General features: G+C 35.3%; 45 protein-coding genes, 2 pseudogenes and 1 riboswitch (1 of these 48 only partly in view). Of the genes and pseudogenes, 18 read left to right on the forward strand and 29 right to left on the reverse strand.

Going from position 1 to position 52,346, the window contains the following annotated elements; translation table 11 throughout:
• On the forward strand, positions 1-2 hold a 2-nt sliver of the coding sequence (locus tag COL05_RS00340; RefSeq protein ID WP_001020094.1) for a hypothetical protein. It extends 496 nt beyond the left edge of the window; just 2 of its 498 coding nucleotides fall inside the window; its start codon lies off the left edge, out of view; the stop codon is cut by the window's left edge — 2 of its three bases fall inside, at positions 1-2.
• 39 nt (positions 3-41) lie between these two features.
• Positions 42-824 carry a protein-glutamate O-methyltransferase CheR gene (cheR, locus tag COL05_RS00345; RefSeq protein WP_142337294.1) on the forward strand — a complete coding sequence of 261 codons (783 nt, stop codon included), beginning with the start codon at positions 42-44 and terminating at the stop codon, positions 822-824.
• Between the two features lie 33 nt (positions 825-857).
• Here the strand turns inward: cheR and COL05_RS00350 are convergent, their stop codons facing one another.
• The 7 genes from COL05_RS00350 to COL05_RS00380 form a co-directional block, all read right to left on the reverse strand.
• Positions 858-1,574, reverse strand: coding sequence for a hypothetical protein (locus tag COL05_RS00350; RefSeq protein WP_000403978.1), 717 nt, complete (start codon positions 1,572-1,574; stop codon positions 858-860).
• Positions 1,575-1,601: 27 nt separating this feature from the next.
• Entirely contained in the window at positions 1,602-2,960 is a 1,359-nt protein-coding gene (locus COL05_RS00355; RefSeq protein WP_098667191.1) for an Ig-like domain-containing protein, read from the reverse strand.
• Positions 2,961-2,989: 29 nt separating this feature from the next.
• Positions 2,990-4,633 carry a flagellar motor switch protein gene (locus COL05_RS00360; RefSeq protein WP_001115025.1) on the reverse strand — a complete coding sequence of 548 codons (1,644 nt, stop codon included), beginning with the start codon at positions 4,631-4,633 and terminating at the stop codon, positions 2,990-2,992.
• A gap of 173 nt (positions 4,634-4,806) precedes the next feature.
• Positions 4,807-6,810, reverse strand: coding sequence for a chemotaxis protein CheA (locus COL05_RS00365; protein WP_098667192.1), 2,004 nt, complete (start codon positions 6,808-6,810; stop codon positions 4,807-4,809).
• Between the two features lie 129 nt (positions 6,811-6,939).
• Entirely contained in the window at positions 6,940-7,308 is a 369-nt protein-coding gene (locus COL05_RS00370; RefSeq protein ID WP_000940575.1) for a response regulator, read from the reverse strand.
• 149 nt (positions 7,309-7,457) lie between these two features.
• Positions 7,458-8,135: an OmpA family protein gene (locus COL05_RS00375; protein WP_098667193.1), complete on the reverse strand. Its 678-nt coding sequence runs from the start codon at positions 8,133-8,135 to the stop codon at positions 7,458-7,460.
• 22 nt (positions 8,136-8,157) lie between these two features.
• On the reverse strand, positions 8,158-8,991 hold the full coding sequence (locus COL05_RS00380; protein WP_000502147.1) for a flagellar motor protein MotP: 834 nt from the start codon (positions 8,989-8,991) through the stop codon (positions 8,158-8,160).
• A 171-nt stretch (positions 8,992-9,162) separates the two neighbouring features.
• Here COL05_RS00380 and COL05_RS00385 point away from each other — a divergent pair, with 171 nt between their 5' ends.
• Positions 9,163-9,765 carry an HD domain-containing protein gene (locus tag COL05_RS00385; RefSeq protein WP_000400754.1) on the forward strand — a complete coding sequence of 201 codons (603 nt, stop codon included), beginning with the start codon at positions 9,163-9,165 and terminating at the stop codon, positions 9,763-9,765.
• A gap of 27 nt (positions 9,766-9,792) precedes the next feature.
• Here COL05_RS00385 and hfq read toward each other — a convergent pair whose 3' ends face one another.
• Both hfq and COL05_RS00395 read right to left on the reverse strand, forming a co-directional pair.
• Entirely contained in the window at positions 9,793-9,981 is a 189-nt protein-coding gene (gene hfq, locus COL05_RS00390; RefSeq protein ID WP_000400653.1) for an RNA chaperone Hfq, read from the reverse strand.
• A 54-nt stretch (positions 9,982-10,035) separates the two neighbouring features.
• The gene (locus COL05_RS00395) at positions 10,036-10,254 is read right to left on the reverse strand and encodes an aspartyl-phosphate phosphatase Spo0E family protein (protein ID WP_002080856.1); all 219 of its coding nucleotides are present in this window, start codon (positions 10,252-10,254) and stop codon (positions 10,036-10,038) included.
• Between the two features lie 239 nt (positions 10,255-10,493).
• Here COL05_RS00395 and COL05_RS30820 point away from each other — a divergent pair, with 239 nt between their 5' ends.
• The 6 genes from COL05_RS30820 to COL05_RS00425 all read left to right on the forward strand — a co-directional run bounded on the left by COL05_RS30820 (position 10,494) and on the right by COL05_RS00425 (position 15,129).
• Positions 10,494-10,613: a YjcZ family sporulation protein gene (locus COL05_RS30820; protein ID WP_000120179.1), complete on the forward strand. Its 120-nt coding sequence runs from the start codon at positions 10,494-10,496 to the stop codon at positions 10,611-10,613.
• 166 nt (positions 10,614-10,779) lie between these two features.
• Complete coding sequence (locus COL05_RS00405; RefSeq protein ID WP_098667194.1) at positions 10,780-11,238, forward strand: VOC family protein; 459 nt, start codon at positions 10,780-10,782, stop codon at positions 11,236-11,238.
• Positions 11,239-11,245: 7 nt separating this feature from the next.
• Entirely contained in the window at positions 11,246-12,460 is a 1,215-nt protein-coding gene (locus tag COL05_RS00410; RefSeq protein ID WP_098667195.1) for an MFS transporter, read from the forward strand.
• Between the two features lie 128 nt (positions 12,461-12,588).
• A complete protein-coding gene (locus COL05_RS00415) occupies positions 12,589-13,038 on the forward strand; it encodes an ArsR/SmtB family transcription factor (RefSeq protein ID WP_098667196.1) in 450 nt (149 codons plus the stop codon).
• Between the two features lie 19 nt (positions 13,039-13,057).
• Entirely contained in the window at positions 13,058-14,278 is a 1,221-nt protein-coding gene (locus COL05_RS00420; protein ID WP_098667197.1) for an MFS transporter, read from the forward strand.
• 125 nt (positions 14,279-14,403) lie between these two features.
• On the forward strand, positions 14,404-15,129 hold the full coding sequence (locus COL05_RS00425; RefSeq protein WP_098667198.1) for a sulfite exporter TauE/SafE family protein: 726 nt from the start codon (positions 14,404-14,406) through the stop codon (positions 15,127-15,129).
• A 94-nt stretch (positions 15,130-15,223) separates the two neighbouring features.
• On the opposite strand, the pseudogene COL05_RS00430 reads toward COL05_RS00425, so the two are convergent.
• The 4 genes and pseudogenes from COL05_RS00430 to COL05_RS00445 form a co-directional block, all read right to left on the reverse strand.
• Positions 15,224-15,346: pseudogene (locus COL05_RS00430) on the reverse strand (glutamine amidotransferase); the annotation flags it as partial.
• 16 nt (positions 15,347-15,362) lie between these two features.
• Entirely contained in the window at positions 15,363-16,097 is a 735-nt protein-coding gene (gene nfsA, locus COL05_RS00435; RefSeq protein ID WP_098667199.1) for an oxygen-insensitive NADPH nitroreductase, read from the reverse strand.
• 234 nt (positions 16,098-16,331) lie between these two features.
• Positions 16,332-16,649 (reverse strand): magnetosome magnetite crystal formation protein family, encoded by a 318-nt coding sequence (locus COL05_RS00440; RefSeq protein WP_098667200.1) that lies wholly within the window; start codon positions 16,647-16,649, stop codon positions 16,332-16,334.
• Positions 16,650-16,796: 147 nt separating this feature from the next.
• Complete coding sequence (locus COL05_RS00445; RefSeq protein ID WP_306475304.1) at positions 16,797-17,348, reverse strand: YdcF family protein; 552 nt, start codon at positions 17,346-17,348, stop codon at positions 16,797-16,799.
• A 187-nt stretch (positions 17,349-17,535) separates the two neighbouring features.
• Here COL05_RS00445 and COL05_RS00450 point away from each other — a divergent pair, with 187 nt between their 5' ends.
• On the forward strand, positions 17,536-18,201 hold the full coding sequence (locus tag COL05_RS00450) for a DUF421 domain-containing protein (RefSeq protein WP_098667201.1): 666 nt from the start codon (positions 17,536-17,538) through the stop codon (positions 18,199-18,201).
• A 35-nt stretch (positions 18,202-18,236) separates the two neighbouring features.
• On the opposite strand, the gene COL05_RS00455 is transcribed toward COL05_RS00450, so the two are convergent.
• The 3 genes from COL05_RS00455 to COL05_RS00465 form a co-directional block, all read right to left on the reverse strand.
• A complete protein-coding gene (locus tag COL05_RS00455) occupies positions 18,237-19,592 on the reverse strand; it encodes an MATE family efflux transporter (RefSeq protein WP_098667202.1) in 1,356 nt (451 codons plus the stop codon).
• 146 nt (positions 19,593-19,738) lie between these two features.
• Positions 19,739-20,569, reverse strand: coding sequence for a MerR family transcriptional regulator (locus tag COL05_RS00460; RefSeq protein ID WP_098667203.1), 831 nt, complete (start codon positions 20,567-20,569; stop codon positions 19,739-19,741).
• A gap of 96 nt (positions 20,570-20,665) precedes the next feature.
• Positions 20,666-22,339 carry a ribonuclease J gene (locus COL05_RS00465; RefSeq protein ID WP_098667204.1) on the reverse strand — a complete coding sequence of 558 codons (1,674 nt, stop codon included), beginning with the start codon at positions 22,337-22,339 and terminating at the stop codon, positions 20,666-20,668.
• Positions 22,340-22,671: 332 nt separating this feature from the next.
• Here COL05_RS00465 and COL05_RS00470 point away from each other — a divergent pair, with 332 nt between their 5' ends.
• Entirely contained in the window at positions 22,672-23,835 is a 1,164-nt protein-coding gene (locus COL05_RS00470) for a cation:proton antiporter (protein ID WP_098667205.1), read from the forward strand.
• Positions 23,836-23,895: 60 nt separating this feature from the next.
• Here the strand turns inward: COL05_RS00470 and COL05_RS00475 are convergent.
• From COL05_RS00475 to COL05_RS00515, 8 genes and pseudogenes are all read right to left on the reverse strand, one after another.
• Positions 23,896-24,173, reverse strand: a pseudogene (locus tag COL05_RS00475) (DUF3986 family protein).
• Between the two features lie 83 nt (positions 24,174-24,256).
• Positions 24,257-25,606 carry an aspartate aminotransferase family protein gene (locus COL05_RS00485; RefSeq protein WP_142337295.1) on the reverse strand — a complete coding sequence of 450 codons (1,350 nt, stop codon included), beginning with the start codon at positions 25,604-25,606 and terminating at the stop codon, positions 24,257-24,259.
• Positions 25,607-25,796: 190 nt separating this feature from the next.
• On the reverse strand, positions 25,797-27,347 hold the full coding sequence (locus COL05_RS00490) for a solute symporter family protein (RefSeq protein ID WP_098667207.1): 1,551 nt from the start codon (positions 27,345-27,347) through the stop codon (positions 25,797-25,799).
• A gap of 2 nt (positions 27,348-27,349) precedes the next feature.
• Entirely contained in the window at positions 27,350-27,691 is a 342-nt protein-coding gene (locus COL05_RS00495; protein WP_098667208.1) for a DUF485 domain-containing protein, read from the reverse strand.
• Positions 27,692-27,938: 247 nt separating this feature from the next.
• Positions 27,939-28,568, reverse strand: coding sequence for a sterol desaturase family protein (locus COL05_RS00500; RefSeq protein ID WP_098667209.1), 630 nt, complete (start codon positions 28,566-28,568; stop codon positions 27,939-27,941).
• A gap of 83 nt (positions 28,569-28,651) precedes the next feature.
• On the reverse strand, positions 28,652-28,945 hold the full coding sequence (locus COL05_RS00505; RefSeq protein ID WP_098667210.1) for a cytoplasmic protein: 294 nt from the start codon (positions 28,943-28,945) through the stop codon (positions 28,652-28,654).
• Positions 28,946-28,964: 19 nt separating this feature from the next.
• The gene (locus COL05_RS00510; protein ID WP_098667219.1) at positions 28,965-29,597 is read right to left on the reverse strand and encodes a LysE family transporter; all 633 of its coding nucleotides are present in this window, start codon (positions 29,595-29,597) and stop codon (positions 28,965-28,967) included.
• Between the two features lie 134 nt (positions 29,598-29,731).
• The gene (locus tag COL05_RS00515) at positions 29,732-30,460 is read right to left on the reverse strand and encodes a YqcI/YcgG family protein (RefSeq protein ID WP_098667211.1); all 729 of its coding nucleotides are present in this window, start codon (positions 30,458-30,460) and stop codon (positions 29,732-29,734) included.
• Positions 30,461-30,723: 263 nt separating this feature from the next.
• On the opposite strand from COL05_RS00515, the gene cspB reads away from it, so the two are divergent.
• Both cspB and COL05_RS00525 read left to right on the forward strand, forming a co-directional pair.
• Positions 30,724-30,921 carry a cold shock-like protein CspB gene (gene cspB / locus COL05_RS00520; RefSeq protein WP_001161732.1) on the forward strand — a complete coding sequence of 66 codons (198 nt, stop codon included), beginning with the start codon at positions 30,724-30,726 and terminating at the stop codon, positions 30,919-30,921.
• A gap of 119 nt (positions 30,922-31,040) precedes the next feature.
• Positions 31,041-31,289 (forward strand): DUF2564 family protein, encoded by a 249-nt coding sequence (locus COL05_RS00525; protein WP_098667212.1) that lies wholly within the window; start codon positions 31,041-31,043, stop codon positions 31,287-31,289.
• A 35-nt stretch (positions 31,290-31,324) separates the two neighbouring features.
• Here COL05_RS00525 and COL05_RS00530 read toward each other — a convergent pair whose 3' ends face one another.
• From COL05_RS00530 to COL05_RS00540, 3 genes are all read right to left on the reverse strand, one after another.
• A complete protein-coding gene (locus COL05_RS00530) occupies positions 31,325-31,501 on the reverse strand; it encodes a zinc-finger domain-containing protein (RefSeq protein WP_000358801.1) in 177 nt (58 codons plus the stop codon).
• Between the two features lie 12 nt (positions 31,502-31,513).
• Positions 31,514-32,173, reverse strand: coding sequence for a ribonuclease H family protein (locus COL05_RS00535; protein WP_098667213.1), 660 nt, complete (start codon positions 32,171-32,173; stop codon positions 31,514-31,516).
• A gap of 151 nt (positions 32,174-32,324) precedes the next feature.
• Positions 32,325-32,810: a QueT transporter family protein gene (locus tag COL05_RS00540; RefSeq protein WP_001026467.1), complete on the reverse strand. Its 486-nt coding sequence runs from the start codon at positions 32,808-32,810 to the stop codon at positions 32,325-32,327.
• 6 nt (positions 32,811-32,816) lie between these two features.
• A riboswitch (PreQ1 riboswitch) is annotated at positions 32,817-32,861 on the reverse strand.
• Between the two features lie 132 nt (positions 32,862-32,993).
• On the opposite strand from COL05_RS00540, the gene COL05_RS00545 reads away from it, so the two are divergent.
• The 3 genes from COL05_RS00545 (at position 32,994) to COL05_RS00555 (ending at position 35,241) form a co-directional block, all read left to right on the forward strand.
• On the forward strand, positions 32,994-33,866 hold the full coding sequence (locus COL05_RS00545; protein WP_098667214.1) for an aldose 1-epimerase family protein: 873 nt from the start codon (positions 32,994-32,996) through the stop codon (positions 33,864-33,866).
• 69 nt (positions 33,867-33,935) lie between these two features.
• Positions 33,936-34,322 (forward strand): reverse transcriptase-like protein, encoded by a 387-nt coding sequence (locus tag COL05_RS00550; RefSeq protein WP_000573871.1) that lies wholly within the window; start codon positions 33,936-33,938, stop codon positions 34,320-34,322.
• A 13-nt stretch (positions 34,323-34,335) separates the two neighbouring features.
• Positions 34,336-35,241, forward strand: coding sequence for a DMT family transporter (locus tag COL05_RS00555; RefSeq protein ID WP_141478110.1), 906 nt, complete (start codon positions 34,336-34,338; stop codon positions 35,239-35,241).
• A gap of 2 nt (positions 35,242-35,243) precedes the next feature.
• Here COL05_RS00555 and COL05_RS00560 read toward each other — a convergent pair whose 3' ends face one another.
• Complete coding sequence (locus COL05_RS00560; protein ID WP_098667215.1) at positions 35,244-35,504, reverse strand: DUF6123 family protein; 261 nt, start codon at positions 35,502-35,504, stop codon at positions 35,244-35,246.
• Between the two features lie 182 nt (positions 35,505-35,686).
• On the opposite strand from COL05_RS00560, the gene COL05_RS00565 reads away from it, so the two are divergent.
• The gene (locus COL05_RS00565; protein ID WP_098667216.1) at positions 35,687-36,247 is read left to right on the forward strand and encodes a cysteine hydrolase family protein; all 561 of its coding nucleotides are present in this window, start codon (positions 35,687-35,689) and stop codon (positions 36,245-36,247) included.
• 32 nt (positions 36,248-36,279) lie between these two features.
• Here COL05_RS00565 and COL05_RS00570 read toward each other — a convergent pair whose 3' ends face one another.
• Positions 36,280-37,140 (reverse strand): GNAT family N-acetyltransferase, encoded by an 861-nt coding sequence (locus COL05_RS00570; protein WP_098667217.1) that lies wholly within the window; start codon positions 37,138-37,140, stop codon positions 36,280-36,282.
• Positions 37,141-37,262: 122 nt separating this feature from the next.
• Here COL05_RS00570 and COL05_RS00575 point away from each other — a divergent pair, with 122 nt between their 5' ends.
• Entirely contained in the window at positions 37,263-52,295 is a 15,033-nt protein-coding gene (locus COL05_RS00575; RefSeq protein ID WP_098667218.1) for a beta strand repeat-containing protein, read from the forward strand.
• The last annotated feature ends 51 nt before the right edge of the window (positions 52,296-52,346 follow it).

The following is a 52,346-nucleotide window of genomic DNA, read 5'->3' on the forward strand; positions in this document are numbered from 1 at the left end:
AAAGGGGGAGGCACAATATCGTTATTGTGCCTATTATAAATATGATAATTGAACAAGATTATGATCATTTTATCGCGAGTTTTAAACAACAATTCAATATGGATATCGCTTCATATAAACAAGATAGAATGCGTCGTAGAATCGATGCTTTTATTTCGAGAAAGGGCTTTGAGAACTACACTAGTTTTCTAAGCAATTTACGTACCGATCAAAAGTTATTTTTAAGTTTTATTGACTATATTACAATTAACGTTTCAGAGTTTTTTAGAAATAAAGAACGTTGGCAAACGTTAGAGACGAAAGCACTACCAAAATTACTCGAACAAAATAACGGAAAATTAAAAGCATGGAGTGCCGCTTGCGCTGCCGGTGAAGAACCATATACACTCTCTTTAATTTTATCGAAGCACCTAGCTCCATATCGTTTTGAAATACAAGCAACAGATCTTGATTTTCACATTTTAGAAACTGCAAAACGCGGTCAATATACAGAACGTTCTTTAAAAGAATTACCTGCCGATTTAAAAGAGCGTCATTTCACAAAAGAGAATGATATATATTCATTACACCAAAACATTAAACAAAACGTCACGTTCAAGCAGCATGACCTGTTAATGCAGTCGTTCGATACAAATTACGATTTAATCATTTGTCGCAACGTAATGATATACTTTACTGAAGAAGCAAGGGTAAAACTTTATGAAAAGTTTAGTCGTGCTTTACGAAAAGGCGGCGTATTATTTGTTGGTAGTACTGAACAAATTTTAACACCTGAACGTTATAATCTTCAGCGCTTCGATACATTCTTCTACGAAAAAATATAAAAGAGGTCGTCACAATGTAAAGTGACGACCTTTTTATATAACTCGAATTAAAATAATAGCAACAATCCATACAAAGAGAAAGAGAAACGTCATAGACCATTTATGTTCTTGCATCGTATGTTTCAAAGCCTGTGATAATTGTGTCATATTCATTTCTGCAAGTGCTCTCCATACGCTTACATCCCGCTCTTTAGCAGTGCGATCTGTAACGCTAATTAAAATGGTTTCGTTAGACAATTTTGTTATATAAGCAGTAATAACCGTTACCATTAAATTTATATTTCCTTCTGAAGAATCACTTTCCACTCTAGAAAGGAGTGCACTTACATCTAGTAACGGAATATGTACCTTTCTACCAAATGATAGTTGTACTTCTGCGAAATCATACGTCCCATCTAACAAAGGAAGCTCTTTTATATGCGCCTGCTTCACAAGTCCTTGCAAGCTTTTCATTACTTGTTCAAATATTTTTTCTGTTTGCTTTCCTTCTCCAGATAATGTATGTAACTTCTTAAAGAGTTGTAATACTGTATCCATCTCTTTAGAAAGCATTTCCTTCATAACCTTTCCATCGCCTAAACTCGCAAGTAAAATCCCTATTTCATTATTCTTCGAAATAATTTTAGACTGTCCAGTAAACACTAGATTACTATGCTTTCGTTCTTTCTGGATTTCATGTTCTGAAATAGCTGCAGGCTGTTTTAATGGTTGTAGCGTCTTATTTTCAATTGTTGTACGTTTAATCTCCATCTAAGCGCCTCCACTACTATGAAATTATTAGCCCCATTCTTTATTACTTTTTAAAACTAAAAACAATACGAATAAACCTGACATAATAGCAAATACATTAGAAGCTTGTATTCCCTCGTCACTTTTAGCTTCTTTCTGATCTGCTGGCTCTTCTTTTTTCTCTTTCTTTTTAGAAACGTCTTGATTGTTATTTTTATTATCTTTATCTTTTTGAGTCGTCGCTTTATTTACTTCCTTGTTGTCTGTGAGAGGCTCTTTTATAACATAAGTAATTCTTTCTTTCTCTTTCAATGGTTCTTTTATAAGATCGTTTACTTTCTCTTCTTTTTTTGGAATTTGAACAACTGGTGGTTTTTCTTCCTGAAGCGGGATTTCTACTTTCGAGTCTTCCTGCTTCTCAGTTTCTTTCTTATCTTCTAATTTATTTTCTAATTTATCTTCATTCTCTCGTTCATCTATCTTTTTATCCTCTTCTGTTTTTTGCTCCAAAACAGAAACGACATACTCACTTGCTTCAATCAATTTATTTCCAGCCGCATCTACTACCTCTACAAATAGTTCGTATGTCCCATTTGGCAACGCATCCGTTATTTCAAATACCTTTTGCCAATCCATATCGCGCTTATTGTAATCTAACAAAAATGTAATCTCTTTATTTTCTTTTCCTTTTAATGTAACACGAACTTCTTTCACAACCGATTCCATGTCTGCCGCCTTCACTCTTACACGTATAGAATCGCCTTGTTTTCGTTCGAGTACGTTCTCCTTCACCTCGTCAATCGTAACCTTATGCAACTTCGGCATCTCTTTATCCATTGTTGGCATTTCATTATTTATACGAATAAAAGGGACTTTCACTTCATTTTCTAAGAGCTCTTCTTTCTCATTTTCTTTGTAATTTTGAATGAGCTGAAGGTTCCAATCACCTTGCAAATCAAAAGTCTCAACCTTGTAGTTAGCAATCCATCGCTTCGTTTCCTCTTCATACTTAAACGATAGCATTCTTTCTTGTTCATACTGATCGCCGTTTTTTGGCAAGCGCAAAATACCTTTTATACTTTGAACATTTTTCTCTTTCGGCTCTACAATAACCAGCACTTCTTCGCCAACTTTTAATTCCGGCTTATTTACTGTAATAACCCCTTGATCCGTCTCTATCTTCTTTTCGGTTTCTTGTTCATTTTTTGCTTCTTGTTGTTCTTCTTTATCTTGCTTCATTTCCACTTGTTCTGGCTGTTCTTGAACTTCCTTATTCTCTTCTTGCACATTCACTTCATTTATATTTTGTTCTGGCACATTTTGCTCTTCCGCCTTACTTTGTAGCGTGAAGAGCAAGCACACATGTATGCATAACCAGCTCATTAGAAAAAACTTTACGTTTTTCATCTACTAGCTCAAACTCCTATTTCAACGACTTATAGCGATTTCGTCACTTTTACTCCGAAAAATCCATCTACATTTACAAGTTCACCATACGCCACCAATACATCATTTACATAAATACGAATTGGTTCGTCAATATCTTCATCTAGTACAACCGCTTCATTCTCTTGTAAACTTAAAATATCTTGAATGGTTTTCACTGTGCTTCCAAATACAAATTTCACGTTCATTTCTACATTTTGTAGAATGGATGTGTCCATGTATACTGGTTCCATTTGTTTTACTTCTTTAAATTCAATAGGTTGCACAACAGGTTCTACAACTTTTTCTTCTTCTATTTCTTCCGTAACAATCTCTTCTTCCTCTTCCACCATTGGATATAGAAGTCTTCTTACCATTTCTTTCGCTTCTGTAATCGGTAAAATTTGATACATTTTTGATTGAAGCAGGTCGCCAATTTCAAGGTTAAACGTAATTTGAACGAGTTCGTCCACTTCCATTGACTCTCCCAAATATTCCATTTCTTCTTTTAAGGTTACAAATTTAACATTTGGTGGTGTCATGTCCATTTTTTCTTGAAACATTTCTGACATCGCTGTTGCCGCATGCCCCATCATTTGGTTCATGATTTCTTTAATACCGCTCAGTTCTAATTCACTAAGTTCTTTCTCAGAATCAACTTCCCCTGTCCCCATCATCATTAAATCTACCATTGTTAAAGCGACATCTTTCGTAAATACGAATACATTCTCATTCTTTAGTCCTTCAACAAAATCAACATTTAAAATAACAAACGGGACTGGTACTCCATCATAATGACGAACATTGATCGCTTCTACATTCGGTGTACTAATTGAAACTGGCTGATTTAAAAGCGTTGACAATACTGTTGAAGCGGAACCAATTGAAATATTTGCAATTTCACCAAGGACATCTTTCTCTTCTTGCGTTAAATGTTCTTTTTCAACTTGTTCTTCTACAATCTCAGTTTCCACTACTTCTGCTGGCTCGTCTTGCTCTTCTACTCCACCAGATAATTGCATTAATTTATTTATCATTTGTTTCGCATGTTCAACTGAAACAATTTGCACAAGTTTAGAGTTTACAAGATTATCTATCTTTAAATCAAACGATACTTTAACAATCGTTTGATTCCCATCGATTTCCGAGATTTTCTCCATTTCTTCTGATAGCTTTACAACTTTAATTGTCGGCGGAGACATATCTACTGTATCTTGGAAGAATTCAGACATAGATGTAGCTGCGAACCCCATCATTTGATTCATCGCTTCTTGTACAGCACTTAGCTCTAATTCACCAAGTTCTTTTCCGTCCTCCACTTCACCTGTTCCCATCATCATTAAATCAGCAATGGATAATGCAACATCTTGCTTAAGGACAAGAAGGTTTTCCATATCTAATCCTTTTGTAAAATGAATGTTTAGTACAACGTGTGGAACTTCGACGTCGCTTGAATCATATAAATCTACCAATTCGATGCGAGGAGCAGTAATGCTTACTTGCCTATTTAAGATTGTTGATAATACAGTCGAAGCTGAACCAAATGATATATTTGCAATTTCGCCAAGAATATCGCATTCTTGAGGCGTTAAATGCTCATTTTCTTTTTCTAGCACAATTGTGCTCGTATCCCCTTTTGTGTGTTGCTCAGGCATTTTCTCTGCCTCCTCATTTCTGTTTTTCTATCAAATGATATAAACTCTCATTTTATTTTAACAAACTTATTATATAAAACGTTAATATGTATTTATTCCCATTTTCAGCTTAGTAACAATTAACCAAAAAGCTCCCCAATTGTATACAAGTGGGGAGCTTTCCTTCATTCCTATTATAAACCTTCTGGGTTTAAAATGAGGACCACTCGTCCATCACCGAGAATTGTCGCACCAGAGAAATAATTAGAACTCTCTGCAAAGAAGTCACCTAATGACTTTAAGACTATTTCTCTTTGACCGATAATTGTGTTTACAATAAGTCCATAGCTGCGATGTGTATTACGAACAATTAACACAGGAACCATTTGACCATCATATGACGCAAACGCCTCATCTGCTGTTTTCTCACCAAATACCGTACTTAAATGCTTCACTTCAATAATTTGATTACGGTAATTTAACACATCTTTTCCTTGTATGGATTGGATGTCTTCTCTCTTGATTCGAATTGCTTCAACAATATTACCAAGAGGTAAAGCATAACGTTTATCATTCGTTTGAACAAGCATAGATTGTATAATAGACAACGTTAATGGAAGTTCAATTCTGAATGTACTGCCTTTTCCTTCTTCAGAATCAATAATTAAATGTCCACCTAAACTATGGATTGTATGTTTCACTACATCTAATCCAACCCCGCGCCCAGAAAGATCTGATACAACTTCAGCTGTACTAAATCCTGGTTGGAAGATCAAATCAAATATTTCACGGTCTGTTAATTTATTTGCCTCAGATTCTGTTACAACACCATTTTTAATCGCTTTTTCTAATACTTTCCCTTTATGAATTCCATTTCCATCATCCGTAATTTGAATTACGACATGATTTCCACTATGGAACGCTTCTAATTTAATCGTACCTGTCTCATTTTTACCTGCATCACGACGTTGTTCAACAGTTTCAACCCCATGATCAATTGCATTACGAATTAAATGAACAAGCGGATCACCGATTTCATCAATAACAATCTTATCGACTTCAGTATCTTCACCTGTAATTTGTAAATCGATTTTTTTCCCTAAATCTTTCGCTAACATACGTACCATACGCGGGAAACGATTAAAGACTGTTTCAATCGGCACCATACGCATGTTTAGAAGTACATTTTGAATATCTTTTGAAATATCGCCTAATCGATTTAAATGCTCAATTAATTCTTTGTTTTGAATTGCTTGTGCCAATTCATCTATACGACCACGCTCAATTACACTTTCTTCAAACATGTTCATTAATCTTTCAATTTTTTCTAATTGAACACGTATGGAACGATTTTCTACTTTACCATTTTTCGTTTTTGCAGTGCTTTTAGCTGGTGTAGCATTAGCAGATTGTTTAGATACTTCTTTAGTTGATTCCACATGCGTAGCCGCTTGTATAACTTCTTGTACGACTTCTTGTGTAACCAATTTTTCCGAAACTACTTCTTTTGATGTATGTCCTTGCTTCACTTCTACTTTCTCAATTTCAGAAACATGAAGCACTACTTGTTTTAATTCTTCTTCACTTTGATCAGTATCCATAAATACTGTGAACTCAAACCCGAAAGCATCTGCTTCAATTTCTTCAATACTTGGAACTGTTCTTTGTACATTACCTACATTTTGCAGCGCTTCAATACACATAATGGCACGTACTGCTTTTAAAATAGCTTGTTGCTCAACAGTTATATGCACTTCATGTGAAGCTGCATCATCGTTATTTATAGTTTCTTGTTCTATATGTTCAGTAGGAATTTCTATATTGCCGTTCAATAATGCTTCTAATTTCTGTTTCGTTGCAATTACATCAATATTGCCCATTCCACCTTGCTGCACATCTGCAACCATCTTCTCTAGATTATCAATGCATTCAAAAATCACATCAATAATCTCCGCATTTACAACTATATTCCCATGACGAATTTCATCTAAAACGTTTTCCATTTTATGCGTTAAATCCGCCATTTCCGTAAATTCCATACTCGCTGACATACCTTTAAACGTATGGGCTGAGCGGAATATTTCTCCCACAACATCCATATCAGTGGGATTTTGTTCTAAAGTTAGCACATTTTCATTTAGCGATTGTAAATGTTCTTCTGATTCCTCAAAAAATATATTTAATAGATCTGTTTGCATTTTAATCCCCTACCTGTCTAACAAACATTTCATTTATGTATAACAATTTAGTGTTTTAAAGCAAGAAAAAAGGGGGCCACACGCATATCCGCTATCAATGTTTAGATTCCTTGTGGCACCCCTTCTATATTAGCTGTTTGCTACTTTTGTTAAAGCTTCGATTACACGATCTGCTTGGAATGGCTTTACAATAAAGTCTTTTGCTCCACCCTTAATTGCATCTAATACCATACCTTGTTGTCCCATTGCAGAACAAATAACAACTTTTGCACTTGCATCAATTTTAATAATTTCTTTTAATGCTTCAAGTCCGTCCATTTCTGGCATAGTAATATCTAATGTAACAATATCAGGTTGAAGTTCTTTATACTTTTGAATTGCCTCTACTCCATTTTCCGCTTCTCCGATTACTTCAAATTCAGAATTACTTTTTAATAAGTTTTTAATCATTGTTCGCATGAACATCGCATCGTCTACAACTAAAATTTTATGTGCCATTCTTTTTGATTCTCTCCTTCTATGTATAAATATATCTTAATATTTAACCTTATCATTCTCACTCATTATACAAAATAAAATGATAAAATTTAATATTTTTTTAAAAGAATTTTCGTATTTTTATTATTTATTATCAAAATAACAATATACTATTCTTTTATATAAATGACAACGCGACGATTTTTTTCCCAATTTTGCGGTGAATCATTTGGTACTACTGGCTTGGTATCTGCATATCCTACCGCAGCTAGCCTTTTATCATCCACATTATACACTTCAATTAAGTGATGAATCATATTTGCCGCTCGTGCGGAAGATAATTCCCAGTTTGAAGGGAATTTGTCGTTATGAATCGGTCTACTGTCTGTATGTCCTTCTACAACAATGGGATTTGGTACCGATTGGAAAAATCCAACTAATTGGCTTATTATCTCTTTCGCCTCCGGTTTAACGTTCGCATCACCCGTATCGAATATTAAATTATCTACTATAACGACACTTACCCCTGTATCCTCTCGATATACATTCACTTGACTAATACTGTTATTATCCACATATACTTTTAACTTCTTATATAATTCATCCATTCTTTTTTTCGAAGTCATTTTTTCATCATTTTTTTCATGTGAAATATCTGGTATTGTATTTTCCATTACTTTTGCATCTACTTGCTCCGTATCACTAAACTTTTCAAGCATCTTTGACAATTTTACTGCATCCTGCTTTGAAGTAGCAACTAGTAATACAAAGAAAGTTAATAATAACATCGTTAAATCTGTAAAAGTCGTCATCCAACGAGGCGATCCCTTTTGCGGTCGTTTTATCATCACCATACCACTCCTTGCAATATTAGGCTGCTCGTTTTACTTTTTTTATCTTTGTTTCGTATACGTATGTATCGAGTTTCAACTTTAATTTAGATGGAATTTGTCCACGATACAATTCTGAAATTGCTTCAATAACAAACTTCTTCTCTGTATATAAATCTTCAATACCACGATACACTTTTTCAGCAAGAGGGATTGCAATCATATTTGCAAGTACGGATCCATACAATGTCGTTAACATTGCAACTGCCATCCCTGTACCAATTTGCGATGTGTCTTGCAAGTTTTGAAGCATGATGATAAGACCAATTAAAGTTCCTATCATACCCCAAGCGGGGGCAAAATCACCAATTTTATCTAATAACGCTGCTCCTTTTCTTAACTCATACACTTCCGTTTCAACATCTTTCATTAACACTTCTTTTAATTCCTCTTCATCATAACCGCTTAACATTAATCGAATTCCTTTTTGAATAAAAGGATTGTCTACTTGCTCTCCATCAACTTCTAAAGAAAGCAAACCGTGTTTTTTAGACTTTTTTGAAAAATCGACAAACAAATCTGTTAACTGTTCTAAATCTTCTTCTTTTCTATGTAAAACAGTAAAAATACTTTTCGTATATTTTTTTATTTCTCCAAATCGATATGCCACAACAATTGTCGCTGTTGTTCCCCCTATAACAATTAAAATAGATGAAACATCTAAAAAGTTTTTAAAAGCTTTTATTCCACCGCCGCCAAGCATAATTGCCGCTATTACAATAGCAAAACCTACTATTATGCCCACTGGGCTAGAAATATCAAACTTCCTTTTTTTTCTTTCTGGTCTAGCAAATACTTGATTTTCGTCTCCCATATTCCTGCCCTTCCTTTTCATTTTTATAAAACATTTTTTTATTTTAATAATGCGTTTTCACATATAATAAGTATTATACGCTTATCATCTATTTATCGCAATATACTCATAGAATTGACACATTTCATTTCCATATTAGAATTGTAGTATGGAAATATGAGGAGGATCACGATGGAACATAACATTTTACAAGTCATTGCACTAGCAGAAAAACTAAAATATGAAATGCGACATAGCTGGCTTTCTAACGGCCGTCAAGAAAGCGTTGCTGAACATACGTGGCGCATGTCTCTAATGGCCATTTTAGTTGAACCTTATTTAGATCAAAAAGTAAATATTGAAAAATTACTTAAAATGGTTATTATTCACGATCTAGTCGAGGCAGAAGCTGGTGATATTCCTGCTTTTGATACAATGAATAGTCATGAATTACAATTACAAAAACAAATAAATGAACAAGAAGCCATTTTAAATATTAAACGAACATTAAAAGGTTCTCTCGGTGAGGAATTATATGATTTATGGATGGAGTTTGAAGCGAAAGAAACGTACGAAGCAAAAGTTGCTAACGCACTGGATAAGCTTGAGGTAAAAATTCAGCATAACGAAGCTGATATTGATACGTGGCTGCCAATTGAACATAAAATGACATTCCAAGTAGCAAAGCATACAAACTTTGATTCTTTCCTATCTAAATTACAAAAAATCATTGAGCAAGATGGTGAAAATAAATTATTAGCTGCTGGCATTGACGTTGAAGCTTGCAAGCAATAATGAAATAAGACACTCAGCACGAGTGTCTTATTTCATTATTGTTGATACAGCCTGCTTGTAAATAAGTTGTTGTTTTCCATCAACTAACATTAAAACGGTAAATTTGTCTATTGCAACAATTTCTCCTACTATTCTAACGCCACTCTTTAAAAAAATTGTAACAATACCTTTTTCTTCTTTTATTTGTTTATATAGCTCGTCTTGTAAATGTTCCAAATACATCTCTCTCCTTTTTCGTTGAATATCTTAATATAAAAAACTACAAATTCTTTATTTATGTACTTTATCTTTTACATTCATAAACTTATTAATAAGTATATCTAAATCTCGGCTAAATAACAAAACTTTATCATGATCCAATCCATGTCTAGCAACAAGTTGAATTAGCTCTTTCTTTTTGTTTTCTATTTTATTTTTTAATTGTCCCATCTCCATCTCTTCACTAAAACTCCCTTTTCCCATAATATTACTTGTAAAATTATAGTACAAATTCTCTCATAAAAAAATATAAAAATGGTTTTTTTTACAATTTATATATTTTTTTATGAACAAATCGCAAAATATATAACGATTCATCCCCATATCCGTAGCTCTATATACAATTAGAATGACCATACAGGCGTTTGTCTAATTACAAAAGAGACTGGCTCCTTTTCTATACAAAAAACATACTGTATATAGTAGTCCATGAATTATATAGATTAACTTACTCAAAAGGAGGAACACATATGAGTTATGGTGGAAGTTGCGCTGGTTTCGGCGGTGGATTTGCTTTGCTTATCGTACTATTCATCCTTCTAATCATCATCGGATGTAGCTGTTGGGGTGGCGGCGGATACGGATACTAATATATCCTATCCTTAACAAATGAACGAAAAACTATAAGAAAACAGCTCATATTTGAGCTGTTTTTTCATACTTTCGTATGAAATTATGTCCCTCTTTTTTCTGATTTCAACTCATAAAAAAATGTTTACTATGAAATAAGAAGCATTTTTACTTAGGAGGATTACAATGATTAAAGGCCTTTACGAAGCTCATTTACCTGTACGTAACTTAGAAGTATCAATATCTTTTTATGAATCACTTGGACTAAAATTATATAAAAGAGGAAATGATATTGCTTTCTTTTGGATTAAAGAAAATGAAAGCTGGCTGGGTCTTTGGGAAGGCACAGAATACAAAGTGAATTATCATCCCTCTTTACGACACATCGCCTTTCAAGTAAGTTTACATGATTTAGAAAATGCGATTCATTGGCTAAATCAAAAAGGAATTTCAGCACGAAAAGACTTTGGAATGGAACCAATTGTTTTTCCTGAATTAGCACATGCCGCTGTATACTTTAACGATCCTGATGGAAATAGTTTAGAATTGATTGCACAATTACCTGTTGGACTTCCTTCAGAAAAGAAAGTGTATTTAAGTGAATGGAAAAAACAAATTCAAGCATCATCATTACATAAGGGTTGAGCTTTTTATGTCAGTTTCTTATTCCGCACTTCTTAAAACAAATAAAAACTTCAATAAACTATTTTACGGACAAACATTAAGTGTACTTGGAGATTGGTTTCATACAGTAGCTTTATTAACATTCGTCTATAGCATTACGAAATCACCGTTTATGATCGCACTTACTTTTATAAGTAAAGGTTTACCACAGCTTCTTCTTAGTCCATTCATAGGCGGAATTGTAGATCGTTTTTCTAAAAAGAATATTATGATTTTTACCGATATTACACGGGGAATTCTAGTCCTTACATACACACTCGCAAGCTATAAAATTGAAATCATTTTTATTACCAATATATGTTTATCTGTACTTTCTTGCTTATTTGAGCCGGCTAAACAAGCAACCTTAAAAAACATCATACACCAAAATCATTTCGTCACTGCTAACTCTCTTTCTAGTACAATGAATGGTTTTATGTCTATTATGGGAGCTTCTTTAGGCGGAATAATTGCACAGTCTTTACATATTGAATTCGCTTTTTTAGTAAATAGCCTTTCCTACTTTGTTTCAGCCTATTTTATTTATAATATGAGCGTCCCTACTCATGATACTCGTAACGAAAAGAAAGCATTTTTTACTGATATAAAAGATGGTTATACATACATATTACAAACAAAAATTATTTTAACGTTAATTCTTGTCGGCATTTCATGGGGCATGATTGGCGGCGCTTATCAGCTACTTCTAACGATCTATGCCGAAAGAATTTTCCACACGAATATAGGAATTTTATATACGGTTCAAGGGGCTGGACTTATGATTGGAAGCCTCTTCATTACTCTTTATATGTCTCATAATAAAGAAAAAATGAAACAAGCATTTGGTTGGGCCTATTTCCTACAAGGCATTTTCTTTCTCGGATTTATTTTGTCTAATCAACTTATAATTGGTATCATTACATTGCTCTGTATGCGCATAGCAGGAGGAATCATCGTTCCACTTGATACGACATTACTTCAAACTTACACGAAGGACGATATGATGGGTAAAATTTTTTCATTCCATTATTCCATTTACGGATCTCTTATTCAGTTATCCATGTTTTTTACAGGAGCGCTTTTAGAAATTCTTTCTCCACAAGTTATTGGTACCTTACTAGCTATATGCTGTATTTTTGTTAGTTTTATATGGCTTTACCTGTTTTATCGCGGGAAACTGAATGAAGAATCTACTGTCACTTAATAGCATGTTTATGTAGATGCTATTTTTATTTATGTCGAAATACAGAGGAAAAAGGCGATTTATTTTCCTTATGTTCTAATTTTTTAAAATGTACAATAAATTTAGATTATAAGAAAGGAGATGTCATAATGTTTGAAGATAGACTTACTATTTCAGCTGAGCAACAGAAGCTTATTTCCAATGCAACTCGCATTCAAATTCTTCACCTTTTAAAAGACGAAGCACTCACTGCAAAGCAAGTAGCTACTAAACTAAACAAATCTACTGGTAGCGTACATTATCACGTTCAAATTTTATACGATGGAGGGTTACTTGAATTAGTAGACACGAAAGAAAAACGAGGAATTATTGAAAAATATTACAAGGTAAAATCTGCTCATTTCTATATTGAAGAAAGCAGCACAGAAGGAACGAATACAGGCAGTCATATTGTATCTCATTTATTTTTAACTCCAGAGGAATTACAACAGCTTACTTGGGAGGTTACACAAGTTTTATTACGCTGGGAAAACAAAACCGCTCGTCAATCAAACTCCGAAGAGGAATACGCTATTTCCTGCAGAATTAAAAAACAATGAAAGAAAGGTCCAGCTACTCATGAAAAATAAATTATTATTATTGGCCGGAACAGGAATTTCTCGTTTAGGTGATTTTATGTATCTTATCGCCCTAAACTTAATGGTGTTAAATAGCACAAACTCCCCTGCTGCTGTAGCAGGATTATGGATTGTAGGTCCAATTGCCACCGTATTTACGAAAATATGGTCTGGTAGCATAGTAGATCGATTAAACAAACGGTCCATTATGCTTATCACAGATATCATTCGGGCAGCTCTCATTGGCTGTATACCACTATTTGATTCTATTTGGGCCATTTACATTTTTATCTTTTTGACTCGCATTGCTACATCATTTTTCGATCCAGCTTCATTTTCTTATAAAACAATGCTCATACGTGCTGAAGAACGCGCGCAATTCAACGCTTGGAGTAGCTTTTGTACAAGCGGAGCTTTTATTATCGGTCCAGCTCTTGCTGGAATACTTCTCACCACGTACTCAGCAGCCTTTGTTATTTACTGCAACTCACTTTCCTTTCTACTTTCTACCATTCTCATTTACTTCTTGCCAAACATTACATTACAAACAAAGCAAAACGAAGAAGTTGCAAATACTTTCGTACAAACATTACGAAATGATTGGAAACAAGTTTTTTCATTTGCTCGAACAGAAACTTACATTATTCTCATATTCGTTTTATTTCAAGCGACTATGCTTGTCGCTATGGCACTCGATTCACAAGAAGTTGTTTTCACAAATCAAGTACTGTTTTTATCCGATATAGAATACAGTATGCTTGTTAGTATAACTGGAGCTGCTTATGTTTCCGGTTCATTTCTTGTCTCTCTCTTTGCCAAACGATTACCAATTCAATATGGTATCGGATTAGGGACAATTTTCACAGCAATAGGTTATGTAATTTTCGCCTTTTCAAATTCATTTATAGTCGCAGCGAGCGGTTTCATTTTACTTGGCATTTCTTCATCATTTGCTGGTACTGGCTTTATAACATTTTATCAAAATAACATCCCTGTACATATGATAGGACGTATTGATAGCGTGTTTGATTCCATAAAAAGTTTTATCCAAGTCTTTTTCATTTTAGCAATTGGGGCATCGGCTCAATTTATTTCCGTTCAAATCACTGTAATCAGTAGCTCATTACTCATTCTTTTCCTTTCTTGTTTATTAGCAATCCGGGTAATGGCGCCTTCACGAGAAAAATATTTTAAAGCGACAGAATCATCATTGGAATATTAATTGCAACATAAAAAGCGGCTATTTTGCCGCTTTTTTCCCGTATTAAAGAGCAGCAAGCCCCACTGATTAAAGTATCACTTTATGTTAAAATATGTATTGGACCTAATTATATGTGGAGGGCTATTTTGGAGATTATATTCACTTTCATATGTATTATATTAGTAGCTTCTATTTTACAAACAAGTACAGGTTTTGGCTTTTCTATTATGGCAACACCTTTCTTACTCATGCTATTTCTACCACAAGAAGCTATACAAATAAATATCATTTTATCATTAATTATTTCCATATCACTCATCTGGAAAATAAGAACAGACATTGATTTTATTCTACTGAAAAGATTAATTTTTGGAAGTATAATTGGTGTTCCTTTTGGTATTATCATTTTCACTTCCATTAACATCAACACGTTTAAATTAGCAATTAGCATCCTTCTCTTACTATTAACGTTGATGCTAATATGCAACTTTAAGATTCAATCAACAAAATCTAGAGATTTCATAGTTGGCGGATTATCTGGTCTTTTAACGACAAGTATCGGTATGCCAGGACCTCCCCTGTTACTTTATTTTACAGGAACTGATACGAAAAAGGAGAAGTTACGAGCAACTACATTGGCTTTTTATCTATTTATATATTTCATTAGCCTACTAACTCAAATACTCTTTACTGGCACAAACAAAACAATTTGGGAATCAAGTTTTTATGCTATTCCAATCGTATTTCTAGGTTTGTATATAGGTCAAATTATTTTCAAATGGCTTAATCAACGCATTTTTAAAATATTTACGTACATCCTTTTGAGTTGTACGGGTATGTATCTTCTTATTGAAAGTTTGCATTTGTTATAAGTAAACTTTTCAAGACAATAGATGCTTTAAATTGTACAAAAACTCTTAGATTTAAACGATAAAAAGCGGCTATTAAGCCGCTTTTTATATTCACTTAAACTAACGTTTCATCACACAGCTCTGTTACATTTTTAAAATATTGCAAGTTCTCTTTCGCTTCAGCTTCATTAAATAAATTGAGCTGCTTCATTATTTCAGCAGCAAATTCAACGTACGCAGGTCTGCCTTTTTACTCATTTCTTATTAAGTCCTTTTTCACTTAAAAACTCTTTCATATGCATTCTTTTTTCTTTAGACATAAACGAACTCATTGATTCCGTCCATGTTACGTTTTTCTTGTTTGATGATCTTTCTTTGTAATACGAGCTCATCGTTTCATCGTATTCGTTTAATAATTCATCATATTTCTTTTCATCATACCCATTTTCATGAAGGATTGCCGCTACTGGTAAACGTGGTTTCACTCCGTGATCTTCATCTGGTACACCAACTGTCATTCCGAATACAGGATATACTTTATCAGGTAAATGAAGCAATTCACTTACTTCCCTCGGATTATTGCGAATACCACCAATATAACAAATACCGTATCCTAACGATTCTGCTGCTAGCGCTAAGTTTTGCGCGAAAAGTGAAGCATCTACCGTCGCAACGATAAAGTCTTCTACTCCTTCATGCTTTATTTCTGTACCATGTTTTTCACATGCCATTTCAAGACGTTTTAAATCTGCACAACAAACAAAGAATGCTGCGCAGTCCTTCACGTGACGATTTCCGGATAACTCTGCTAGTTTAGCCTTTAAGTCTTGATCGGTTACATATATAACAGAATACGCTTGTACAAAATGCGAGGAAGCGGCATGCTGCGCAGCTTGCACCATTCTTTCCACTACATCTTTCGGAATTGATTCTTCTTTATATTTACGAACTGAAACGTGTTGCTCCATTTTATGTATGATTTCATTCATGAAAAACACTCCTTTTTCTCTTCATAATGAAAAATTAACATATCTTTTCCAATATTCACAACTTATAAGCACAAAAAGAGCAATTCTTTTTTGAATTGCTCTTTTTAACATATATATTATTACGATAAATGAAATTATATCAACGATTCCTTGCACTATATCGACGATTCGACAAGGGATATCGACTTACCGACAAATAAAGACAAGCTCACATCAAATTATGCCCTTATCTTATTACGCTGTTTTCAGAACTTTAATACCTTTTACGATATTCCAAATGAAGTAATAAATCCCCACAAGAATGAACACCGCATATGTGATCATCATGCCAATTCCAGCACCATCAGATTGATTGAAGCTTAAACCATATATGCCCGATACTGCTAATCCACTAACTAAAATCGCATACGGGAAAATATGTGACCAAAATGCTTTTTTCGCGTGATATTTCACTTCATCCTCCGCAACGAAGTACACGATAATTGGTAGTAAAAATGGTGCAAAAAAGATACTAAAGTAACATAGGGAAGATAATATATTATTTCCTTTCATCCGATTCACCTCTAAATAGTTTTGTTATCTTCATTATGTCAGGAATCCGTTGAAGAAACTATCGCTTTACCTTTCATGAACATGACATATTTGTAAGATTTCCATCAAAAATAATCCCGCTTAGATTTCGAGGCGGGATTATTTTCTCTATATTCGATTCATAAACCAATATTGCGTAATAGCTAAATACTCTCTTATATTCGATGGAATGACAATTCGCTTCGGCGTTTCGGCCGGAAGACCTTCTAATTGTAAACCTTGCTTTGCTGCTATTTTTTTCGCTCTAAACATATGGAAGTCATTTGTTACGATCATGCCCTTTTTCATATTGTCCGGAATTAAAGGTTTTGAGAATTTAATATTTTCATCTGTACTCGTTGACTTATCTTCCATTATAATGCGGTCTTCTGCAATTTTTAGTTTCATTAATCCATGTTTCATTGCTAATGCTTCTGAAATATCTTCTCCTTTTCCTTTCCCTCCAGACACAATAGCAATTGTTTTCTCATGTGATTGTAAATAGTCAGCTGCTTTATCAATACGATATTGCAATGAGTACGATGGTTTCGTTCCGTTTACTTTCGATCCTAATACAATTATATAATCCGCATCATAGGTCGCATTCATTTGCCCATGCTTATAAATGTTATATTGTAAAAATCCCACATAAACGGCGCAAACCATTATAATGCCCATCATATACTTCATTATTTTCTTCTTTTTCATCTCCATATACTCCTATGTTCTTTGCTTCTTTCATGATAATATCCATTTATTTGTTTGTATACAGACAAATTCCAACTCATCCTAATTTATCCTCTGGAATGTAATATTTATATTTCTTTCGGGAACAGTAAGTACAACTTTGCACGAAGGAGTGTCTCTATTGCTTCTCTTTTTATGTAACGTATCGTTCTTTTTCATCTTATTTTTACTATCACTCAAGTTACTCGGTAAATCAGCTTTAGCACAACTAACGCCTCATGATTTTGGTGCTATTATCTTTTTATCTTATTTAGCTTTTCAGGCTATACCAGTCTCAGGTGCTTTACAAGCTTTTCTCGGTATGATCGTTATTACATGTTTGCATTTGCTTCTTACAAAATTAAGCTTACTAAACAAACTGAATCGTTTTATTCTTGGGCACCCGATTATTTTAATTAAACATGGTGACATTATTTTTGAAAACTTACAAAAAAGTAGATATCCAATCGCTGAACTTCTTTCTAACCTTCGCGTCGCAGGATATCCAAGTGTTCACGAAATTGAATATGCTATTTTAGAAGCGAATGGCGCCATTAGTATTTTACCAAAGCGTGAACTTGTACCATTAACTCCGAAAGATTTGAACATAGATGTTACATATGCCGGATTACCAATTGCCCTTATCGTTGATTCACAAATTCAATACGATAACTTAAAGCTAATTCATAAGGACAAAAAGTGGTTATATAAAGAGTTAAAAGAAAAAGGAATTACAAATATTAAAAACGTTGCTTTCGCGTCTGTTCAAGAAACAGATGGATCTTTTGCTATTAGTTTAAAAAAATAGAAAATCCCCTTCATTTCTTAAGGGGATTTTCTTCATTATATCGCTTCTTTCTTTCCCGCCATATTTAATGGAACAGGGTGTTTCATACGATTCATCGTAAATACGATAATCGCTGTCAATACTTCCGCTACTGGCATAACGAGCCAAATTCCGTTTATCCCAAATAATTTCGGCATAATCCATAATAATGGAATAATGAATAGCAACCCTCGGCTCATTATAATAAGTACTGATTTCGTCGTTTGTCGCACTGATTGGAAGTACTCTCCATACACAATGTTATAGCCTAAAAATACATATTGGATAAAGAACAAGCTCATACCCGTTAATGTTAATTCCAATAACTCTGGAGATTGAACATCAAATAAACCAATAATATATTTCCCGAAGAATAATCCGACAATTATTGCCACTCCTCCAAGTACAACTGCAATTTTCACAGCGAACTGCAATCCTTCGCGCAATCTTTCTGATAAATTGGCACCGTAGTGGAAACTAGCAATTGGTTGTAACGCTGCTCCAACGCCGAAGAATAGTAGTAATGTCATCGCATGGATACTATTTACCATCGCATAGGACGCAACCCCTACTTCCCCTGCATATTGAACGAACGCAATATTAAAACCGATTGTTACAATTGCAACCGTACTTTCAGCTGTAAAACTTGGAAAACCTATAATCATAATTTGTTTCACTGTATCCCACTCAAAATGGAATTTCGTCCATTTTAAAATACTACTTTTTCTAAAGAAGTGAGTTAATAATACAAGGAAACCAATCGCTGCCGAAAGAATAGTCGCTGAAGCAGCACCAGTTACGCCCCATCCAAAGATGAAAATAAAGATATAGTCAAACACTATATTTAATACAGCCGTTACAACTAAACCTGCCATTGCTAAATTAGGATTTCCATCATTTCGAATAAATGTACTTAAAATATTTTCTAAAACGTATATCATTCCAAATGTTAATAATACGTGTAAATAGTCTAACGCATACGGTAAAATTACTTCGTTTGCTCCGAATAAATATGCTAAATCTTCTATTCTCCATAAGCAAATCGCTGCTAATACACCTACGATAATTACTGCTACTGTCATGGATTGAGTAAAAATAGACCTTGCTCTTTCTATTTTATTTTCACCTAATGCAATGGAATATAACGTTGCCCCGCCCATTCCAATCCATAACGAAATTGAAAAGAAAATTGAAAACGCTGGAATAGCCACGTTTACTCCTGCTAATCCGTTTGCTCCAACTCCCCTACTAATCATAACCGCATCAATTACAATATTAACTGACATTAATACCATTCCTAGAACGGCTGGTATTAAATACGAAATAAATAAGCTCTTTATCGGTTTTTCTCTTAACTTTTCTGTTGCTTCCATACTATTTTGCTCCTTTTTTTCAACTCTCTTTTCTCAGTTTAAACCTTAAAGTAACTTGAAGGTCAATAGAGAATTTAAAAAATAGGTAACTTACTTATCGTGTTTCATGCCAATTTGTAATGATACGATCCCTACAACTAATTGCTTTATTTTTTCATGATAGGAATTTGAATTTCTGTTACTTGTTCCTCTGGATTTTCTGTTACAGACCAATCAATTAATGCAATCTCAATTGCATCTCCACTTATTTCATATCCTTCTTGATCAATATATTGCATTAGCTTCTTATATGTTTCATCCGTTTCTTCATATGGTCCATGATGATATACACAGGCAAACATACCTTCTTTAATTTCATCTGAACTCTGTACTTCAAAAGGCATGTAATCCAAAAGAATAAATACACTGCTATATGCTTGAAACTCATTTTGCATTAATCCTTTTTTCGCGACTGTTACACCGATATCTCCAGAAAATAAGCTATCATCCATTTGCCTCATATTTTTTTGCAACGAATGAATGTAGTACTCAAACATATCATCCGTCGTATTCGGGGCGACCGCAATAGCTGTTATTTTTCGCTGCGGGATCTCTTTTATTACCATTTGTTCAGCTTTTGCTTTTGTTGCTTCCTTAATTAAATGAATTCTATGCTCCATTTTCGCCAAAGCATACTCAATTTCTCTGTGTTTTTTCAACATCATCTCTTGTTGTTTTTCCAGTAAATTGAGTGCATATGCTGGATTTCTTTCATCAATATATTTTTTAATTTCCTTTAATGGAATGTTTAATTGGCGTAAAAACTTAATCGTATCTAATAGTGAAAATTGATCGATTGTGTAATAGCGATAATTTGTTTGCGGGTCGACAGTAGACGGATGAAAAATCCCCTTCTCATCATAATAGCGTAAAGTAGATTCCGCTATATTATGCATTTTTGCCATTTCTCCAATTGTAAAGCGTTTATTTAATAACATCTTTTATTTCCTTCCATTTCTATTTATTTCATTATATGTTCATTCTGTCTTCAAAACAAAAAAGAATTCCCCTACGAGAATTCTTTTTATTAACTCTTAAACCTCTATTATTATAGGAAGGATCATCGGTTTTCTTTTCGTATTAGTATATATAAACTTCCCTAAAGCCTCTCTTACTTCTCTTTTCAAAATACCCCAGCTATTCACATTCTCTTTCTTCAAATTATTAATTGTAATAACAGCTAATTTATTTAATTCCTTCAAAAACTCTTCTGAATCACGAACATAGACAAATCCACGAGAGATAATATCAGGACCGGAAATAATTTCTCCATCCACTTTATTAAAGGTAATAACTATTACGAGCATTCCATCTTCTGAAAGTTGTTTTCGATCACGTAATAAGGCATTTCCAACATCACCAATTCCTAATCCATCTACATATATATTTCCAGCCTGTATTTTTCTAGATTGAACGGCCACTTCATTACTAATATCTACAACATCTCCATTACGAACGATAAAGATATTTTCTTTTTCGACACCAATTGATTCTGCTAACAAACTATGGTGATGTAGCATTCTAAACTCCCCATGAATTGGGATAAAATATTTAGGTTTCATTAAAGTGAGCATTAATTTCAATTCTTCTTGATACGCATGACCAGATACATGGACTCCAGTAGAACTACCTGATCCATATATTACTTTTGCTCCTAAAGCAAATAAATTATCTATAATTCTTGAAACGTTACGTTCATTTCCTGGAATCGGAGTCGCGGCTATAATAACCGTGTCTTCTGGTAAAACATCAACTTGTCTATAGTTTCCACTCGCTAAACGCGCTAAAGCTGCCATCGGTTCTCCTTGACTTCCTGTACAAAGTATCGCTACCTGCTTTGGATCTAAACGATTTACCTCACTCGCTTCAATTAACATGCCGTCTGGAATATGTAAATATCCTTTCTCTAGAGCAACTTCTACTACATTTACCATACTTCTCCCGAGCAAAGCTAATTTTCGATTTGTTTTTATGCAAGCTTCAACTATTTGCTGAACACGATTCACATTAGAAGCAAATGTAGAAATAATTACTTTTCTATTTGCTTTCATAAATATTTCCTCTATCCGTTCTCCTACCGATCTCTCTGATGGAGTAAAACCTGGTCGTTCTGCATTTGTACTTTCAGATAGTAAAGCTAGTACACCTTCACTACCTATTTTAGCCATTTTATGAATATCAGGATGTTGGTTATTTACTGGTGTTAAATCAAATTTAAAATCTCCGGTATGTACTACATTACCTTCTCGAGTATGAAACACAATACCGAGGCAATCTGGAATACTATGATTCGTTTTAAAAAATATCGTCTTAATAGAACCGAGATCAATTTCTGATTCTGCGTGAATGACGATTAATTCTGTATCATTTTGAAGATTATGCTCTTTTAATTTAATTTCAATTAAACCTAACGTTAACTTCGTCGCATAGATTGGTACGTTTAGTTGTTTTAAAAAATATGGTATTCCGCCAATATGGTCCTCATGCCCATGCGTGACGACTAACCCGCGAATTTTTTCTTTATTTTCTTGTAAGTATGTGATGTCTGGAATTATTAAATCAATTCCTAATAAACTTTCATCTGGAAATTTAGATCCACAATCAATAACGACAATATCATTTTCATATTGAATAGCGTACATATTTTTTCCTATTTCATTTACTCCACCTAAAGCAACGATAGACAAGTTGTTTTTTAATGACTTCAAATGATAAAACCTCCCTTTCACATTTATAATTCGTGAAATCGTATTTAGGCTTTATTATTTGTAATGAAAAAGGACTTCATACTATTTCATACATATAAAAATTCACACACTATTCTTATATGTATATCCCTAATAACACAGCCTCTCTCTAAAAAAGCTCCCATTTTTTCATTGATTTTTTATAAAATCTATTATATATTAATTACAGGTTCAAATTACGAGTTCAAAAGAACTTGTAATCAGACCCTTTATTTAATGGGTTTTACATATTTTCATTAGGCAAATTCCGAGAAATCGTATGATAAAAATAAAAATGATGAGGAGAGGATCCGATGGAATTCGAATTTTTCTTTCAAATTGCACTTATTTTATTAAGTACAAAGCTTGCTGGTGATCTTAGTGTTAGATTAGGCCAACCTTCTGTACTCGGTAAATTAATTGTCGGTATCGTTATCGGTCCAGCTGTATTAGGTTGGATTGAGAATTCAGAACTTCTAACACAATTAAGTAATGTTGGGGTTATTCTTTTAATGTTTATGGCCGGTCTTGAAACAGACTTAGAGGAATTAAACGCAAACCGTAATTCTTCTTTAGCTGTTGCACTTGGAGGTATTATTCTTCCATTCGTAGGTGGTTACGTTTCTGGTCTTGTTATGGGAATGGAACAAGGAAATGCTGTATTTTTAGGATTACTTCTATGTGCGACAAGTGTTAGTATTTCCGTACAAACACTTCGCGATTTAGGAAAGATGAAAACACGTGAAAGTACAACTATGCTGGGCGCAGCTGTATTTGATGACATTCTTGTCGTTATTTTATTAGCATTTGCAATGAGCTTCTTAGGTACGGACGATGTTAACTTAACAATGATTATCTTGAAGAAAGTTGTATTCTTCGCTTCTATTATTTTAATCGGATGGAAAGGTGTTCCTGCGATTATGCGCTGGTTATCACCACTACGCGTATCTGAGTCTATCGTGAGCGCGGCTCTTATCATCTGTTTCTCATTCGCATATTTCGGCGAATTATTAGGAATTGCTGGTATTATCGGTGCTTTCGCAGCTGGTATTGCGATTTCTCAAACGAATTACAAACATGAAGTAGAAAAGAAAGTAGAACCAATCGCTTACGCTATGTTCGTTCCAGTATTCTTCGTAAGTATCGGTATGAATATTACATTTGACGGTATTGGCAATCAAATTTGGTTCATCTTAGCATTAACTGTTATCGCTGTATTAACGAAACTAATCGGTTGTGGATTGGGTGCACGAATGACTGGATTTGATGCGAAGTCTTCTGCAATTATCGGTGCTGGAATGGTTTCTCGTGGTGAAGTTGCACTTATCATTGCTGGAACAGGACTTTCTTCAGGTCTACTAGCACAAGATTACTTTACAGCTATCGTTATTGTCGTTATTTTAACTACAATGATTACACCACCAATGTTAAAATACACTTTTGGTGCAAAAGATAAAGCAATGAAAGCAAGTAAATAAGTTTCATAAAAAAGAAGATTACTATCTTATAAGATAGTAATCTTCTTTTTCGCTTTATTTCTAAACAATTTTATTCGTTTTTAACCATTTTTCAAAAATAATTCGTGCTTCTTCATCATCCATATCAATACTAAATGAATACACCTTAATGCCGTAATCATCTATATATTCACCTAGCTTCATTTCTCCACCTTTTTGTAAAAATCGCCTGCCTCATCTTGCGGAATATACGCATCCCAAACTGGTTCCTTTATTCTTTTGTACGCCGTCACTTCTAAATCATATCCATCTTCATAATATCCGATGTGATAATGTTGATTAGAATCATATTTCTTCATAATAAATTCCCCTCCCTTTGAAAATGTATCACCTTTCACATAATAAACAAAAGCGAGCTGTATATTACAGCTCGCTTCATTCATTAAATACGTTCCATCGCTGTCTTCAACGTTCCAACAACAAAGGCAATTTCTTCACTTGAAATAACAAGTGGTGGTGCTAATGTTAAGACGTTATTATAACCTGCTGTTGTCATACCGTTCCGTCCTATAATTAACCCTTTTTCTTTACAAGCATTTACAACGCTTGCAATTTTGTCGTTATCAATTGGCTCTTTCGTCTTTTTATCATTTACTAGTTCAATTCCAACTAGTAGACCTTTTCCTCTAATATCCCCTACAAGTGGATGCTCTCCAATTTCTTCTTTTAATTGCTCTAATAAAAGCGAACCCATTTGTGCAGATCGCTCAATTAAATTTTCATTTTCCATAATTTCTAAGTTTTTAAGCGCTAATGCACAAGCCGCTGGATTTCCACCAAATGTATTAATATGACGGAAGAATTCATAATCTCCCTTTCCTTTAAATGCTTCATATATTTCTTTTTTCACAGCTGTTGCTGATAATGGTAAATACGCGCTCGTAATCCCTTTTGCCATCGTAATAATATCTGGCTTCACATCATAATTCATAAATCCAAATGCTTTTCCTGTACGTCCGAAACCACAAATAACTTCATCGCTAATGAGCAATGCACCGTGTTTTTGACACATTTCATGAACAGCTTTCATATAGTCCTGTGGCGGCATTAAAATGCCTCCGCCCGTAATAATTGGTTCCATAATAAAAGCTGCAATCGTTTCACTTAATTCCCATGTCATAACGCGATCTACTTCTTTTACACATTCCACATCATAAATGTTCTGTCTTTCTATTCCAGGCATACGATAACAATCTGGCGGTGTTACATGTAAAAAGCCTGAAGCAAATGGCTCATATTGATATCTACGCTGTGCTTGTCCCGTCGCTGCCATCGTTGCCATTGTATTTCCATGATACCCGCGGTAACGTGACATAAATTTATAACGATGCGGTTCACCTTTTTGCGCATAGTATTGTCTTGCTATTTTAAAAGCTGTTTCGTTCGCTTCCGAACCACTATTAGAGAAGAAAATAACATACTCTCCTCCAAGCCACTCATTTAATTTTTCTGCAAGTTTTATAGCCGGTTCATGCGATTGTGACATTGGAAAGTATGATAATGTTTGCAATTGCTCATATGCCGCCTCTGCAAGCTCTTTTCTGCCATATCCACTATTCACACACCAAAGACCACTCATACCATCTAAATATCTTTTTCCTTGTATATCCTCAACCCAGCACCCTTCTGCTTTTGCCCCTACCATTGTACTATTTGGACTAAAGGGACGCATTCCGTGCCAAACATATTGCTCATCTTTTGCTAATAGTTCATCAGTCTGTTTCGTTTTCATCATTTCTTCCACCTTCCATAACAACTTATTTTTCACAAAAGCTGTGCTGGTGCCATGATGATTTAAATTTCTCCCTGCTTATTTTCATTCCACAAAATTAAGACAAATCCTACTTACAAAGCAGTATTATTTACAAGAAAATGACAAAAGAAAAAGGAGCTTTTCTTATATATCGAAAAGCTCCTCTTTCTTAATGCGAAGACGCATCACTAATACCATGACCAGTATTAGATTTCACAAGAATTTCATCAAACTTCGCCGCATCTTCTTTCTTACTAGATAACACGGTTCCTAAATATGCTGCAAGGAATCCGAGCGGAATTGAAATAATTCCAGGTGTCGTATACGGGAATATCGCTTCCCCAACAAATATAGCTTTGCCAGCTACAGGGTTCCAAACATTTGGACTTAACGCTACGAGAACAATGGCTGATACAAGACCAACAATCATACCGGAGATAGCACCTGTCGTATTGAAGCGCTTCCAATAGATTGTGAATAATATAACTGGCAAGTTTGCACTCGCCGCTACTGCAAATGCTAATGAAACTAAAAACGCTACGTTCAATGTTTGAGCAAATAACGCAAGTATAATGGATAATACCGCTACTCCAATAGACGCATAGCGAGCCATTGACACTTGCTCTTTTTCCGTTGATTTCCCCTTGCGAATAATTTCATTATAAAAATCATGTGCAAATGCTGATGCTGCTGTTAATACAAGGCCTGCCACTACAGCCAAAATCGTTGCAAAAGCAATGGCTGATACGAAAGCAAATAAGAAATCTCCACCTAACGCTTTCGCTAATAAAGGTGCTGCCATATTACCAGCAAGATTCGCTTTAATAATTGCTTCATTCCCTACAAATGCCGCTGCTCCAAATCCTAAGAAAATTGTCATAATATAAAATGCGCCAATTAGCCACGTAGCATATACAACAGATTGACGTGCTGTTTTCGCATCACGTACTGTAAAAAAGCGAACAAGAATATGTGGTAATCCTGCAGTACCAAGGACTAGTCCTAAATTTAAAGATAGTGTATCAAGACCATCTTTATACTTTACACCGGGATTTAAAAACGACTCTTTTAACGGAGTAGCTGTTTTCATTTGCGCGAACATTTCCGTCACACTGAAATTAAATTTGGCGAAAACGATTACAGAAATAATAAATGTACCCGCCATAAGTAATACAGCCTTAACAATTTGTACCCAGCTCGTCGCAGTCATTCCGCCAAAAATAACGTACACTGTCATTAATGTACCAACGATTAAAACGGATGTCGTATATTCAATCCCTAATAATAATTTAATAAGTGCACCCGCACCAACTAATTGCGCAATCATATAAAAAATCGAAATCGTCATTGTATTAAGCGCTGCAACTCCGCGAACTTTTTTCGCATCAAAACGCGCCGCAATCATATCTGCTAGCGTGTACTTTCCTAAATTTCTAAGTGGCTCTGCAACTAAGTATAATACAACTAAGTAAGCAACTAAGAAACCGATACTATAAAAGAATCCATCAAAACCAGTTAACGCGATCGCTCCGGCTATACCAAGAAAGGATGCAGCAGACATGTAATCTCCCGCAATGGCCAGACCATTTTGCCAACCAGTTAATCCCCCTCCAGCTGTATAAAACTCACTCGCATTTTTCGTTTTCTTCGATGCAAAATAAGTTATGACGAGTGTACCAAGTACGATGATTAAAAATAGTGCAAAAGCGGTTGTATTCAAAGTCAGCCCCTCCCTTTTTGCATATCTTGCAGAATGTTTTGTGAGATTTTATCAAAGGATTCAGCTTTTTTGCTGTAAATCATACATAATGACCACGTCATGATAAATTGTGCAAAAGCAAATATCCACGCCCACGTAACATCACCAAATGCTGGTGTATTGAGTACCTTTGAGTACGATGTTAAAATAGGTAACGCAATAAAAAAGCTTAAAAAGAAAATACTCATTGGAACGATGAACTTCTTTTTCGTATTTAATAACAATTGAAATTCTTCTGACTGAACAACCTCTGTATAATTCACCTCATTTTGTAACTTACGCGCTGACGTATCATCTCGTTTCATTCTCTAATCCCCTCTCTTACTAGAAATACAATTCCCCCTTGTATACCTAAAGACTAAATTTTATAAATATTCAGAAACTTATTTTCATTTTAGACAATCCATACATTCCTGCAAAGATTTTTCGATAGACATTTTTCGGCAATTTCCCCTAAATTTTTAATATACTTTTTCAACATACAATTTATGAACTTCAATCCCGTATCAGCGAAGCTTTCATACTCGTTATAACAAAATAAAAAAGCAGTGCTTATCGCACCACTTCTGTTTTTTTCTCTTTTTCTAAATTACGAGCTGTTTCGCTTAATTCAACATCTTTTCCATCTTTAAGCGTTCCAAATAGGAAATCAAATACTGGATTGGAAACACCAAACCAAAACCTTTCATTTTTATAATGGTGTAGTATGTGCTGTTTTTTTAGCCATCTTCCAAACTTAGTAACAGGACGAATTGGCTTATGTGCAATATAATGTTTCCATTCATAAACGAGAAGCATGATAATCATTCCGATTCCGAATGAAAGTGTAACAGTAACACTTTTTGTTATAGCGTACGATATTAGTAAATATATAGTAAAGCTCGGTATACTAAACCATACAGGCAAAAATAAAAGCTTTAAATCATCTGGATATACGTGATGATCATAATGTAATCTTCTTAACATTTTTAATAAAAATACGTTTTTAGGTGGTTTTAAGTGAAATAAAAAACGGTGTGTCATATATTCGTTAAGCATATAAAAAACAATCCCAAACAAACAGGCTAACATACCGATCCATGTAAAAAATTGCATTTTTAAAATAATAATGAAAACAAATAATATACTATACATAATAACGATATCATGTTGTAAAAAGAACTCTTTCCCCACTCTCTTCATGTTCCTTCCCCCTTTTCCAAAAAAACAGCCGCAACATATCGTTACGACTACTTCTTTTATTTTCTATTCTTATTCTATTCGCTTTACAAATTTGCCTGCTGCTCTATTGTCGAGAAAAAATTGTTCGATTCAAATATATTTTGCTTTGGAATAATATGTTCCACCGCAAACACTGTTACTTCTCCTCTTTGTACCTCTCCAATAATGAGTCCAAATACTTCATGATTTACCGCAAAAGTTGGTTGCTTTGTTTGTAGTAATCTCGCTGCAGTATGAAGTACCGCTTCATATAGTGGATTCCTATCAGTAATTTCTTTTCGGATTTTTGGTGCTAACGTAATAATAATTTCTTTTCCGTCAATAGTGGTTCGATACATAAAAATCTCCCCTTCAATCTTATGTGAACAACTGTAAAGCTTTGTATGCAACATGGATAGAATATCCTACTAAAATAATACCCGCTCCGGCTGTTATATAGCCTATTGCTTTTTGCTTTAATAAAGTTCTGCCAAAATGGACAGAAAATGCGATATTTACATTCCATAAAATAATACCAACGATAATACAAAGACTGTACAAAAAGGCTTCTTGTTTCGTTACCTTCGTGAGCAATGAGCTAAGTGTACTTCCGTATATACCAAACCAAAAAACAAGATTTAATGGATTGGATATCGCAATTAAAAAACCTGCCATAAACGATTGTTTCAGGCCACTTACCTCTTCTTTTTTATATTCCATATTCGACTTAGAAATTCCTTGTTTTACACTTTGAAATCCTAAATAAAATAATAAGAAAAACCCTGTACAATACATAAAAGCTTGTACATATGTATACATAAACAAAGAAGATAAACCGAAATAAATGAGAAGCATAAACAAAATATCTGCAGTCATTCCACCAATTCCAACAACCCACGCATGCCAAAAACCTCGTTCAATTCCTCGTTTTAACATTTCAATATTAATCGGACCTACTGGCGCAGCTAATGAAATACCTAATACAATTTGTTGTATAATTGCTCCAAACATCGCTCTATCCTTTCTACTTCCTTTACTATTAAGTAATGATGTAATAATTAAAAATAGACTAGCTTTCATCAAACCACTTACTAAAATACCCTTTTTATCCAAAATATGCAAAAGAGCCATCTAGATGATGACTCTTACTTTTCTATTTTATGAAGAAAAGGACATTTTCCCTTTATCGGTTCTACATCGTCCCCTATGAAGTATTGTTTCCATTCACGATGATCCGGATCACCATAATGACTAATGTTGGGATGTTTCGGCAACTGATCCCACTTTTCAACTCGCTCTCGGACCGTTTGTCTTGAATATGCTCCTTTTAGACGATCACCTTCTAATCCATCAAAGATGGTGCGTGGTTGAAACCCAATAACGAGAGAATTTCCTAAATGCCTAGTTTTTCGTTGTTTATAAGCTGGTGCATTTCCAAATGCGAATATCGGTTCACCACCAAATGAAAATTCCCATAAGTAATGGTCTGGGTCTTCAGGAATTTGCTTCGGCCATGTTTGGTCATCTTGTTCATGTAAATATTGTAATACTTTCCAAAAGTAATCCCGATAATATTCCAGTGATTGTTCCTCACATTCTGGTTCCACAAAAAGAAAAAATCCTCTTCTTACAATTGGCCGCTCTTTCATTAACTCTAAAAAAGATAACATTGTATGTGGCAAATGGCTCCAATCATTATGAGAGAGAAAGGAATAACGAAGCTCATTCTTTTTCAAAGCAGTTAAACCAAAATAACATGGGAAAGTTGGTTCTAATACGATGTTTGAAAAATTTTCAAATTCTTGTGCAACCCAATTCGGTATATCCGTTCTCATTCTCATTCCGTCATTATCTAATAAATAAGACTCATTCATTCTTTCACCTCATTATGTATAGCATTCAATTAAGACTATTACATACTCGGCCTGTCCTATACCTATTTAAAAATTTGACTGAAAAATTATTTAAAAATACAAAAAAATAAAATCGCTTACTTGACTAAATTCTCCCAATTCGTGTATATTTAAATTAATCATTTAGCAGAATATTCAAGATTATAGCATTTTTAGTTTATATTATCTTTTCAAATGAATTTCACTAAATGAAAAACGTAAATGTTTTTAGGAGGAATTGTAACATGCAAGGAAAAGTAAAATGGTTTAACAACGAAAAAGGTTTTGGATTTATCGAAATGGAAGGCGCTGACGATGTATTCGTACATTTCTCTGCTATTCAAGGCGAAGGTTACAAAGCTTTAGAGGAAGGTCAAGAAGTATCTTTCGATATCACTGAAGGAAACCGCGGACCTCAAGCTGCTAACGTAGTAAAACTTTAATCCAACATATGACAGGAGGTTACCTTACTTGGTAACCTCCTTTGTTATTCCTTTGTATATTTCCGTTTTCCAGAGCAAAAACTATGTGAAATGCGCAATATACAAAGGAGGAATTAGCAATGGGATCAGAAGTAAATGATTTTGAAGAAGTAAAATTCCGTGTAGAAACAGCACAAAAAATGGTAGGATCAGCGACAATTTCAATGGATCCAGATACATTAGAGCATGCGACTACTGCTGTAGAAGCCGCTCGCTCTCAGCTTGAAATTATGAGATCTGTTGCAACAGATTTAGATGAGCCATTTCTGATGAATGAGGAAAAGAAATTAAGCGAGTGCGAGCATCAATTAAATGAAGCGAAGCACTAAAAAAAACATCCAGAGAATTTTCTCTGGATGTTTTTTCATGACAACTGCTCTCCATACTTTTTCAATGTTTCTCCAACTGTACATTGTCTTATACAAAAGGAATGAGCATAATACTTACTATTCGTCTTTCGGTTATGTTCTCGCAAAAAACACCCTTCACAATACGTTTCTAATAAGTCATTTACCTCCGTAATGAGTTGCTTTTTATCCACCTTTGCACCTCTCTATTCGGTTATTTCTTTATGACTATCTATAACTGTTCCTTCTAATGCTTGCGTAGCTAATTGGTGTGCTTCTTTATTTTGTTTTCTAGATATCGGCTCGCACACTAGTTTTAATTTCATTTGTTTCGCCTTTTGTTCAATTTGATCTAAGTAATGATTTAAATGCTCATCATAGCAAGGCCATTCTCCAGCCAATTGCTGCAGTACAACTTGCGAATCGCCGCGAAGCGTGACCGCTTCATACTTAATCCCTAATTCCTCGAGTATATTCATACCGTATAGTAATGATGCATATTCCGCTTCATTATTATCATATATACCTTCTATATATGCATTACGGCGAATTCGGTATTGTTTATTCCCTTTTTTATAGTATACACATATACCTACTCCAGCTTCTTTCGTCTGAACATCATACCCCCCATCAAAATAAACGTGTACTTCTTGGGGCTCTTCCTCCACTTGTTTACTCAGCTTTTTCATTTCCTTTAGCGACCATTCCGCATCCATTTCATCATAAAATGATAGTTCTTTCACTCTTCCTGTTTTCTCGAAATCCTCTGCAAATTGCAGTACTTCTTCTATGTTCATATAATCTGTCGTTAATTCCGTCTGCAAACCGCGCTTCGTTTTATACAACCAATGAATTTTATATTTCATACTAGATTCCCCTTATATAAGACTTCTTATATGTAGCCAGCTAATGAAAGCCTCACTTTATTTTATTATATTGTATCAATAGTCACAGCATTATATTCAATTTGCTTACATACAAAAAGAGCTATCCCTATAGGAATAGCTCTTTCATCTATTACATAAATCTTTCAAATTGTACTCGTTTATTAATCCAGTACATTACAGGCATACCAATTGCCATGACAACAAATTCACCGATTGCACATGTTAACCAAGTCAACATAAATGGTAAATCAAATGCAAGATGAAGTTCAATTGCAATCATAAACATTGTAATTGTAAAAATAACTGTATTAAAAATCATACGAGCCCAAACACCTTTAATAAATCGCATAGAAATAATCGTTGCAACTAACGCAAGAATAGATTGTCCTACTCCAAATACTAAATCATACGCGATCATAGGTGAGAAAAAGAGATTCGTTAAAAATACACCTAATACAATTCCGTAAATTGCTTTCTTATTAAATACAACAAGATGATTAAACATCTCTGAAATACGAAACTGTACATTCGTAAAGCCAAATGGCTGAATAAGCATAGAAACAGCAATATATAATGCCGCTAAAATACCATTACCGACTAAAGTTCTAATATTCATGACAAAATCTCCTTAGTTTTTTTACGTGGGATGGTTTCGAACCACGTTATTCATTTTTTAAGCAACAAGATTATATTTTACGCAATACACACTCTTTCGTCAATAGATTCCTATCATTAACTACCTTTTTTCTTTTAGACAACGTATAATAAAATATATGAAAGTTTTAGGAGGTTTCACTTCATGACAGCAACAATTCAAAATGAAAAAGTGATCGTTTCCATTTCTGACAAAGGTGCAGAATTACAAAGCGTTCGCTTAAAAGAAGATAACACTGAATACTTATGGCAAGGCGATTCTACTTATTGGGGGCGCCGCGCACCAATTTTATTCCCAATTGTCGGCCGATTAGTAGATAATACATACTACGTAGATGGTAAACCATATTCTTTAACACAACACGGCTTTGCTCGTGACCTTACATTCTCTGTAAAAGAACAAAGTGAAACGAAAATCACTTACATTGTAACTAGTAATGAAGAAACATTAAAAAAATACCCATACGAATTCGAATTACTCGTTTCTTATGAGCTAGACGGACAAATCGTTCATGTAACATATGAAGTACATAACCCTGCTTCAAAAGAGATGTTCTTCTCAATCGGAGCACATCCTGGTTTCAACTTCCCCCTATTAGAGGGCGAATCATTTACAGATTATCATTTATCATTTAACGGTTCTGAACGCTTAGAAACAAGCGTATTAGAAGGACCTTACCTTTCAAGCAAAAAGCAAGTAATCGCTGAAAATGCAACTGAATTACCACTTACATACGATTTATTCAAAAATGATGCACTTATTTTTGAAAATATGAATACGGATGAAATCTCTATTCGTTCTCATAAACATAATAAATTTGTAAAAGTAGAATTTGACGGATTCCCATTTGTCGGCGTATGGACACCAGGCGAGAATGCTCCCTTCTTATGTATCGAACCTTGGTACGGAATTGCTGATGGAGTAACTCCAGCAAAAGATTTCAAAGAAAAAAAAGGAATTCAATCTTTACAAGCGAATGAAACATTTACATGTCGTTATAGCATTACAATTGGCTAATTACTCTATCCCCTACTTCAATGAAACATATAAGTAGGGGATCATCTTATCATTTGGAGGTTTCTCATTTTGATTGAAGTATATATTGATGGTGCATCAAAAGGAAATCCTGGTCCTTCTGGTGCAGGCGTATTTATTAAAGGGGTTCAACCAGCTGTACAATTATCATTACCCCTTGGGACAATGTCCAATCATGAAGCAGAATACCACGCTTTACTTGCGGCATTAAAATATTGCATGGAGCATAATTATAACATTGTCTCTTTCCGTACAGATTCGCAACTTGTCGAGCGGGCTGTTGAAAAAGAATACGCAAAAAATAAAATGTTTGCACCACTATTAGAAGAAGCACTGCAGTACATAAAAAGTTTCGATCTCTTTTTTATTAAGTGGATTCCAAGTAGTCAAAATAAAGTTGCTGATGAGTTAGCTAGAAAGGCTATCTTACAAAATTAACGGGGGTATGAGTGTGAAAAAAGATTGGATCGCTCCTCTTGCTTTATTATTTGTCTCTTTTATTTGGGGAGCTACGTTTGTCGTCGTTCAAAATGCTATGTCTTTCGTTGGTCCATTTACTTTTAATGGTATTCGTTTTTTATTCGCTGGAATTATTTTATTATTCGTTCAAATGATTTTCTCAAAAAAAACTTCAAAACAAGATATTAAACAAAGTAGTCTCGCTGGATTAATCGTTGGGTTCTTTTTATGCGTTGGATACGTGTTACAAACATTTGGCTTACTTTATACAACTTCTTCAAAAGCAGGTTTCTTAACAGGACTTAGTATCGTTATGGTACCCATTTTGTCTTTTATCTTTTTAAAACAAAAAGCTACCATTTTTATCGTAATGGGCATTGCTGTAGCAACAGCAGGTTTATACTTATTAACAGCTGGTGATTCTTTTCAATTAAACATGGGAGATATACTCGTTCTCGGTTGTGCAGTTGCTTTCGCTGCTCATATTCTTGTTAACGGCTTCTTCTCTAAGAAAATATCACCTTTATTATTAAGCACGTCGCAAATATTAGCTGTCGGTATGTTTTCTTCTATTTGCGCTTTTTTGTTTGAAGATTGGGAAAAATTATTCTCAGCAGCACTATGGACGAATTCTTCCTTTTTATTCGCCCTATTTCTAACTTCCCTATTCGCAACATCCATTGCTTTTTTCATTCAAACATCAGCGCAAAAGCATACATCTCCAACGAGAGTAGCCATTATTTTCGCAATGGAGCCCGTTTTTGCTGCCTTAACAGGCGTTCTCGTGGCAAACGAACAACTTTCTGTTTCCGCTATTATCGGATGCCTATGTATTTTTCTAGGCATGGTTTTTGTTGAATTACCTTCCAAAACAAAAAAAGAAGCGCAGGCCGCGTGAAGTTACGATTGTAACTTCCGCATAAAAGCCTTAGCGCTTTTTTTATCTGTAATCTCTTCTTCTTTCAATCGTTCTAATAACGCAACAAAATAACTCCCATCAAACTGTAATTGATGTTTAATTGTCGCTTCTATTGCCGCGTTCACAATTCCATCAGATGCACCCGTATATCCTTGTCCAAACATAATAAATCCTTGTGCCTCTTCTGATAGTTTAAATCCTTTCGTATGTAAGAATGAAAGATAATCTTCTACTGTTTGCATGATATTCCCACCTACTCAAAAATTCTCCATCTCCTATCATACATGTTTTTACACGCTATGAGAATGAAATTTCTTTGACAACTTTGTAAATCTATCGTCTACTGCATAGACAATAAAGGATTTCCTTGCAATATGAATGAATATGTATAGGGGAACTTATTTCATATTAAAGGAGAGACACAATGAAGCAAGCACTATTAATTATCGATGCGCAACAAGAATTAATGGATGGAAATGAAAAAGAAAATGCAGTTTTTCGTAAAAAAGAGCTACTATCTACACTAAATACAGCCGTACAGAACGCAATCGATTCAAATGCCCTTATTGTTTTCGTAAGAGATATCGATGTTGCTTCTGGTAGTGGAGAAGGATTTGAAGTACATAATGAAATTCAAGTACCTCAGTCCGCAATCCTTATTAATAAAGCAGCAACAAACGCATTCTATGCCACTTCTTTACTAGAACTTTTAAAAGAAGAGAAGATTGGTCATATCGTTATCGGTGGATGTAAAACAGAGCATTGTATCGACACCGCTGTTAGAACTGCTACTGTACAAGGATTTGACGTTACATTAATTAAAAATGGTCATTCCACAACTGATTCTAACGTATTATCTGCAGAGCAAATTATTGCTCATCATAATAAAATTCTACATGGACATTATAACGTGGATCATTTTTCTATGGTGAGAAATATTGAGGAAGACCTCTTTCAACCAACTCACGACCAATATCGTGATTAATAAAAAAATCCTTCATTCAGAAGGATTCTTTTTTATCCGAAAATTTGTGCTGCAATACTGTATAGTTCCCCATTTCTTTTCAAAAACCGATCACTATTTCTCATCATAATTGGTGGTGTATGAACCTTTTGAAAGCCAACAGACTCTAATTGATTCATAAAATCGTTTTTCCCCTCTGGTACATCAATTCTTAATTTACCATGATGCTCTCTTGCTAAATAATGTACAATCCTCATTGCCATCGCATCATCTTCAGCAACGACCGGACCTATTATTTTATTTTCTGGTGTTTGTATACTTAAACCGTAACCTAATACATTTTGTTCCTTATCCTTTACAACGATACACTGTTCACTTTGCATAATTCTTTTCATTACAAACCCTTTTCTATTTGTTCCAAACGCATATTCATCTAATTTTATTATTTCTTTTAAATCACACTCCTCATAATTCATCATATAATCTTCATTTCTCATACAATAATTATTCACATTGTACGAGTTACATATGTATTTAGAAACATAGCTTACTGCTCTAAATCCCAATTTTTCATATAAAGGCTTTCCCTCGTCCGTAGCAATAAGCATAATGGGAGTTTGAGCTGATACGCTCTTAATACATGCATTCGTTATCGCCTTTCCAATCCCACTTCCCTTATAATCTGGATGTACAATGACCATTCCGATAGACGCTAATTTCTCCCCATATAATATAATTGCTGCGCTAGCAATGAGTTCCTTTCTCTCATTCCACACACCATATACAATACCTGAGTCAAAAATAGTCTCAATTTCTTCTTTATTATAATCCCACCCAATATAAGAAGATAATGCTACAATATCGCCTATTTGTTCTTTCCTAAGACGTTTCACCTTAATTTCCAATTCAAGCATAATCCATCCCCTTATCTAGACATTTAAATCATTATTATCAAATCAACTTGTACATGTTTCCCTTTATTTGTCACACACATATCCTATTTTGACCAAGACTATATTGGAAATGAGGTGACAACATGCCCATTACGAATCGATTTTCTACCACCACTAACGGCGCACTCGCAATTACTGGAAATACTTTAGGCTTAAGTAAAATTAGTAATCAAAACCGTGCTGGGACAATCGGGGCAATTGGTGCATTCGCAACTACGAATACCGCTTTACAAGTAACTTCTTTTCCTGCTGGGACAACGTTAAACTATACACAAAATAGTTCTACCGCTCTTTTAAATATCCCTGCTGGTAGTACCATTCTTTACGCAGAACTCGTTTGGGGTGGAAACTATTTATCTCGTGATCAAAACATTACGAGCGTATTAGGAAACCCAGTTTCTTTTACAACACCTGTGTCAACATACTCAATTACTCCTTCAGCTGTTACAGCTTCTAATCAAACATTCGTTTCAAACTCTATTACATTTGGATTTTACACTCGTTCAGCAGACGTAACGACTCTTATTCAAGCAGGAGGGTCTGGCTCCTATACTACAGGATCTGTACCTGGACTTGTTGATCCTTTAGATGCTTCTAATGGATCAATTAACTCGGCTGGATGGACACTTATCGTCGCATATCAAAATGGTTCCTTACCTGCAAGAAATTTAACAATTTACGTAGCTGGTAACCGTGTTTCTGCAGAAACTGGTAGTGCCGATGTATCTGTTTCAGGATTTTTAACACCTTCAGGAGGACCTGTAAGCGGGAGATTGTTTTTAAGTTCTACCGAAGGAGACGCTGATTTAACCGGGGATCAAGCATTATTTGGACCAAATTTCAGTTCATTAAATGCTTTATCTGGGCCAAATAATGCTGTAAATAATTTCTTCGGTTCTCAAGTGAATAATGCGGCTGGAAATTTAGATACAACCGGGACATTTGGAACACGAAATCAAAGTGCTTCTACAGGTACAAATATATCTGCAGGGAGGCAAGGTTGGGACATTACTTCTATTGATATTTCTCCTTATTTAACAAATTCTCAAGTGTCCGCCGCAATCCGTTTAACAACTAACGGAGATGCATATATGTTAAATACAGTCGGATTACAAATTAATATAAACTCGCCTAACATACAAGCAACGAAAAGCGTGAATAAAAGCATCGCAGCAATTGGAGATGTTCTCACTTATACCGTTACTATCCCTAATACCGGGCTCCTCCCCGCCAATAACGTTATTTTTATAGACAGTCTTCCTAACGGCACTTCCTTTATACCTGGCACTGTAACGGTAGATAACGTACCACAAACAAATGCAAACCCGGCTGCTGGTATATCTCTTGGAACAATTAATAACAGTGCTTCTCGTACAGTAACTTTCCAAGCAACTGTCGTTTCTCTCCCGAATCAAAATCCGATTTCTAACACCGCAAATATTACATTTCAATATACACCAATTGCCGGTGGAACGACTTTTAACGGTCTTGCAACAAGTAACTCTGCTGGAACACAAATTAATCTTGCAGATATTAATGGTACAAAATCAGTTAACAAACTCTTTACCGATATTGGAGAAACGTTAACTTACAATATTGCCTTAGCTAATATAGGAAATATTGCGGCAACGAACGTTATGTATAAGGATCCGATTCCTAGCGGGACTACTTTCATTCCAGGAAGTGTAACTGTTAACGGAGTTACGCAAGCTGGCGCAAATCCCGCTACTGGTATAGCAATTGGATCTATTGCTGCTAATTCTACGACTACTGTTTCATTTCAAGTACTCGTTCCTTCTATCCCGCAAACAAATCCAATATTAAATAGTGGTACAACAACTTATCAATATATTCCTGTGCCAAATCAACCCGCAGTAAGCGGGACTGATATAACTAATACCGTATCCACTCAAGTGAATAATGCTACTGTCACAATGACGAAAGCGGTAGATAAAAATTTTGCAGATATTGGTGATACACTAACGTACACTGTTTCCTTTACAGGTACAGGTAATACGAATGCGAATAACGTTATTTTTACGGATGTCATTCCTACTGGAACAACTTTTGTTCTCAACAGTTTAACAATAGATGGAACGACACAAGTTGGAGCAAATCCTACTACTGGTGTGAATATAGGATCTATTCCAACTGGCACAACAAAAAATGTTTCATTTCAAGTAGTAGTAAATACCATTCCAGCGTCAAATACCGTATCTAATGGATCAAGCGCTTCTTATCAGTACACTGTCAATCCTAGCCAATCTCCCGTTACAAAAAACATTTCTTCTAATCTCGTTTCAACTCAAATTAACAATGCAAATTTAACAGTAACAAAATCAACAAATAAACAATTTGCTACAATTGGTGAAACAATCAGTTATACAATTCTTATTACAAACAGTGGAAATACAGCTGCAACTAACGTACAACTAACAGATCCACTTCCAAATGGAACGATATTGACTCCTGGTACTGTAACACTAAACGGAGTTTTGCAAAATGTAGATTCTCTCGTTGCTTTACCTATCGGAACAATTCCTAGCGGAGCTACTTTTACTCTTTCTTTCCAAGTAACAGTCATCAATATTACCGCCCAAAATCCTATCATTAATAATGCATTCACTTCTTACCTATATACTGTAAATCCAAGTGTGCCACCAACTTCAAAAACAGCAAATTCTAATTCTGTTACATCAACAATTAGACTAGCAAACCTTCAGGCTACTAAGTCTGTAGATAAAACATTTGCAGAAGTTGGAGATGTTTTAACTTATACCTTCGCTCTTACAAACACTGGAAATGTTGCGGCGAACAATGTAGTACTATCCGATTCAATTGCGAATGGCACTTCCTTTGTACCAAACAGTGTCATAGTTAACGGTGTTACTCAGCCGGGTGCTACACCAGCTAGCATTAATATTGGTAGTATCAATGCGAATACTACAATTACAGCTTCATTCCAAGTATTAATAACTAGCATCCCAAACCCAAATCCTATTTCGAATAATGCCTCCATTTCCTATAACTTTATCATTGATCCAAACGCTTCACCTGTAAATAAGAACACTACTTCCACCACTACATTTACTCAAGTAAACGATGCAAATGTCATTTCAACCAAAGCAGTGGATCGAGCGTTCGCTACCGTAGGGGATATATTAACTTATACCGTTACTTTGGCGAATGCAGGGAGTGTTTCCGCTGATGGTCCTACTTTCGTTGATACGAATCCAGACGGTACTACCTTTATCCCAAACACTTTCCTTATTAATGGTGTCCTCCAAAGTAACGCCGATCCAAATGTCGGTGTTCCGTTACCTTCTATTCCTGCTAACGGCTCACTTACTGTCTCTTATCAAGTAACTGTCACCTCTTTCCCAACACAAAATCCAACAATAAATTCATCTAGTACACAGTATAGTTTTATTTTGAATCCAGGAGATCCACCAACGATAGAAACCTCTTTAAGTAACACTGTAAGTACACAAATCAACTTAGCAAATGTCGTTATTGTCAAACAGGTAGATTTAACTATTGCTGATGTTGGGCAACCAATCACATATACAATTGCGTTGGCTAACCCTGGGAATACTCCAGCGAATAATGTAGTTGTTACCGACATACTCCCTCCTGGTACGACTCTTGTACCAAATAGTATTTTTATAGGCGGTGCTTTACAGCTAGGTGCAGATCCAAGTGCCGGCCTTCAAGTTGGTACGATTCCAGCTGGTGGCATTACAACAATTGTTTTCCAAATTAGTGCAAATAGTTTACCTTCACAAAATCCAGTTCAAAACAGCGCTGCACTTCAATATAGCTTTATCGCAGATCCAAATTTACCTGCTGTTGTGAGAAATGCTACTAGCAATATCGTATCGACACAAATTAATACTGCTAATATTGTTGCTACGAAACTAACGAGCACAAATTTCGCTGATATTGGTGATGTCATAACGTATGCAACGATTTTAACAAATAGTGGCAATATCCCTGCCTCTAATGTAACGTTTACAGATATTATTCCAGCTGGGACCAACTTCATTCCTAATACTGTAACGATTAACGGTGTCCCTATAGCTAATGCAAATCCCGCTAACGGCATTCTTATTGGTACGATAGGAGCGAATTCGTCACGTACTGTTTCATTCCAAGTTTTTGTACCAACTATTCCTGCGGTAAATCCAATTACAAATCAATCGAGCACTACTTTCCAATACACATATGACCCATCTAAACCAGCCGTCATGCAGATGATTACTTCTAACACTGTACAAACAGCTATTAATAACGCCTCGATTGTCGCTACAAAATCTGCAGATAAACAGTTTGGTAACATAAATGATATTATTACGTACACGACTACTTTAACGAATAATGGGAACACAATTGCATCAAATATAGTATTTACAGATGCTATTCCAAGCGGGACTTCTTTTATTCCAAATAGTGTAACAGTAAATGGTACTACACTCTCTAATGTAAACCCTGCTAATGGTATAGCAATTGATCCGATAAATCCGAATACAAATACAATAATTTCGTTCCAAGTACAAGTAAATTCCATCCCGAATCCGAATCCAATCCCTAATCAAAGTAATACCGCTTACCAATATGTCGTAAATCCTAACTTACCTCCAGTATCTTCCAATGCGTTAAGTAACGTAATAACAACTCAAATTAACAATGCTACTATTGTCGCTACGAAGTCAGTGAATACACCGAATGCTACAATTGGGGATATCGTTACCTATACGATTGCAGTTACAAACACAGGAAATATCCCTGCCAGTGCTACAGTTTTAACAGATGGACTTGGACCTGGTGCATCCTTCATCCCAAATTCCGTTACGATAAATAACGTTTCCCAACCCGGATTAGATCCTTCCTTAGGTATTCATTTAGACGATATTTCACAAGGAGGCACTACTTTTATTACATTCCAAGTGAAAATCCTCGCTATTCCACCTAGTGGCACTTTAACGAATAATGCTCTTGTAAACTACGAATATGCAGTGAATCCAACTGAAACACCAGCTGTTGGTAGTACCGTTACAAACACAACAGTTACACCGATTATTGATGCTACTCTAGTAATAAATAAAAATGCTAGTACAACTTTCGCTACAATTGGTGATACGATTACATTCACTTCATCTGTTAGAAACACAGGAAATACTACTGCTAATAACATTATTTTTACAGATACAATTCCAAATGGTACTGCCTTTGTCCCAAATAGCTTTAAAATAAACGGGGTAACCGTCCCGAATGCAAATCCACAAAACGGTATCAATATTGGTAACTTGAATACAAATGCATCGATTACACTCAGTTTTCAAGTAAACATTACAACGCTCCCAAACCCTAATCCAATTCCAAACCAATCATCACTTCAATATAGTTTTATTGTAGATATAAATGAACCGCCTGTTTCACGAACAGTTCAATCCAATACAACTTTTACGCAAGTAAATTCGGCTTCCGTTATCGCAACGAAAACTGCAAGCAGTGCCTTTGCCGCTGTTGGAGATACAATTACGTATACAACTACGCTCACTAATAACGGAAATACTACTGCTAACACACCCGTTTTTACCGATATATTACCAATTGAACTTTCATTCGTGCCTGATAGTGTACAAATTAATACTATCCCGCAACTTGGATTTAGACCAGATAACGGGATTTCTTTAGACGCAATTCCGGTTGGAGGAACGACAACAATTAGTTTTCAAGCGATTGTTGGCTCAATACCAACTACAAATCCAACTTTGAATCAATCTAGCACGACATATTCTATCATTGTGGATCCTACCAAGCCACCAGTGACAGAAACAGCTACAAGTAATCCAACTTTAGTGCAAATTAACGAAGCAATCATCCAATCAACGAAAAGCGTGGATCGACTATATTCTGACATCACACCTGGAAATTCATTTTTAACATATACAGTTTTATTAGAAAATATCGGGAACACAACTGCTACGAATATCATTTTTACTGATCCAATTCCAAATAATACAGTATTTATAGAAGATAGCGTTCGAGTAGGTGGGGTTTTATTACCTGGGGTAAATCCAGCAAACGGGATACAAATTGGGGATATTATTGCAGGAGATTTTATAAACGTTACCTTCCGCGTGCAAGTAGTTAGTATCCCAAATCCTATTTTTACAATCGGACCTGGAGGACCAAACTCCCCAGTTGTAAACGGCGCTTCTGTTAATTATCAATTTATGACAGCACCTAATTTACCACTTGTTTCACGAAGCACGACATCTAATTCTGTTTCGACACAAATAAATGTCGGGGAAATCACACTCGTTAAATCTGTAAATAAACCTTTCGCAACAATTGGGGATACACTTTCTTATACAGTTTCATTAAGTAACCCTGGAAATGTCACTTCACAAAATATAATTTTCACGGATATTTTACCTGAAGGAACAACATTTATATCTGGCACTCTTGTAAATGATTCTGGTTCGCTGCAAATCGGAAACCCAGCTACCGGAATTCAGATTGGAAATATAAATCCCGGTAGTACAGCTACGATTACGATAAACGCACTTGTAACAAACATTCCAAGTATAAATCCAATCTCTAATTCTAGTTCTGTACAATTTCAGCATATTGTCGATCCGAGTCAACCACTTATCACTCAAACAGCTTCATCTAATACCGTTACTACGACAATAAACAGCGCAATATTAGCTACCACAAAAAGTGCCGATAAATCTATTATTTCTGTCGGAGATACGATTACGTATACAACTGCGATTACAAATACAGGAAACACACCCGCAACGAATATTACTTTCACAAGCGCTATTCCATCTAACACTACCTTTATACCAAATTCAGTCACAATCAATGGTGTTCAGCAACTTGGTGCACGACCAGCACTCGGAGTAACTATACCAAATATCGCTCCTGGTGAAACAGTAACTGTTACTTTCCAAGTAAATGTTATTTCTGTGCCCCCTTCAAGTTCGATTATGGATAATGACACAATTTTATATTCTTATACTGTTGATCCAAACGGAACTCCTGTTACTACTTCTACTTCAACGAATATTGTTACAAACCCCGTACTAGATGCTATAATAACGATGGTAAAATCAGTCGATCAAACACTTGTAACGCTAGGTGATACCATTACCTATACAACCATTTTAACGAATAACGGCAATACAAATGCAACGAATATTACTTTCACTGATCTTATACCAGATGGTACAACGTTCGTTCCGAATAGTGTCACAATCAATGGCAGTACACAAATCGGACTCAATCCTAATACAGGGATAACAATCGGATCAATTGCCCCTAACAGCTCAATATCTATAGCATTTCAAGTTACCGCTACTTCTACACCAATCCAAAATCCTATTGCCAATTCCGCTAGTGCGTCTTACACATTTATTGCTGATCCAAATGCACCCATTGTTTCACGAACCGCTTCTTCAAATACAGTGTTTACTACCATTAATACAGCTACCATTCTTTCATCAAAGCAGGTTGATAAATTATTTAGCCATATCGGAGACACACTCACCTATACTGTCACTTTAACAAACAATGGAAACTCATCCGCACAAAATGTTATTTTCTCAGATACAATGCCGAGCGGAACTACATTTCTTACAAACACATTTTCTATTAATGGAATTCCCCAAATTGGTGCGGATCCATCCAATGGTGTAAATATCGGGACTATAACGGCTGGGAATACGGTAACTGTTGCGTTCCAAGTTACTGTAACATCATTACCAACCGAAAACCCAATTGTAAATTTCTCATCGACATCATATCAATTAGTCTCACCGCCTGATCCAGAAACTTCAATTAGTAATCCTGTTTCAACACAAATTAAAGAAGCTATATTATCTATGACGAAAAACGAAAATACATCCTTTGCAGATATCGGGCAAACTGCTTTTTATACTACTTCTATTTCGAATATAGGAAATACGGATGCGACTAATATTGTATTCACGGATGTATTACCGAGTGGACTCACATTTGTTCCTAACACATTAACTGTTGATGGTGTTTTACAACCTGACGCGAATCCAAATACAGGTGTATCGCTTGCAACACTTCCACCCAATGAAATATATAGTATCGTATTTCAAGTCACGGTGAACAGCATCCCACCTATTAATCCGGCACCAAATACAGCATCAACGACATATGAGTTTACTGTTGATCCTGTTAACCCTCCCGTTTCAAATACAGCTAATTCTAACACGACGCTTCTTCAAATAAACAATGCAACTATTAATAGTACAAAAACAGCTAATCTTACTTTTGCGGATATCGGTAATACAATAACATTTACACTTAACCTTGCTAATACAGGGAATGTGGCTGCAACTGATGTTACCGTTATCGATGTACTCGATAGCAATTTAAATTTCGTTCCAAACAGTTTCACAGTTAATGGGCAAACTATTCCAAACGCTGATTTATCTACTGGTGTAAATATCGGTTCAATTAATGGTGGAAGCACATCAATTGTCACATTCCAAGCCATTGTTTCAACCCTACCAAGCAACAATCCTATTTCTAATTCAGCTCTTACCACTTACCGTTATGTCGTTGATCCTAGCCAAACACCTATTACAACTTCCAACCAATCTAATACAACGACAACACAGATTAATAGCGCTATTCTTACTGCCAAAAAAAATTCAAATGTAGCAACAGTAGATATTGGGCAAGATATTGTCTATTCTATTACGATTACAAATAGCGGAAATGCTAGTGCGACGAATGTTACTTTTACCGATTTGATTCCAGACGGAACTTCCTTTGAACCGAATAGTTTTACACTTAACGGAACTACCATCTCAAATGCAGACCTAATTACAGGCGTTCCAATTGGAGATATCGCGCCAAACCAATCTGTCATCGTAGCATTTCATATTAATGCCGATGAAATTCCGCCTATAAATCCAATTACTAATCAAGCTAGCGTTAGTTTCCAACATATCGTCAATCCAGCTAATCCTCCAGTTCCAAAAAACATTACTTCAAATAGTGTTACAACAACAATTGAAAGTGCTATTTTAGCTACCACTAAAATTGGAGATAAAGCTTTTGCAACGATTGGTGATACGATTACGTATACAACTACGATTACGAATACAGGAAATATCCCTGCTAATAACGTTATTTTCTCAGACCCGATACCATCGTGGACACAATTTGTTGCAGGATCAGTTATTGTTGATGGCACTCCATTACCATCCGCTTCTATCATTGACGGTATTGGCATAAATACGATCATTCCAAATCAAACTGTAACAATTGTATTCCAAGTTCAAATTGTAAGTAACCCAACAACATTCACTCCTGAACTCCAAAACTTAGGATTTGTAAACTTCCAATATAACGTAGGAAATGCATTACAGGCTCAGCCTGGAAATGTGGAAACGAACGTTTTCGTTACTTCTATTAATTCAGCAATCCTTTCAGCTGTAAAAACTGTTAATACTGCCTTTGCGAATATTGACGATACAATCACTTATACAGTTTTAATTCAAAATAGCGGCAATACAAACGCTACGAATGTAAATTTCTCAGACCTGGTTCCAGCAGGAACAACTTTTGTGGAAAATAGTTTTACTGTAAATGGAAGTACCCTTCCAGGTGCAAATCCAAATAACGGAGTGAATATCGGAACCGTGAACACCGGTAGTTCCTTAACCGTTACGTTCCAAGTCATAGTTACATCTACTCCACCTTCGAACCCAATTACAAACGTTGCATCTATTCAATACGAATTTATAGTTAGTCCGGCTTCTCCTCCTGTTACAGGCACAATAAACTCTAATAGTGCTTCCACACAAATTAATAACGCGACTGTTATAACTATTTTAGAAGCAAATCGTACAATCGTATCTACCTTAGATATCATTACGTATACAGCAACATTAACGAATACTGGAAACTTCCCTGCAAATTCTGTATTACTCATTAACGGAGTTCCTGAAGGGGCATTATTTGTTCCCAATAGTGTCACGCTTAACGGGATTTCACTTCCAGATGCAAGTCCAACTCTCGGCATTCCAGTTGGTATTATCGCACCAGGTGATTCTGCTACTATTACGTTCCAATTTCTTGCAAGTTCTATTCCACCGCAAGGAGCAATTATCAATCAAGCTATTACAAGTTACACGTATATCGTCAATCCAAGTCAACCACCAGTTACAGCAACATCCTCATCTAATACGGTTACTACAGCTGTCGTTGATGCATCGTTATCCGCGATTAAAAGTACAGATTCTCTCGTACAATCTACTGACGGTATAATCACTTACACAGTAGTCGTTCAAAATAACGGAAATACTACTGCAAATACAGTTACTTTAACAGATTTAGTCCCAGAAGGAACTGCATTTATTCCAAATAGCGTAACCATTAATGGTGTTTCAGCTCCAGGTGCTGACCCAAACGTAGGGATCTCCTTGAACGCTATTACACCTTCAGAAATCGTCATCGTCACATTCCAAGTTATCGTTCAATCCATTCCAAGCGTGAACCCAATTTCTAATATAGCTCGTATTGACTATACTTTTATCGCCGATCCAACTGCTCCTATCATCTCTCGAACCATTACGTCTAATCCAGCTTTCACACAAATTTCGGATGCGAATGTTCTTTCTTTAAAAGCAGTTAATGCACAACAAGCAACAACAGGTGATATTTTAACCTATACGATAACGCTAGAAAATACCGGAAATATTCCAGCTACGAATCTCATATTTTCCGATACGATTCCAGAAGGAACTACATTCGTAGAAAATAGTTTTACACTTAACGGAACAGCTATACTTGGTGCAAATCCGAATGCAGGTGTTACTTTGCCTAACCTATCAGCAAACGCTACTCACCTTATTTCATTCCAAATTCTTATTAACGATCCTTTCTCACAACAATCGATTACAAATCAATCTAATACAATATATACAATTCAACCAGACCCAGGACAACCGCCCATTACTGAAACATCTACAAGTAATATTGTCATTACAAATTTCGTGCTAGCACAATTAACAGTTACAAAAACGTCCAATCCAATAACTGTAGATATTGGTGGAACTATACTTTATATTTCTGAAGTAAAAAATATCGGCAATGTTGACGCAATAAATATTACTTTTACAGATGCTATTCCAGCTGGGACTACATTCGTTCCAGACAGTGTCACAATTAACGGTGTAATTCAGCCTGGTGTAAGTCCAGAAAACGGAATACCAATTGGAACGATTCCACCAAACAGTTCCAAAACAATACTATTTCAAGTACAAACAAATAATCCACCAACTGAAACCGAAATTGTAAATCAATCATCTGTAAATTACCAATATGTAAGTATTCCTACAGCTCCACCAGTGAATCGCACTGCAAATTCTAATATCGTAACAACATCACTTCAAAATGCAAATATTATTTCTGTTAAACAGGCGGATGTTACTTTCGTTGCCATCGGGCAAAATATCACTTACACAAATACACTACAAAATATAGGAACTGTTCCAGCTAACAATACGATGTTCATTGACAACATACCAGAAGGTACTATATTCATTGAAGATAGCTTGTCAATAAATAATGTAATTCAGCCTGGTGCGAACCCTGAAAATGGAGTAACTCTTGGCACGATACAACCAGATGAAACAGTCACTATTTCATTCCAAGTACAACTTATAAGTATACCAGAGGGCAACACAGTCATTAACATTTCAGACACTTCGTATGAATACCAAATCGACCCTAGTTCTCCTATTATTCAGCGCAGATCGTTATCAAATGCAGTAAATACTGAAGTGCGGACGGCAAATGTTAGTGCAATTAAATCCGCTAACAGATCTATTACACGTATCGGTCAAATCATCACATATACAATCGCAGTTACAAACGCTGGTACAGTACCTATTACAAATACTCTCCTCATTGACGCAATTGCTGCTGGCACCACATTCGTTCCAAATAGCATTCTTGTAGATGGCATACCAAGGCCTAACGAAAATCCAATTACCGGAATCACCCTTGATATTATCCTTCCAAACAATACAATTATCGTTACATTCCAAGTAAATGTAGTCTCTACACCTTCTCAAAATAACATTAATAATATCGCCGTCATCCACTATGAGTATCAGCCAGACCCAAGCTTACCACCAATTTCAGAAACGACATCTTCCAATACTACAAATATACAATTTATTGATGCCATTCTTATCGCTACAAAATCCGCTAATACAGTATTAGCAAATATTGATGAAACCATTGAATATACAGTACTCATTCAAAATAACGGATCCACCACAACTAACTCCATCTTTTTTACAGATATCATAGAAGATGGAACCGTATTTATTCCGGGAAGTGTAACAGTTAACAACACTGTACTTCCTGCAGCAGATCCAAATATCGGTTTTTCCATTCCTAATATTACTTCAGGTCAATCAACAACAATAACATTCCAAGTTTCCGTTACGAATTTACCTGCTGTAAACCCAACACCTAATACTGCAAACATCGTTTACGACTTTATTTTCAACCCTGACTTTGCACCTATTCAAAAATCTACTACTTCTAATACTACTTTTGTTCAAATTAATGACGCTGATATTGTTTCACTTAAAACTGTTGATTTGACCTCTGCAGCAATTGGAGACAATTTAACTTATACAACAACTTTAACGAATACAGGGAATACAGATGCTACTGCTGTTTTATTTACAGACAATATTCCTGATGGAACAGCCTTTATAGATGGTAGCGTTTTAGTAAATAATATCCCTCAGCTTAACGCAAATCCAAGTACTGGCATACTTGTAGGAACGATTGCTCCTAACACTTCTATCCCAGTCACGTTTTCCGTTACTGTGGTATCTCTTCCAGCTAACAGTCGTATCCAAAACCAAGCTACTTCTCGTTATACAATTAATGGCGAGCAACAAATATCAACTAGTAATATTACCTTCACTGAAGTTATTTCTGCTAATGTAATTGCAGCAAAAACAACGCCTATCCAATATGCTGACCTACAAACGATTATTCCTTACACAATTTCCATTACAAACAACGGGAATATACAAGTAGAAAATATTATTGTTACAGATATCATTCCAGCGAATACGAGCTTTATAGAAAATAGTGTTATTGTAAATGGAAACACCCGTCCAAATGACAATCCACTTAACGGAATACAAATTGATAACATTCCGCCTAATACAACAGCAACTATTCTATTCCAAGTACGAGTTACTTCCATTCCGCAAACAAATCCAATCTCTAATACGAGTACAATTGAATACCAATACACTGTACCGAATCGACCACCTATTACCGAAACTATTATTTCATCAGCTGCCGTAACAACAATTAATCACGCAAATTTGAATAGTAATAAAGCTGTTGACCTTGCATTTGCAACGGTTGGTGACACGTTAACGTATACGATTACACTCAATCAAACTGGTAATATTGCAGCAAATGATGTAGTTATTCAAGATATGATTCCTCAAGGTACTACGTTTATAGAAAATAGTGTCATTGTAAACGGCGAAACTCTTCCGGGAGTTAATCCAGTAAGTGGCATACCAATTGGTCCTATAACTGTTGGTGGAAATGCTATTGCTTCATTCCAAGTAACTGTAACCTCTATTCCAACACTAAATGAACTTACCAACCAAGCAACCACTACCTTTAACTATATAGTCAATCCAAATAACGTACCTGTTACGAATACAACTATAACAAATACTGTTACAACTACTGTCCAAAATGATAATGTTTTTGCTATTAAGTCTGCTGATGTAACGCTTGCCTTACCTGGTCAAACTTTAACATATACAATTACAATTACGAATAGCGGTAATGTCACGATTGAAGATCTTCTTGCTATAGACACCGCACCAGCAGATACAACCTTCGTTACGGACAGCGTTACAGTTAACGGAATCAATCAACCTAATGCAAATCCTGAAAATGGTATTACATTAGGAAACCTTGCTCCTAATGAATCTACTATCATTACTTTCCAAGTAACAATATCTCCTTCAACTCTTCAACCAGCAATTAATAACGATGCTTCTGTTTCCTATACTGTTACCATTGATCCAAATGAACCACCTATTACAATTACAAAGCAAACAAATGTCGTTACAACAACTGTAGTTGACCCGATGGTTAGCATTGAAAAAACAGCCGATAAATCTATTGTGGCGTCAGGCGACACCATAACTTTCACATTAGAAGTGATAAATCATTCACCAATTCCTACAATTAGTACCTCTGTCCTAGATATAATTCCAGCTAGTACAACATTTATAGAAAATAGCGTAACCATTAACGGAACCCCGGTTCCAAATGTCCGTCCAGATACTGGTATTAATATCGGCACTTTATCTGCTGGCTCAGTAGCAACGATAACCTTTAAAGTTCTCGTCACGTCTATCCCTTCAAACAGTACCATTATCAATTCCGCTTCCGTCACAGCTGCCTTCCAATTGACACCACAGGACCCAATTATTACTTTTATAGTTAATTCAAATATCGTTCGTATACCAGTACAATTTATAACTGCGACAGTAGTAAAAAACGCTTCCGTCAGCTCAGCTTATTTAAACCAATATTTTGATTATACGGTGCGTATTACGAATACTTCTGATATTTCACTTTCAAATATTTCGTTACAAGATACCATTCCAGCAGGTTTACAATTTATGAACGGTACGGTTTTTATTAATGACGAACGTTCTCCACTAGCGAATCCGAATATCGGTTTCCTAGTTGCTACTAATTTGGAACCGAACGAAACAATTATCGTGTTATTCACAGTACAAGTAATAAGTCCACCTGTTAATAATGAATTTAAAAATACAACTAATATTTCGTTACAACTTCAAGTCTCGCCTACCGACCCACCAATTACAGTAACCGTTACGAGTAACGAAAATATGGTCACCTTCGTTCCAGAAAATCCAGATGAAACACTTCCAAATTTTAATTGCTTCTTTGACGGGAAACGCTTCATACGTATTACTCCTCGAAATGTACGAAATTACCTTTGGACTTGGATTTGGTGGGATTAAATGAAACAAAAAGAGATTGTAATTTGGTTGAAACCAAATTACAATCTCTTT

This window comes from Bacillus sp. AFS059628 (assembly GCF_002571225.1).
Lineage (GTDB): Bacteria > Bacillota > Bacilli > Bacillales > Bacillaceae_G > Bacillus_A.

Excerpts from the sequence above, each read along its gene's own strand:
- COL05_RS00500 (WP_098667209.1), bottom strand. The coding sequence starts at position 28,568 with ATGAAGAGAGTGGGGAAAGAGTTCTTTTTACAACATGATATCGTTATT.
- COL05_RS00350 (WP_000403978.1), bottom strand. The coding sequence starts at position 1,574 with ATGGAGATTAAACGTACAACAATTGAAAATAAGACGCTACAACCATTA.
- COL05_RS00565 (WP_098667216.1), top strand. The coding sequence starts at position 35,687 with ATGAAGCAAGCACTATTAATTATCGATGCGCAACAAGAATTAATGGAT.
- cspB (WP_001161732.1), top strand. The coding sequence starts at position 30,724 with ATGCAAGGAAAAGTAAAATGGTTTAACAACGAAAAAGGTTTTGGATTT.
- COL05_RS00560 (WP_098667215.1), bottom strand. The coding sequence starts at position 35,504 with ATGCAAACAGTAGAAGATTATCTTTCATTCTTACATACGAAAGGATTT.
- COL05_RS30820 (WP_000120179.1), top strand. The coding sequence starts at position 10,494 with ATGAGTTATGGTGGAAGTTGCGCTGGTTTCGGCGGTGGATTTGCTTTG.
- COL05_RS00460 (WP_098667203.1), bottom strand. The coding sequence starts at position 20,569 with ATGTTATTAAATAAACGCTTTACAATTGGAGAAATGGCAAAAATGCAT.
- COL05_RS00575 (WP_098667218.1), top strand. The coding sequence starts at position 37,263 with ATGCCCATTACGAATCGATTTTCTACCACCACTAACGGCGCACTCGCA.
- COL05_RS00410 (WP_098667195.1), top strand. The coding sequence starts at position 11,246 with ATGTCAGTTTCTTATTCCGCACTTCTTAAAACAAATAAAAACTTCAAT.
- cheR (WP_142337294.1), top strand. The coding sequence starts at position 42 with ATGATAATTGAACAAGATTATGATCATTTTATCGCGAGTTTTAAACAA.
- nfsA (WP_098667199.1), bottom strand. The coding sequence starts at position 16,097 with ATGAATGAAATCATACATAAAATGGAGCAACACGTTTCAGTTCGTAAA.
- COL05_RS00515 (WP_098667211.1), bottom strand. The coding sequence starts at position 30,460 with ATGAATGAGTCTTATTTATTAGATAATGACGGAATGAGAATGAGAACG.
- COL05_RS00355 (WP_098667191.1), bottom strand. The coding sequence starts at position 2,960 with ATGAAAAACGTAAAGTTTTTTCTAATGAGCTGGTTATGCATACATGTG.
- COL05_RS00455 (WP_098667202.1), bottom strand. The coding sequence starts at position 19,592 with ATGGAAGCAACAGAAAAGTTAAGAGAAAAACCGATAAAGAGCTTATTT.
- COL05_RS00415 (WP_098667196.1), top strand. The coding sequence starts at position 12,589 with ATGTTTGAAGATAGACTTACTATTTCAGCTGAGCAACAGAAGCTTATT.
- COL05_RS00510 (WP_098667219.1), bottom strand. The coding sequence starts at position 29,597 with ATGTTTGGAGCAATTATACAACAAATTGTATTAGGTATTTCATTAGCT.
- COL05_RS00535 (WP_098667213.1), bottom strand. The coding sequence starts at position 32,173 with ATGAAATATAAAATTCATTGGTTGTATAAAACGAAGCGCGGTTTGCAG.
- COL05_RS00545 (WP_098667214.1), top strand. The coding sequence starts at position 32,994 with ATGACAGCAACAATTCAAAATGAAAAAGTGATCGTTTCCATTTCTGAC.
- COL05_RS00445 (WP_306475304.1), bottom strand. The coding sequence starts at position 17,348 with ATGATGGGCATTATAATGGTTTGCGCCGTTTATGTGGGATTTTTACAA.
- COL05_RS00540 (WP_001026467.1), bottom strand. The coding sequence starts at position 32,810 with ATGAATATTAGAACTTTAGTCGGTAATGGTATTTTAGCGGCATTATAT.
- COL05_RS00370 (WP_000940575.1), bottom strand. The coding sequence starts at position 7,308 with ATGGCACATAAAATTTTAGTTGTAGACGATGCGATGTTCATGCGAACA.
- COL05_RS00405 (WP_098667194.1), top strand. The coding sequence starts at position 10,780 with ATGATTAAAGGCCTTTACGAAGCTCATTTACCTGTACGTAACTTAGAA.
- COL05_RS00365 (WP_098667192.1), bottom strand. The coding sequence starts at position 6,810 with ATGCAAACAGATCTATTAAATATATTTTTTGAGGAATCAGAAGAACAT.
- COL05_RS00420 (WP_098667197.1), top strand. The coding sequence starts at position 13,058 with ATGAAAAATAAATTATTATTATTGGCCGGAACAGGAATTTCTCGTTTA.
- COL05_RS00485 (WP_142337295.1), bottom strand. The coding sequence starts at position 25,606 with ATGAAAACGAAACAGACTGATGAACTATTAGCAAAAGATGAGCAATAT.
- COL05_RS00525 (WP_098667212.1), top strand. The coding sequence starts at position 31,041 with ATGGGATCAGAAGTAAATGATTTTGAAGAAGTAAAATTCCGTGTAGAA.
- COL05_RS00495 (WP_098667208.1), bottom strand. The coding sequence starts at position 27,691 with ATGAAACGAGATGATACGTCAGCGCGTAAGTTACAAAATGAGGTGAAT.
- COL05_RS00360 (WP_001115025.1), bottom strand. The coding sequence starts at position 4,633 with ATGCCTGAGCAACACACAAAAGGGGATACGAGCACAATTGTGCTAGAA.
- COL05_RS00470 (WP_098667205.1), top strand. The coding sequence starts at position 22,672 with ATGGAATTCGAATTTTTCTTTCAAATTGCACTTATTTTATTAAGTACA.
- COL05_RS00375 (WP_098667193.1), bottom strand. The coding sequence starts at position 8,135 with ATGATAAAACGACCGCAAAAGGGATCGCCTCGTTGGATGACGACTTTT.
- COL05_RS00385 (WP_000400754.1), top strand. The coding sequence starts at position 9,163 with ATGGAACATAACATTTTACAAGTCATTGCACTAGCAGAAAAACTAAAA.
- COL05_RS00505 (WP_098667210.1), bottom strand. The coding sequence starts at position 28,945 with ATGTATCGAACCACTATTGACGGAAAAGAAATTATTATTACGTTAGCA.
- COL05_RS00380 (WP_000502147.1), bottom strand. The coding sequence starts at position 8,991 with ATGGGAGACGAAAATCAAGTATTTGCTAGACCAGAAAGAAAAAAAAGG.
- COL05_RS00440 (WP_098667200.1), bottom strand. The coding sequence starts at position 16,649 with ATGAAAGGAAATAATATATTATCTTCCCTATGTTACTTTAGTATCTTT.
- COL05_RS00570 (WP_098667217.1), bottom strand. The coding sequence starts at position 37,140 with ATGCTTGAATTGGAAATTAAGGTGAAACGTCTTAGGAAAGAACAAATA.